The sequence below is a fragment of the Pseudomonas sp. GM60 genome (assembly GCF_000282415.1).
In the GTDB taxonomy this organism is placed as follows: Bacteria; Pseudomonadota; Gammaproteobacteria; order Pseudomonadales; family Pseudomonadaceae; genus Aquipseudomonas; species Aquipseudomonas migulae.
This window is the reverse complement of record NZ_AKJI01000077.1, coordinates 57,672-114,351: the sequence shown is the minus strand read 5'-3', so window position 1 is coordinate 114,351 and position 56,680 is coordinate 57,672. Positions and strand designations below refer to the sequence as shown.

General features: G+C 60.8%; 52 protein-coding genes and 4 pseudogenes (1 of these 56 running past the window's edge). 33 read left to right on the top strand and 23 right to left on the bottom strand.

The genetic code is table 11. From position 1 onward, the window contains the following. Positions 1-6 precede the first annotated feature (6 nt). Together PMI32_RS10015 and PMI32_RS10020 are read left to right on the top strand one after the other, a co-directional pair. Positions 7-1,113, top strand: coding sequence for an ABC transporter permease (locus PMI32_RS10015; protein WP_008031352.1), 1,107 nt, complete (start codon positions 7-9; stop codon positions 1,111-1,113). Then, on the top strand, positions 1,113-2,039 hold the full coding sequence (locus PMI32_RS10020; protein ID WP_008031350.1) for an ABC transporter permease: 927 nt from the start codon (positions 1,113-1,115) through the stop codon (positions 2,037-2,039). The genes PMI32_RS10015 and PMI32_RS10020 overlap by 1 nt, the downstream gene beginning before the upstream one ends. Positions 2,040-2,081: 42 nt before the next feature. Here PMI32_RS10020 and PMI32_RS10025 read toward each other — a convergent pair whose 3' ends face one another. Beyond that, positions 2,082-2,519 carry a hypothetical protein gene (locus tag PMI32_RS10025; RefSeq protein ID WP_008031349.1) on the bottom strand — a complete coding sequence of 146 codons (438 nt, stop codon included), beginning with the start codon at positions 2,517-2,519 and terminating at the stop codon, positions 2,082-2,084. An 82-nt stretch (positions 2,520-2,601) separates the two neighbouring features. On the opposite strand from PMI32_RS10025, the gene PMI32_RS10030 reads away from it, so the two are divergent. The 6 genes from PMI32_RS10030 (at position 2,602) to PMI32_RS10055 (ending at position 8,857) form a co-directional block, all read left to right on the top strand. Then, entirely contained in the window at positions 2,602-2,952 is a 351-nt protein-coding gene (locus tag PMI32_RS10030) for a MerR family transcriptional regulator (RefSeq protein ID WP_008031347.1), read from the top strand. A 25-nt stretch (positions 2,953-2,977) separates the two neighbouring features. Further along, a complete protein-coding gene (locus PMI32_RS10035; protein ID WP_008031345.1) occupies positions 2,978-3,664 on the top strand; it encodes an SDR family oxidoreductase in 687 nt (228 codons plus the stop codon). A 259-nt stretch (positions 3,665-3,923) separates the two neighbouring features. Continuing rightward, positions 3,924-5,282 carry an 8-oxoguanine deaminase gene (locus tag PMI32_RS10040; RefSeq protein ID WP_008031340.1) on the top strand — a complete coding sequence of 453 codons (1,359 nt, stop codon included), beginning with the start codon at positions 3,924-3,926 and terminating at the stop codon, positions 5,280-5,282. Positions 5,283-5,633: 351 nt separating this feature from the next. Then, positions 5,634-6,716: a BMP family ABC transporter substrate-binding protein gene (locus PMI32_RS10045; protein ID WP_008031337.1), complete on the top strand. Its 1,083-nt coding sequence runs from the start codon at positions 5,634-5,636 to the stop codon at positions 6,714-6,716. 140 nt (positions 6,717-6,856) lie between these two features. Continuing rightward, positions 6,857-7,822 (top strand): isopenicillin N synthase family dioxygenase, encoded by a 966-nt coding sequence (locus tag PMI32_RS10050; RefSeq protein ID WP_008031335.1) that lies wholly within the window; start codon positions 6,857-6,859, stop codon positions 7,820-7,822. Between the two features lie 81 nt (positions 7,823-7,903). After that, positions 7,904-8,857 carry an adenosine deaminase gene (locus PMI32_RS10055; RefSeq protein WP_008031333.1) on the top strand — a complete coding sequence of 318 codons (954 nt, stop codon included), beginning with the start codon at positions 7,904-7,906 and terminating at the stop codon, positions 8,855-8,857. A 118-nt stretch (positions 8,858-8,975) separates the two neighbouring features. On the opposite strand, the gene PMI32_RS10060 is transcribed toward PMI32_RS10055, so the two are convergent. Both PMI32_RS10060 and vimR read right to left on the bottom strand, forming a co-directional pair. Then, positions 8,976-9,710 (bottom strand): ArsR/SmtB family transcription factor, encoded by a 735-nt coding sequence (locus tag PMI32_RS10060; protein ID WP_008031331.1) that lies wholly within the window; start codon positions 9,708-9,710, stop codon positions 8,976-8,978. 316 nt (positions 9,711-10,026) lie between these two features. After that, complete coding sequence (vimR, locus tag PMI32_RS10065) at positions 10,027-10,956, bottom strand: transcription regulator VimR (RefSeq protein ID WP_008031330.1); 930 nt, start codon at positions 10,954-10,956, stop codon at positions 10,027-10,029. Between the two features lie 118 nt (positions 10,957-11,074). Here vimR and PMI32_RS10070 point away from each other — a divergent pair, with 118 nt between their 5' ends. The 3 genes from PMI32_RS10070 (at position 11,075) to PMI32_RS30455 (ending at position 12,716) form a co-directional block, all read left to right on the top strand. After that, entirely contained in the window at positions 11,075-11,368 is a 294-nt protein-coding gene (locus PMI32_RS10070; RefSeq protein WP_008031327.1) for a putative quinol monooxygenase, read from the top strand. A gap of 29 nt (positions 11,369-11,397) precedes the next feature. Next, positions 11,398-12,411 carry a zinc-binding alcohol dehydrogenase family protein gene (locus PMI32_RS10075; RefSeq protein WP_008031324.1) on the top strand — a complete coding sequence of 338 codons (1,014 nt, stop codon included), beginning with the start codon at positions 11,398-11,400 and terminating at the stop codon, positions 12,409-12,411. 134 nt (positions 12,412-12,545) lie between these two features. Then, complete coding sequence (locus tag PMI32_RS30455; RefSeq protein WP_008031321.1) at positions 12,546-12,716, top strand: hypothetical protein; 171 nt, start codon at positions 12,546-12,548, stop codon at positions 12,714-12,716. Between the two features lie 8 nt (positions 12,717-12,724). Here PMI32_RS30455 and PMI32_RS10080 read toward each other — a convergent pair whose 3' ends face one another. Further along, positions 12,725-13,921, bottom strand: coding sequence for a multidrug effflux MFS transporter (locus PMI32_RS10080; RefSeq protein ID WP_008031320.1), 1,197 nt, complete (start codon positions 13,919-13,921; stop codon positions 12,725-12,727). A gap of 221 nt (positions 13,922-14,142) precedes the next feature. Further along, positions 14,143-14,340, bottom strand: coding sequence for a cation transporter (locus tag PMI32_RS10085; protein WP_008031318.1), 198 nt, complete (start codon positions 14,338-14,340; stop codon positions 14,143-14,145). Positions 14,341-14,487: 147 nt separating this feature from the next. Here PMI32_RS10085 and PMI32_RS10090 point away from each other — a divergent pair, with 147 nt between their 5' ends. From PMI32_RS10090 to cueR, 3 genes are all read left to right on the top strand, one after another. After that, positions 14,488-14,871, top strand: coding sequence for a hypothetical protein (locus PMI32_RS10090; RefSeq protein ID WP_008031317.1), 384 nt, complete (start codon positions 14,488-14,490; stop codon positions 14,869-14,871). 190 nt (positions 14,872-15,061) lie between these two features. After that, on the top strand, positions 15,062-17,455 hold the full coding sequence (locus PMI32_RS10095; RefSeq protein WP_008031315.1) for a heavy metal translocating P-type ATPase: 2,394 nt from the start codon (positions 15,062-15,064) through the stop codon (positions 17,453-17,455). After that, the gene (gene cueR, locus PMI32_RS10100) at positions 17,452-17,865 is read left to right on the top strand and encodes a Cu(I)-responsive transcriptional regulator (RefSeq protein WP_008031313.1); all 414 of its coding nucleotides are present in this window, start codon (positions 17,452-17,454) and stop codon (positions 17,863-17,865) included. The genes PMI32_RS10095 and cueR overlap by 4 nt, the downstream gene beginning before the upstream one ends. Here cueR and PMI32_RS10105 read toward each other — a convergent pair. Both PMI32_RS10105 and PMI32_RS10110 read right to left on the bottom strand, forming a co-directional pair. Then, on the bottom strand, positions 17,819-19,036 hold the full coding sequence (locus tag PMI32_RS10105) for an MFS transporter (protein WP_008031310.1): 1,218 nt from the start codon (positions 19,034-19,036) through the stop codon (positions 17,819-17,821). The genes cueR and PMI32_RS10105 overlap by 47 nt on opposite strands. 154 nt (positions 19,037-19,190) lie before the next feature. Beyond that, entirely contained in the window at positions 19,191-20,084 is an 894-nt protein-coding gene (locus tag PMI32_RS10110) for a PA4780 family RIO1-like protein kinase (protein ID WP_008031309.1), read from the bottom strand. A 444-nt stretch (positions 20,085-20,528) separates the two neighbouring features. Between PMI32_RS10110 and PMI32_RS31120 the strand changes: the two are divergent. Both PMI32_RS31120 and PMI32_RS31115 read left to right on the top strand, forming a co-directional pair. Beyond that, positions 20,529-21,617, top strand: a pseudogene (locus PMI32_RS31120) (cache domain-containing protein); the annotation flags it as partial. Between the two features lie 90 nt (positions 21,618-21,707). Further along, on the top strand, positions 21,708-22,475 hold the full coding sequence (locus PMI32_RS31115; protein WP_390959830.1) for a methyl-accepting chemotaxis protein: 768 nt from the start codon (positions 21,708-21,710) through the stop codon (positions 22,473-22,475). Positions 22,476-22,567: 92 nt separating this feature from the next. On the opposite strand, the gene PMI32_RS10120 is transcribed toward PMI32_RS31115, so the two are convergent. Both PMI32_RS10120 and PMI32_RS10125 read right to left on the bottom strand, forming a co-directional pair. Continuing rightward, positions 22,568-23,359: an AraC family transcriptional regulator gene (locus tag PMI32_RS10120; RefSeq protein WP_008031304.1), complete on the bottom strand. Its 792-nt coding sequence runs from the start codon at positions 23,357-23,359 to the stop codon at positions 22,568-22,570. A gap of 192 nt (positions 23,360-23,551) precedes the next feature. Then, a complete protein-coding gene (locus PMI32_RS10125; protein ID WP_008031302.1) occupies positions 23,552-24,829 on the bottom strand; it encodes an acetyl-CoA C-acetyltransferase in 1,278 nt (425 codons plus the stop codon). A gap of 265 nt (positions 24,830-25,094) precedes the next feature. Here PMI32_RS10125 and PMI32_RS10130 point away from each other — a divergent pair, with 265 nt between their 5' ends. The 4 genes from PMI32_RS10130 (at position 25,095) to PMI32_RS10140 (ending at position 29,539) form a co-directional block, all read left to right on the top strand. Next, a complete protein-coding gene (locus PMI32_RS10130) occupies positions 25,095-26,447 on the top strand; it encodes a 3-oxoacyl-ACP reductase (RefSeq protein WP_008031300.1) in 1,353 nt (450 codons plus the stop codon). A 2-nt stretch (positions 26,448-26,449) separates the two neighbouring features. After that, the gene (locus PMI32_RS10135) at positions 26,450-27,304 is read left to right on the top strand and encodes a MaoC family dehydratase (RefSeq protein WP_008031298.1); all 855 of its coding nucleotides are present in this window, start codon (positions 26,450-26,452) and stop codon (positions 27,302-27,304) included. Between the two features lie 115 nt (positions 27,305-27,419). Further along, positions 27,420-27,557 (top strand): hypothetical protein, encoded by a 138-nt coding sequence (locus PMI32_RS30325; protein ID WP_008031296.1) that lies wholly within the window; start codon positions 27,420-27,422, stop codon positions 27,555-27,557. Further along, positions 27,554-29,539 (top strand): sensor histidine kinase, encoded by a 1,986-nt coding sequence (locus tag PMI32_RS10140; protein ID WP_008031294.1) that lies wholly within the window; start codon positions 27,554-27,556, stop codon positions 29,537-29,539. Before PMI32_RS30325 ends, PMI32_RS10140 begins: the two co-directional genes overlap by 4 nt. Before the next feature lie 134 nt (positions 29,540-29,673). Here PMI32_RS10140 and PMI32_RS10145 read toward each other — a convergent pair whose 3' ends face one another. From PMI32_RS10145 to PMI32_RS10160, 4 genes are read right to left on the bottom strand one after another with little or no spacing between them, the layout of a single operon-like run. Beyond that, positions 29,674-30,231 carry a DUF4136 domain-containing protein gene (locus PMI32_RS10145; RefSeq protein WP_008031292.1) on the bottom strand — a complete coding sequence of 186 codons (558 nt, stop codon included), beginning with the start codon at positions 30,229-30,231 and terminating at the stop codon, positions 29,674-29,676. 54 nt (positions 30,232-30,285) lie between these two features. Then, positions 30,286-30,900: a DUF4136 domain-containing protein gene (locus PMI32_RS10150; RefSeq protein ID WP_008031290.1), complete on the bottom strand. Its 615-nt coding sequence runs from the start codon at positions 30,898-30,900 to the stop codon at positions 30,286-30,288. Positions 30,901-30,912: 12 nt separating this feature from the next. After that, the gene (locus PMI32_RS10155) at positions 30,913-31,662 is read right to left on the bottom strand and encodes a methyltransferase domain-containing protein (RefSeq protein WP_008031288.1); all 750 of its coding nucleotides are present in this window, start codon (positions 31,660-31,662) and stop codon (positions 30,913-30,915) included. Beyond that, positions 31,662-31,964, bottom strand: a complete 303-nt coding sequence (locus PMI32_RS10160; RefSeq protein ID WP_007951009.1) for a MazG-like family protein — start codon at positions 31,962-31,964, stop codon at positions 31,662-31,664. The genes PMI32_RS10155 and PMI32_RS10160 overlap by 1 nt, the downstream gene beginning before the upstream one ends. 242 nt (positions 31,965-32,206) lie before the next feature. On the opposite strand from PMI32_RS10160, the gene PMI32_RS10165 reads away from it, so the two are divergent. Both PMI32_RS10165 and PMI32_RS10170 read left to right on the top strand, forming a co-directional pair. Continuing rightward, positions 32,207-32,500 carry a hypothetical protein gene (locus tag PMI32_RS10165; RefSeq protein WP_008031285.1) on the top strand — a complete coding sequence of 98 codons (294 nt, stop codon included), beginning with the start codon at positions 32,207-32,209 and terminating at the stop codon, positions 32,498-32,500. Between the two features lie 178 nt (positions 32,501-32,678). Continuing rightward, positions 32,679-34,028, top strand: a complete 1,350-nt coding sequence (locus PMI32_RS10170) for an MATE family efflux transporter (RefSeq protein ID WP_008031284.1) — start codon at positions 32,679-32,681, stop codon at positions 34,026-34,028. Here the strand turns inward: PMI32_RS10170 and PMI32_RS10175 are convergent. From PMI32_RS10175 to PMI32_RS0128975, 10 genes and pseudogenes are all read right to left on the bottom strand, one after another. Next, positions 34,022-34,807 carry a DUF4123 domain-containing protein gene (locus tag PMI32_RS10175; protein WP_008031282.1) on the bottom strand — a complete coding sequence of 262 codons (786 nt, stop codon included), beginning with the start codon at positions 34,805-34,807 and terminating at the stop codon, positions 34,022-34,024. The genes PMI32_RS10170 and PMI32_RS10175 overlap by 7 nt on opposite strands. Continuing rightward, complete coding sequence (locus PMI32_RS10180) at positions 34,804-36,120, bottom strand: contractile injection system protein, VgrG/Pvc8 family (RefSeq protein ID WP_008031280.1); 1,317 nt, start codon at positions 36,118-36,120, stop codon at positions 34,804-34,806. The genes PMI32_RS10175 and PMI32_RS10180 overlap by 4 nt, the downstream gene beginning before the upstream one ends. Before the next feature lie 246 nt (positions 36,121-36,366). After that, positions 36,367-38,280 carry an arginine decarboxylase gene (gene speA, locus PMI32_RS10185; protein ID WP_008031279.1) on the bottom strand — a complete coding sequence of 638 codons (1,914 nt, stop codon included), beginning with the start codon at positions 38,278-38,280 and terminating at the stop codon, positions 36,367-36,369. A 217-nt stretch (positions 38,281-38,497) separates the two neighbouring features. After that, the gene (locus PMI32_RS10190) at positions 38,498-38,869 is read right to left on the bottom strand and encodes a translation initiation factor Sui1 (RefSeq protein ID WP_008031278.1); all 372 of its coding nucleotides are present in this window, start codon (positions 38,867-38,869) and stop codon (positions 38,498-38,500) included. Between the two features lie 291 nt (positions 38,870-39,160). Further along, the gene (locus PMI32_RS10195) at positions 39,161-39,718 is read right to left on the bottom strand and encodes an NUDIX hydrolase (RefSeq protein WP_008031277.1); all 558 of its coding nucleotides are present in this window, start codon (positions 39,716-39,718) and stop codon (positions 39,161-39,163) included. 3 nt (positions 39,719-39,721) lie between these two features. Beyond that, positions 39,722-40,789 carry a DUF2333 family protein gene (locus PMI32_RS10200; RefSeq protein ID WP_008031276.1) on the bottom strand — a complete coding sequence of 356 codons (1,068 nt, stop codon included), beginning with the start codon at positions 40,787-40,789 and terminating at the stop codon, positions 39,722-39,724. Positions 40,790-40,942: 153 nt separating this feature from the next. Next, positions 40,943-41,419 (bottom strand): hypothetical protein, encoded by a 477-nt coding sequence (locus PMI32_RS10205; protein WP_008031275.1) that lies wholly within the window; start codon positions 41,417-41,419, stop codon positions 40,943-40,945. Beyond that, positions 41,416-41,922 (bottom strand): annotated as a pseudogene (locus PMI32_RS10210) (Hcp family type VI secretion system effector). The gene PMI32_RS10205 and the pseudogene PMI32_RS10210 overlap by 4 nt, the downstream one beginning before the upstream one ends. A gap of 14 nt (positions 41,923-41,936) precedes the next feature. Further along, the gene (locus tag PMI32_RS10215; protein WP_008031273.1) at positions 41,937-42,620 is read right to left on the bottom strand and encodes a hypothetical protein; all 684 of its coding nucleotides are present in this window, start codon (positions 42,618-42,620) and stop codon (positions 41,937-41,939) included. Continuing rightward, positions 42,617-43,751: pseudogene (locus PMI32_RS0128975) on the bottom strand (DUF2515 family protein). Before PMI32_RS0128975 ends, PMI32_RS10215 begins: the two are co-directional and overlap by 4 nt. Positions 43,752-44,066: 315 nt before the next feature. Here PMI32_RS0128975 and gcbA point away from each other — a divergent pair. The 11 genes and pseudogenes from gcbA to purH form a co-directional block, all read left to right on the top strand. Further along, a complete protein-coding gene (gcbA, locus tag PMI32_RS10220) occupies positions 44,067-45,737 on the top strand; it encodes a diguanylate cyclase GcbA (protein ID WP_008031270.1) in 1,671 nt (556 codons plus the stop codon). Positions 45,738-47,229: 1,492 nt separating this feature from the next. Beyond that, positions 47,230-47,736, top strand: a pseudogene (locus PMI32_RS31110) (methyl-accepting chemotaxis protein); the annotation flags it as partial. 163 nt (positions 47,737-47,899) lie between these two features. Next, positions 47,900-49,639, top strand: coding sequence for a protein-disulfide reductase DsbD (locus tag PMI32_RS10230; RefSeq protein ID WP_008031267.1), 1,740 nt, complete (start codon positions 47,900-47,902; stop codon positions 49,637-49,639). A 131-nt stretch (positions 49,640-49,770) separates the two neighbouring features. Then, positions 49,771-50,226, top strand: coding sequence for a type II 3-dehydroquinate dehydratase (gene aroQ / locus PMI32_RS10235; RefSeq protein WP_008031265.1), 456 nt, complete (start codon positions 49,771-49,773; stop codon positions 50,224-50,226). 24 nt (positions 50,227-50,250) lie between these two features. Then, positions 50,251-50,712 carry an acetyl-CoA carboxylase biotin carboxyl carrier protein gene (gene accB, locus PMI32_RS10240; protein WP_008031264.1) on the top strand — a complete coding sequence of 154 codons (462 nt, stop codon included), beginning with the start codon at positions 50,251-50,253 and terminating at the stop codon, positions 50,710-50,712. A 17-nt stretch (positions 50,713-50,729) separates the two neighbouring features. After that, positions 50,730-52,088, top strand: coding sequence for an acetyl-CoA carboxylase biotin carboxylase subunit (accC, locus tag PMI32_RS10245; RefSeq protein ID WP_008031262.1), 1,359 nt, complete (start codon positions 50,730-50,732; stop codon positions 52,086-52,088). Between the two features lie 259 nt (positions 52,089-52,347). Continuing rightward, positions 52,348-53,226: a 50S ribosomal protein L11 methyltransferase gene (prmA, locus tag PMI32_RS10250; protein WP_008031261.1), complete on the top strand. Its 879-nt coding sequence runs from the start codon at positions 52,348-52,350 to the stop codon at positions 53,224-53,226. Between the two features lie 30 nt (positions 53,227-53,256). Beyond that, positions 53,257-54,507 carry a DUF3426 domain-containing protein gene (locus tag PMI32_RS10255; protein ID WP_008031258.1) on the top strand — a complete coding sequence of 417 codons (1,251 nt, stop codon included), beginning with the start codon at positions 53,257-53,259 and terminating at the stop codon, positions 54,505-54,507. 185 nt (positions 54,508-54,692) lie between these two features. Beyond that, on the top strand, positions 54,693-55,703 hold the full coding sequence (dusB, locus tag PMI32_RS10260) for a tRNA dihydrouridine synthase DusB (protein WP_008031257.1): 1,011 nt from the start codon (positions 54,693-54,695) through the stop codon (positions 55,701-55,703). After that, positions 55,700-56,020 (top strand): DNA-binding transcriptional regulator Fis, encoded by a 321-nt coding sequence (gene fis, locus PMI32_RS10265; RefSeq protein WP_007907419.1) that lies wholly within the window; start codon positions 55,700-55,702, stop codon positions 56,018-56,020. Before dusB ends, fis begins: the two co-directional genes overlap by 4 nt. A gap of 81 nt (positions 56,021-56,101) precedes the next feature. Continuing rightward, on the top strand, positions 56,102-56,680 hold the start of the coding sequence (gene purH / locus PMI32_RS10270) for a bifunctional phosphoribosylaminoimidazolecarboxamide formyltransferase/IMP cyclohydrolase (RefSeq protein ID WP_008031255.1). 1,029 nt of this gene lie beyond the right edge of the window; the window shows 579 of its 1,608 coding nt (coding positions 1-579); its start codon is at positions 56,102-56,104; its stop codon lies off the right edge, out of view.

The following is a 56,680-nucleotide window of genomic DNA, read 5'->3' as shown; positions in this document are numbered from 1 at the left end:
TTTCACATGCTGCTTTCCCTCGAACCCCGTGGCCAGCAATCGCGCTTGATGCTGTGGTGCTCGCCGTTACTGGCGGCGGTCCTGACATTGGGCTGTGGCTCGCTGCTGTTTATCGCGTTGGGCCATGACCCGTTGCTGACCTTGCACACCTTGCTGATCGCCCCGGTCAGCGACTTGTATGGCGTCTCCGAATTGTTGGTCAAGGCGTTGCCGATTCTGCTCTGCGCCTTGGGTCTGGCCGTGGCGTATCAGGCGCGGATCTGGAACATCGGCGCCGAAGGTCAATTGCTGCTCGGCGCGCTGGCCGGCAGTGCGTTGGCGGTGAACATCATCGGTCTGCAAAGTCGCTGGGCATTGGTGTTGATCCTGCTCGTCGGCACGCTGGCCGGCGCGGCGTGGGCCGGGCTGACGGCGTGGTTGCGCACGCGCTTCAATGCCAACGAAATCCTTACCAGCATCATGCTCAACTACATCGCCCTGAACCTGTTGTTGTTCTGTGTGCACGGGCCACTGAAGGATCCGGCCGGGTTCAACTTTCCGGAGTCGGCGATGTTCGGCGATGCCAGCCGTTTGCCGTTGTTGATGGAGGACGGTCGGGTGCATGCCGGCGTTTATTTTGCCCTGCTCGCGTTGGTGGCGGTGTGGGTGTTGCTGCAGAAAAGCTTTGTCGGGTTCCAGATCAAAGTGCTCGGGCTGGACAAGCGTGCGGCGGGTTTTGTCGGGTTCCGCGAGAAACGGCTGATCTGGCTGGCGCTGTTGGTCAGCGGCGGATTGGCGGGGCTGGCCGGCGTGTGTGAAGTCACCGGGCCGATTGGTCAGTTGGTGCCGCAAGTCTCGCCCGGCTATGGCTACGCCGCGATCACCGTGGCGTTTCTCGGGCGGCTCAATCCGGTCGGCATTCTGTTTTCCAGCCTGTTGATGGCATTGCTGTACATCGGTGGCGAGAACGCGCAGATGAGCATGAATCTGCCGCAAGCAATCACGCAATTGTTCCAGGGCATGATGCTGTTTTTCCTGCTGGCCAGTGACGTGTTGATTCTCTACCGACCGCGTTTGCATTGGCGCTGGACGCGTCGCGCATCGGCCACCGTCGTACAAGCAGGAGCGCTGTGATGGATATCGATCTGTTGAGCAATATTTTCTACGCCATGGTGCGCTGCGGCACGCCGTTGCTGTTGGTGGCGCTGGGTGAATTGATTTGTGAGAAGAGCGGCGTCCTCAACCTCGGCCAGGAAGGCATGATGCTGTTTGGCGCGGTGATCGGTTTTATCGTCGCGCTGAACAGCGGCAACCTGTGGCTGGGCGTGTTGCTGGCGATGCTCGCCGGGATGTTGCTGTCGTCGCTGTTTGCGTTGGTGGCGCTGGTGTTCAACGCTAATCAGGTGGCCACCGGGTTGGCGCTGACGATCTTTGGTGTGGGCCTGTCGACCTTTGTCGGTGCGGCGTGGGTCGGTAAACCGCTGGCGGGTTTTGAGCCGGTGGCGATCCCTTTACTGAGCGAGATCCCGCTGATCGGACGGATGCTGTTTGCGCAGGATCTGCTGGTGTATCTGTCGTTCGCGTTGTTTGCGCTGGTGGCGTGGGTGATTGTGAAAAGTCGTGTCGGGCTGATCATTCAGGCCGTCGGCGAAAACCCGGATGCGGCCAGTGCGATGGGCTTGCCGGTGCTGGGCGTACGGACGCTGGCGGTGCTGTTCGGCGGCGCGATGGCGGGGTTGGCCGGGGCGTATCTGTCGCTGGCCTACACGCCGATGTGGGCGGAGAACATGAGCGCCGGTCGCGGCTGGATTGCCCTGGCGCTGGTGGTGTTTGCCAGTTGGCGGGTGTGGCGATTGCTGCTGGGGGCGTATCTGTTCGGGCTCGCCAGCATCCTGCACCTGGTGGCGCAGGGGTTGGGGCTGGCGATCCCGTCGAGTCTGCTGGCGATGCTGCCGTATGTCGCGACGATTGTGGTGTTGGTGCTGCTGTCGCGGGACGCCGTGCGCACACGGTTGTATGCGCCGGTGTCGTTGGGGCAGCCTTGGCAGGGTGGGCATTAGCGGTGACCGTTAGGGCCCCTTCGCGGGCAAGCCTCGCTCCTACTAGTTTTGCGTAACACCTGTAGGAGCGTGGCTTGCCCGCGAAGGCGTCCGCACTGGCAACACCTGAGCCACGCCCCACGCCAATTCAAAAACCAGAAAAATCACCAACAGCGAACTGGCGCCATGGAGCAAGGCATAGAGCTGCCAAGTGGAGAACAGGAATCTGCCCACCGCGTCATACCGGCCATAAACCTGCTGCGGATCACGAATCCGCAGCACCGACCACACGCACACGATCGAGCCCAACAGGTTCGCCATCAACATGTGCATCGGCTCAAACGCCGGCAGTTCGCCGGGCAAATCCAAAGCCTGACTCAAACCCGTCAACAACCCATGCAACGCAGTAAAACTCCACGGCGTGACAAACGCCGCCGTCACGATCAAGTCATACCAGGCGCTGCCCCGCACCACGCGGCGATATTGCGTTGAAGTCCACATCGGCACTGCTCCATAAATTCAGGGAGCAACAAGCCTAAAGCCTGGAGTATGCTCCAGGGTCAAGCCCTCTCGAGACATCAGCATGCGCATCGGTGAATTAGCCCAGGCCAGCGCCGTCAGCCGCGACACGCTGCGCTTCTACGAGCAGCGCGGATTGATCGCGGCGCAACGCAGCGCCAACGGTTATCGCGAATATCCGGATGACATGGTGCAACTGGTGCTCTACATCAAGACCGCTCAACGGCTGGGCTTTACCCTCGGCGAGATCGGCAACAGCGTCGCCGCGTTGTGGAAGTCGCCCGATCCGGACAGCGCCGTCACGCAATTGCTGCAAGACAAACTCAAACTGATCGAAACCCGAATGGATGAACTCGGCGCGTTGCGCAACGAGTTGCAGCAACGGCTCGGGCAGCGTTGTCCATTAAATCCGTGATCCTCATTCATCAAGGAAGCCACTCATGTCCAAGGCAAAAACCGCACTCATCATCGGCGCCTCCCGGGGCCTGGGCCTCGGTCTGGTGAAAACCCTGCTGGCCGACGGCTGGCAAGTCACCGCCACCGTGCGCAACCCGCAAAACGCCGACGCCTTGCAGGCGCTGGGCAAGGTGCGGATCGAAAAACTCGACATGGATGATCAGCAGGCCGTCATCGCCCTGAGTCAGCAGCTCAAGGGTGAAGTGTTTGATCTGTTGTTCGTGAATGCCGGCGTAAAAGGCCCTGACGTTCAGACGCCGGGCGGTGCGACGCTGGCTGAAGTGGGTCAGTTGTTCTTCACCAATGCGGTGGCGCCGATCAACCTGGCTCAGCGGTTTGCCGGGCAGATTCGCCCGGACAGCGGCGTGCTGGCGTTCATGAGCTCGGTGCTCGGCAGCGTGACCATGCCGGACGCGCCGGAACTGGCGTTGTACAAGGCGAGCAAGGCTGCATTGAACTCGATGACCAACAGCTTTGTGACGCAATTGGGCGATCAGAAACTGACGGTGCTGTCGCTGCATCCGGGCTGGGTGAAAACCGACATGGGCGGTGAAGGCGCTGACATCGACGTGGAAACCAGTGTGCGTGGGTTGGTGGATCAGGTGAATGCTTACACCGGCAAGGGTGGGCACCACTTCGTGAACTACAGGGGTGAAACCATTCCCTGGTAAACGCCGTCAATCCACTGTGGGAGCGAGCCTGCTCGCGATGGAGTGTCAGTCGACGCCGATGCAGCTGACCCACCATCGCGAGCAGGCTCGCTCCCACAGGTACGCGTCCCACACGAGGTTCAGTCGTCTGGCCGGACTTGCCTGCAACTGGGTTTTGTTCGACACTGCGCACCTCGTCCTCGCGGCGACCCTGGATCAGCAGACAGGGTAATCACTGAGCTGGCTAACCTGAACCCAACTTTCAGAGGAGCCGGCCAACATGCCTGCGACCCGTACCTGGTTAAAAAATCCCCTCGCGATCTTCACTGCCAATGGCCTCGATGCCCGTGGCGGCCTGGTTGTGCAAGACGGCTTGATCGTCGAAGTGCTCGCCGCCGGCCAGCAACCGTCCGCCCCCTGTGGACAAGTATTCGATGCTCGCGAGCATGTGATCCTGCCGGGGCTGATCAACACTCATCACCACTTCTATCAAACCCTGACCCGCGCCTGGGCGCCGGTGGTCAATCAGCCGTTGTTCCCTTGGCTGAAAACCCTGTACCCGGTCTGGGCACGCCTCACCCCTGAAAAACTCGCCCTTGCCACGAAAGTCGCGTTGGCCGAGTTGCTGCTGTCCGGCTGCACCACCGCCGCCGATCACCATTACCTGTTCCCGAAAGGCCTGGAAAACGCCATCGACGTGCAAGTCGAAAGCGTCCGCGACCTCGGCATGCGCGCCATGCTGACGCGCGGTTCCATGAGCCTGGGCGAGAAGGACGGCGGCCTGCCCCCGCAGCAGACCGTGCAAGAAGGCGAAGTGATCCTCGACGACAGTCAGCGCCTGATCGCCGAGTACCACGAGCGTGGTGATGGCGCGCAAATCCAGATCGCCCTAGCGCCGTGCTCACCGTTTTCGGTGACACCGGAGATCATGTCTGCCAGCGCCGAACTGGCGAACAAACTCGACGTACGACTGCACACGCACCTAGCGGAAACCCTCGACGAAGAAGACTTCTGCCTGCAACGCTTCGGCCTGCGCACCGTGGATTATCTGGACAGCGTCGGCTGGCTCGGCCCGCACACCTGGCTGGCGCATGGCATCCACTTCAACCCGGATGAAATCACCCGCCTCGGCGCGGCCGGCACTGGCATTTGCCATTGCCCGAGCTCGAACATGCGCCTCGCGTCCGGCATCTGCCCGACGCTGGAGCTGACCGCCGCCGGCGCGTTGCTGGGCCTCGGCGTGGATGGCTCGGCGTCCAACGATGCGTCGAACATGATGCTCGAAACCCGTCAGGCGCTGTACATCCAGCGGCTGCGTTATGGCGCCGAGAAGATCACGCCGGAATTGGTGCTGGGGTGGGCGACCAAGGGCTCGGCGAGTTTGCTCGGGCGCACCGATATCGGTGAACTGGCGGTGGGCAAGCAGGCGGACCTGGCAATGTTCAAGCTGGATGAGCTGCGGTTTTCCGGTAGCCATGACCCGGTTTCGGCATTGCTGTTGTGTGGTGCGGATCGGGCGGATCGGGTGATGGTGGGAGGCAAATGGCGAGTGATCGACGGGCAAGTTGAAGGGCTGGATCTCAAAGGTTTGATCGCCGATCACAGCCAGGCAGCCCGACAGTTGATCGCTGGCGTCTGATCGGACGCCTTCGCCGGCAAGCCGGCTCCTACAGGTTATGCGCGATAACTGTAGGAGCCGGCTTGCCGGCGATGCTTTTTAAAGCCCCAATGGCGATGTTGACCACCGACTGACTGCGGGCGTTTCGTGACGCCTTAGCGCACCAGTGGATGGCAACCTTGCATGGCCATGCACTTTATTGGCCTTGCGGGCCTCTTCGCGGGCGAGCCTCGCTCCTACAAGTACAACGCCGACCTGTAGGAGCGAGGCTTGCCCGCGAAGGCCGCTACACGGTTTCGGATATTTGTTGTCCTGTTGGTCAGTAATTTGCATTACCCCCTCCAACCTCAAAACAAAATGGAGTGGGAATTCATGCATAAACGTCCGTTGAAGACGCTGCTGTGCGCCGTCGCTGCAACCCTCGGTCTGAGCGCCAGCCTGACCGCCAGCGCCGCTGACCCGCTGAAAGTCGGCTTCGTCTACATCGGCCCGATCGGTGATCACGGCTGGACGTATCAGCATGAACAGGGACGCAAGGCGCTGGCCGAAAAATTCGGCTCGCAGATCACCACCCAGTACGTGGAAAACGTCGCCGAAGGCGCCGACGCCGAGCGGGTAATCCGCAACATGGCCAAGGACAACTACGACCTGATCTTCACCACCTCCTTCGGCTACATGAACCCGACCCTGAAAGTCGCGAAACAGTTTCCCAAGGTGACCTTCGAGCACGCCACCGGCTACAAGCAGGACAAGAACCTCGGCACCTACCTGGCGCGCACCTATGAAGGTCGCTACGTCGGCGGCTTCCTCGCGGCGAAAATGACCAAGACCAAAAAGATCGGCTACGTCGCCTCGTTCCCGATTCCGGAAGTGATCCGCGACATCAACGCCATTCAACTGGCCCTGAACAAATACAACCCCGGTACCGAGATCAAAGTGGTGTGGGTCAATTCCTGGTTCGACCCGGGCAAGGAAGCCGACGCCGCCAACGCGTTGATCGATCAAGGCGTGGACGTGGTGTTCCAGCACACCGACAGCCCCGCGCCGATCCAGGCCGCCGAGCGTCGTGGGGTGTATGCCGTGGGCTACGCTTCGGACATGGCGCACTTCGGGCCGAAAGCGGTGCTGACCTCGATCGTCAACGACTGGGCTCCGCATTACATTCAGGCGACCCAAAGCGTGATCGAGCATGCGTGGAAGTCGCAGGATTACTGGGGCGGCTTGAAAGAAGGCACGGTTGAACTGCCGATCAGCGACCTGGTGCCGGCGCCGGTGAAAGCCGAGGCCGAACAGATCATCGCGGACATCAAGAGCGGTGCGCTACATCCGTTTACCGGGCCGATCAAGGATCAGGCGGGCGTGGAGAAAATTGCGGCGGGCGCGACGGCGAGCAACGCGGAACTGGCCTCGATGAATTACTACGTTGAAGGCATGAAGGCCGAGATACCGAAGTAACCCTCAGCCCAACACAACCCCCTGTAGGAGCCGGCTTGCCGGCGATGAGGCCATCAAATTCAACATCAATGTTGAACAGGAGGCCGCCATCGCTGGCAAGCCAGCTCCTACAAAAGCTCATTCCATCTCAGGAACGCAGTATGAACAGCCTGCCCATCATCGACATCGCCCCGCTCTACAGCGATGACCAGACCGCCTGGCAATCCGTCGCCACACGCATCGACCGCGCCTGTCGCGAGTGGGGCTTCTTCTACATCAAGGGTCACCCGATCAGTGCCGCACGCATCGACGCCGTGCTTGATCACGCCCGACGCTTCTTCGCCCTGCCCGCCGCCGAAAAGCTCAGCATCGACATCACCCAGACCCGACACCATCGCGGCTACGGCGCCATCGCCACCGAACAGCTCGACCCGAACAAGCCCAGCGACCTGAAAGAAACCTTCGATATGGGCCTGCACCTGCCGGCCGATCACCCGCAAGTGCTGGCAGAAAAACCGCTGCGCGGCCCCAACCGTCATCCCTCGATGCCCGGTTGGGAAGCGCTCATGGAGCAACACTACGTCGACATGCAGGCGCTGGCTCAAACCCTGTTGCGTGCGATGACGATGGCGCTGAACATCGAGCGCGACTTCTTTGACACGCGCTTCCATGAACCGGTCAGCGTGCTGCGGATGATCCACTACCCGCCGCGCCATACCGCCAGCTCCGCAGATCAGCAAGGCGCCGGCGCCCACACCGATTACGGCTGCATCACCCTGCTGTATCAGGACGCGGCCGGTGGCCTGCAAGTGCGTAACGTGCAAGGCGACTGGATCGACGCGCCGCCCATCGAAGGCACTTTCGTGGTCAACCTCGGCGACATGATGGCGCGCTGGAGCAACGACCGTTATCTGTCGACGCCGCACCGGGTGATAAGCCCGTTGGGTGTGGACCGTTACTCGATGCCGTTCTTCGCCGAGCCGCACCCCGACACGCGCATTGAATGCTTGCCCGGTTGTCAGGATGCCCTTCACCCGGCGAAATACCCGGTCACCACCTGCGCCGAATTCCTGCTCTCGCGCTTCGCCGACACCTATGCTTATCGGCGAGAGCAAGAGGCGGGCTAATGAACCTCTTGGTCAGGTTTTACCAATTGTTGCGGCGAGCATCTGTAGAATGCCGCCATTGCACCTGATGAGATTTCAACAATGTACGATTGGCTGAACGCCCTGCCCAAGGCAGAACTGCACTTGCACCTGGAGGGTTCGCTGGAACCCGAGTTGCTGTTCGCCCTGGCCGAACGCAACAAGATCGCCCTGCCGTGGAGCGATGTCGAAACCCTGCGCAAGGCGTACGCCTTCAACAACCTGCAAGAGTTTCTCGACCTGTATTACCAGGGCGCCGACGTGCTGCGCACTTCGCAGGATTTCTACGACCTGACCTGGGCCTACCTGTTGCGTTGCAAGGCGCAGAACGTGATTCACACCGAACCGTTCTTCGACCCGCAGACCCACACCGACCGTGGCATCCCGTTCGAAGTGGTGCTCAACGGCATCGCCGCCGCACTGAAGGATGGCGAGCAGCAACTGGGCATCACCAGCGGTTTGATCCTGAGTTTCCTGCGTCACTTGAGCGAAGAACAAGCACAGAAAACCCTCGATCAGGCGCTGCCGTTCCGCGATGCGTTTGTGGCCGTCGGCCTGGACAGTTCAGAAATGGGTCACCCGCCGAGCAAGTTCCAGCGCGTGTTTGATCGCGCCCGCCACGAAGGCTTCCTTACCGTCGCCCACGCCGGTGAAGAAGGCCCGCCCGAGTACATCTGGGAAGCCCTCGACTTGCTGAAAATCCAGCGCATCGACCATGGCGTGCGCGCCATCGAAGACGAGCGCCTGATGCAGCGGATCATCGACGAGCAGATCCCGTTGACCGTCTGCCCGTTGTCGAACACCAAGCTCTGCGTGTTCGATCACATGTCCCAGCACAACATTCTCGACATGCTTGAGCGCGGCGTGAAAGTCACGGTGAACTCGGACGACCCGGCGTACTTCGGCGGGTATGTGACCGAGAACTTCCATGCGCTGTACACCGATCTGGGCATGACCCAGGATCAGGCCAAACGCCTGGCGCAAAACAGCCTGGATGCGCGGTTGGTCAAACCATAAAACTCCGCAGTTCCCCTGTGGGAGCGAGACCGGCTTGCCGGCGATGGCGATGTGTCAGACACGAATTTGTCCACTGACACGCCGCCATCGCGAGCAGGCTCGCTCCCACATTGGTGTACTACAACGCCATTTCCAGCTCGGTTTCCTTGGCAAAGCGATGGATTTCACGCTGCCCCGTCGCGGTGACGTGCAAGGCTCGCGAATCGTTCGGCAAACTCAGCCAACCGGACTGCATGAACAATTGCAGCAACGCCGCGCCCAGTGAACCGCCCATGTGCGGACGTCTTTCGCTCCAGTCGGGGCAGGCGCACGCGGCGCGGCGGGTGCTGTGCGCCAGCGCCTGTACGAACACACCGCGCTTGGCCAATTGCGTGGCGCCCTTGTGGGTGATCGACACCCGCTGCTCGAACTGTTCGATCCAACCCGTATCCAGCAAACGCTGGTAAAGGTCGGCGGCCAAAGTGCCCCCCAAATGATCGTCGCAGAGTCGTGCGCGCAACAGCGACGAAGGTGCCGCCTGAGGTTTGGAGAGAGGTGCGGCGCGTTTGAACACGTCCGGCATGCCTCGGGGTGTGCTGGCAATCGTCGCACTGGCCAGTGCTTCTATCGCAGCGCCGACTTCGGGCGCGGCCAGGCGAAAAAACCGCTTGCGGCCACGGGTTTCGACTTTCAACAGACCACCGGCGGACAAACGCCCCAGGTGTGCACTGGCCGAAGACGGTGACAGGCCGGCCAGCAAGGCCAGCTCTTCGGTTTGTCGCGCTGAGCCGTCCATCAAGGCCCACATCATTGCGCTGCGCTTTGGGTCAGCCAGCAACGTGGCGATCTGGCTGATGCAAGGTGCATGTTCCATGTATTCACTCCCTGTTGAATCGTTTCGTCTACTGCTCAGAGACATCTTGACCAGTAATGTGTCGTCGGCCAAGACGCGGAAACCGCGACAAACCGGGCAAAGCCACCCACTCACACAAGCCATTGCCTTGAGGGTTTTGCAAAGGCTCGGCGATCGAATGCGGGCCTGGCCGACTCGAACGCGGACTCGCCAAGGCGAGATCGACCGTGCGTACCTGAGGCGAGCGCTAGTATATGCGTGTTAACCGTCGGTTCCTGCCCTCTGAAAACCCTTGGTGGTGATAGTTCCTGAGTGAAATTTCGCTATTTGCCTGCGACTAATGATCAGTGACCGCCAACACGGGAAATTGACTACTTAAACCGGCGCATCGGCTGGCGAGCATTTCCCGCAAAAGGTTCACCGGCTTACTCAATTGTGCGCGATGGGCGCACAACAAATTCAGCGGTGCGCGCTCACAGACCAGCTCCGGCATCAGCACTTTCAAGCGACCGGCCAACACATCGGCGGCGACATCCAGCCAGGATTTGTAGGCGATCCCGGCACCCGCCACGGCCCACAGGCGCACCACATCGGCATCATCACTGAAACGGTCACCGCTGACGGTCAGGCTGACTTCGCGTTTGCCATCGTGAAAACTCCAGTGATCGTGAACCCGGCTGCCAAGCATGAACAGCAGGCAATTGTGCTGCGCCAGTTGCTCCAGTTGCCGGGGCTCGCCGTGTCGGGCCAGATAGCTCGGCGCGGCACACAGCACGCGGCGGTTATTCGGTGCGATGGGCAGCGCCACCAGGCTTGAGTCTTCCGGCTCGCCATAGCGCAGGGCAATGTCCACCGGCTGGCGGAACAGGTCGGCGATGCGGTCGCCCAGCAGCAGGCGCACCGTGAGCTTCGGATGCTCGCGCTGGAACTCGTCCAGCCACGGCAGCAACAGGTTGCGACCGAAATCCGACGGTGCCGACAGCTGCAACACTCCGCTGACTTGGTCCTGACCGCTGGCCAGCAAGCGGCGACCCTCATCGAGGTTGCTCAGGGCCGCCCGGGCGTATTCAAGAAACCCCTCGCCCTCGGCGGTCAGGCGCAGGCTGCGGGTGGAACGGGCGAGCAACCGCGCACCGAGTTGCTGTTCGATGCGCTTCAACGCCGCACTGGCGACCGCCGCCGACATGTCCATCCCCCGCGCCGCCGCCGACAGACTGCCCAGGTCCGCGGCCCGGACAAACAACTGCAAGTCATCGAAACGCAGCATTTCCAGCCTCTATTATCAAAAAAATATTGAAAGAGACTGCTCTTTTAGCGGGTTTTATCTTGCAGAGAAATAGCCAATCATCTGCCCCATCGAAATCACCCCGTTATCGGAGTCGAACATGTCCCAGCCGTTTACCGCCATTGCCACCCTGATCGCCAAAGCCGGTCAGCAGGACGCCCTCGAACAGCACCTGCGTGCACTGCTGGAACCGACCCGCGCCGAAGCCGGCTGCAGTCAATACGATCTGCATCAGGACCTGGCCAATCCGCAGGCCTTCTACATGATCGAGCAGTGGAGCAGCGACGAAGCGCTGCAAGCCCATGACGCCAGCGCACACATCCAGCATTTTCGCGCCACGGCCGGCGACCTGATCGAGCACTTCGATCTCAAACGCCTGCGCGTCGTGGCCTGATTTTCTTAAATACTGTTGTGGAGCCCTTCATGAAAGCCATTGCCTATTACGCCTCGTTGCCGATCAGCGACGCCAACTCCCTGCAAGACATCGAACTGCCAGAACCGGTCGCCGGCCCGCGCGACCTGTTGGTGGAAGTCAAAGCCATCTCGGTCAACCCGGTGGACACCAAAGTCCGCCAGAACGTGCAGCCTGAAGGTGGCGCGGCCAAAGTGCTGGGCTGGGACGTGGCCGGTGTGGTCAAGTCGGTCGGCAGTGAAGTGACGTTGTTCAAGGCCGGCGACAAAGTGTTCTACGCCGGTTCCATCGCCCGCGCCGGCGGGAACAGCGAGCTGCACGTGGTGGACGAGCGGATCGTCGGCCACATGCCTAAAACCCTCGGTTTCGCCGAAGCCGCCGCGCTGCCGTTGACGGCGATCACCGCGTGGGAATTGTTGTTTGAACGCCTGCAAGTGCGCGAAGGCAACACCGATGAAGGCCAGAGTTTGCTGATCGTCGGTGCGGCCGGCGGTGTCGGTTCAATCCTTACGCAACTGGCCAGCCAGCTCACCGGGCTGAAGGTCATCGGCACCGCGTCCCGTGCGCAAACCCAGAGCTGGGTGCGTGAGCTGGGCGCCGATCTGGTGATCGATCACAGCCAACCGCTGAGCGAAGAGCTCAAACGTGCAGGCGTGAACTCGGTGACCCACGTCGCCAGCCTGACCCAGACCGATCAGCATCTGGATCAATTGGTCGAGGCGTTGGCACCGCAGGGCAAACTGGCGCTGATCGATGACCCGAAGGCGCTGGACGTGACCAAGCTCAAGCGCAAGAGCCTGTCGCTGCACTGGGAGTTCATGTACACCCGCTCGCTGTTCGAAACCGCGGACATGATCGAGCAACACAAACTGCTCAATCGCGTGGCAGCGCTGATCGATGCCGGGACGTTGAAAACCACGGTGGGCGAGCACTTCGGAACGATCAATGCAGCGAATTTGCGGCGTGCGCATGAGCTGCTGGAGAGCGGCAAATCCAAGGGCAAGATTGTCCTCGAAGGCTTCTGAAACAGATTGATACAAGTGTCGTCCGAATGGACGACACCGTCAGTCCGAAGGTTGACCGTTGTCATCATTGCGATCGTATTCGGGTCTACAATCGGAATCTCTGCGATGCAATCTTTTAACCGAGGAGGTCAGCAATGAAGATCCTGATAAAAGAATTGGCAAAATCCCAGTGGCAGGTCCGCCTGGACCAACACGCGGTGACGTTCCGTAGCGAAGCCGAAGCGCGCGCGTTCACCCGAACCCTCGAAGCACGATTGCTCGCCCCTCATCAGATTCCCGTCCAGCAGCAACGCGCTGCCGGTTGAGACCTTCCTCATACCTGGGCTTTTACCAATGCCCGGGCATTTTGCAGACGCCGGGTGAGCATCGCTATGCTCACCACCAGAACTCCGCACAGGCTGATGACCATGGCCATCGGCATGGCGCTTCCGTCGTACAAAATACCCACGAGCGACGCGGCTCCGGCGGCGACGCTGAATTGCAGGCAACCGAGCATTGCCGACGCACTGCCCGCGCGCGCGCCCTGCCCGTTCATGGCGCAAGCCGAGGCGTTGGGCAGGATGCAACCGAGGCTGGCGATGCAGATGAACAGCGGAATCAGCAGCGGCCACAATTGCTCGGTGTGCAGCGAACTGACCGCGAGCAGCGTCAGGCCCGCCGCGAGGTAGATCCATACGGTGCGCGCCAGCAGGAACGCCGGGCCACGCTTGGCCAGCAACCGTGCGTTGACCTGCGCCACCAGAATGAACCCCGCCGCATTGGTGCCGAACAACCAGCCGAAGTGCTCGGCCGGCACGCCGTAGAGTTTGATGAAGACGAACGGCGAACCGGCGATGTAGGCAAACATCCCGGCGATGGCAATGCCACCGGTCAGGGCGTGGCCGAGGTACACCGGATCCGACAGCAGCCGACCGTACTGACGCAGCGCGCCCGACAAGGGCTGGCGCGGCATATTCGCCGGCATGCTTTCCGGCAAGCCGAGCGCCACGGCCAGCCCGGCCAATGCACTGAAACCGGTCAGCACCAGGAAGATCGATTGCCAGCCCGTGGTGTTGACCAGCAACCCGCCGAGCATCGGCGCGAGAATCGGTGCCAGGCCCATGACCAGCATCAGTTGTGAAAAGACTTTTGCCGAGCCCACCGCATCGCATTTGTCACTGACGATCGCCCTTGAAATCACCATCCCCGCACAACCGCCCAGCGCCTGGACGAACCGCGCACCGAGCAGCCATTCCAGGTTCGGCGCGTAGGCGCACGCCAGGGAAGCGACGGTGAACAGACCGACACCCGTCAGCAACGGAATGCGTCGACCAAAACGATCCGCCACCGGGCCGTACATCAGCTGACCGATGGACAAACCGAGGAAATACGCCGCCAGCGTCAGTTGAACGTGCTGTTCATCGGTGCCGAACGCCAGCGCCATGGCCGGAAATGCCGGCAGATAGAAATCGATTGCCAGCGGGCCAAAAGCGCTCAGTGCGCCAAGAATCAAAATGGTACGGAAGTTCATCGGGTATCCAGTGGGACGGAGGTCGGCGGGCACACAGTCTAGCCGCGCATCGACGCCTTGAACATTCCGATAGCTCGCTAACTATTAAAAACTCTGAAAAACGCCGGCCCTTGTAGGAGCAGAGCTTGCTCGCGAAGACAGAGTGTCAGCCACATCAATGCCGCCTGACCCAACGCATTCGCGAGCAAGCTTCGCTCCTACAGTGGTTTTGCGTATGGCCTTCAGGCGACTTTCACTTCATAGCCTTCTTCGCTGATCGCGGCGATCACTTGATCCGCGGTCAACGCACTTTCGACGCCGACTTCCTTTGCCGCCAGATCGACCCGTACGCTGGCCGCAGGATCCTTGGCTTGCAGCGCTTGAGTGATGGCTTTGACGCAGTGACCGCAGGACATGCCTTGAACGTTGAACACTTGCATGGAATGACTCCTTTAGTGAGGTTGCAAACAGTCTCGAGCTTGCCACCATGGCAAGGTCAAGTTCTGAAGTGAGCTGCCGGGCTGGCAATCGGCGTCGCGCTCGGCCAAGCTGCGTGCATCTATGACTCGATCTCAGGAGATTCAGCCATGCGCTGGTCAGCTCTCAGCCTGTTTGGCTTCCTCAGCCTTTTCGCCGCCGTGCCCTCGGTCAATGCTGCCGGGGAGGATTATGGCGTATTGATCATTTCCCGCGAGCGCCTGGAAGTGTCGACCAACTGCGAAATCGGCGTGTACCTCCAGGATCAACTGTCGGCGCGGCTGTTTCAGGAACAAAGCACCTCGTTCAACCTGCCGCCAGGCAACGTTTCGCTGCGCCTGAAATTGCTGCCAGGCCAAGCGCCGGGCTGCAACCCAGGCATGCTGGCGCCGGGCTCGCAGAACATCAGCCTCAAGGCCGGGGATGTGTTGAAGTTCCGGATTGCGATGACGCAGGAAGGCATGTACCTCAAGCCGACAGCCCTCGACTACTGATCCACCACAATTTTGTAGGAGCGAGGCTTGCCCGCGAAGGCGGTATTTCAGACACATCCTTGTCGACTGATACGACGCCTTCGCGGGCAAGCCTCGCTCCTACAGAGGATCACCGCCCCAATCTTTGCGCTTGACCTTGCCAGCATGGCAAGGTTGATCCTGTAGGCATCTACTACAGGGAGTGCGACCGATGTCCGAATCCACCACGTTTGATCTGCCGATTGCCGGCATGACCTGCGCCAGTTGCGCCGGGCGTGTCGAGCGTGCCTTGAGCAAAGTCATCGGCGCCACGGCTGTCAGCGTCAACCTGGCCACCGAGCAGGCGCGGGTTCAAGCGCCCAGCGACAGCCTGCCGGCGTTGATGGACGCGGTGCAGCAGGCCGGTTACAGCGTGCCGCAGCAAAGTCTGGAGTTGAGCATCGATGGCATGACCTGCGCGTCCTGCGTCGGTCGGGTCGAACGGGCGCTGGCCAAAGTGCCCGGCGTCAAAAGCGTCAGCGTCAACCTGGCCAACGAACGTGCCCACCTCGAACTGCTCGGGCAGATCGATCCGCAAACCCTGATCGCGGCCGTGACCAAGGCGGGTTACAACGCCAGCGTCTGGGAAGTCGAACACCCGTCAACCGACACGCAACATCAGCGCCTGCACCGCGAACGCTGGGTGTTGATCATGGCCATCGCCCTCGCCTTGCCGCTGGTATTGCCAATGCTGCTGCAACCGTTCGGCGTGCACTGGATGCTCCCGGCGTGGGTGCAATTCGCCTTGGCCACGCCGGTGCAGTTCATCTTCGGCGCCCGTTTTTATGTGGCGGCATGGAAAGCCGTACGCGCCGGTGCTGGCAACATGGACTTGCTTGTCGCCCTCGGCACCAGCGCCGGTTATGGCTTGAGCCTCTACGAATGGGCCACCGCCGCCGGACGCATGCCGCACCTGTATTTCGAAGCGTCTGCGGTGGTGATCGCCTTGGTGCTGCTGGGCAAATACCTCGAAAGCCGCGCCAAACGCCAGACCGCCAGCGCCATCCGCGCCCTCGAAGCCTTGCGCCCCGAGCGGGCGATTCAAGTCATCGACGGTCGCGAACAGGACGTCGCCATCAGCGCCTTGCGCCTGAATGATCTGGTGCTGGTCAAACCCGGCGAACGTTTCCCGGTGGACGGCGAAGTGGTCGAAGGCCAAAGCCACGCCGACGAAGCGCTGATCAGCGGCGAAAGCCTGCCGGTGCCGAAACAACCCGGCGACAAGGTCACCGGCGGCGCCATCAACGGTGAAGGTCGCCTGTTGGTTCGCACCCAGGCCTTGGGTGCGGAAACCGTACTGGCGCGGATCATCCGCCTGGTCGAAGACGCGCAAGCGGCGAAAGCACCGATCCAGAAACTGGTGGATAAAGTCAGCCAGGTGTTTGTGCCGACGGTGCTGCTGATCGCACTGGCGACCCTGATCGGTTGGTGGCTATACGGCGCACCGATGGAAACCGCGCTGATCAATGCCGTCGCGGTATTGGTGATCGCCTGCCCTTGCGCCCTCGGTTTGGCCACGCCAACGGCGATCATGGCCGGCACCGGTGTGGCGGCGCGCCACGGGATTCTGATCAAGGACGCCGAAGCACTGGAACGTGCCCATGAAGTCAGCGCGGTGGTGTTCGACAAGACCGGCACGCTGACTTCGGGTGCACCGCGTATCGCCCATCTGAACGCCATCGACGGTGACGAAGCCGCCCTGCTGCAAATGGCCGGCGCGCTGCAACGCGGCAGTGAGCATCCATTGGCCAAGGCAGTTCTGGATGCGTGCGCCGAACGCGGTTTGACCGTGGCCGATGTCAGCGACAGCCAGTCCCTGACCGGGCGCGGCATTGCCGGCAACCTCGAGGGTCGGCGCCTGGCGCTGGGCAATCGTCGCCTGCTGGAAGAAAGCGGGTTGAGCGCGGGACCATTGGCCGACGCTGCTACCGCATGGGAAACCGAAGGCCGGACCCTGTCCTGGTTGATCGAGCAAAACCCCACGCCGACGGTGCTGGGTTTGTTCGCCTTCGGTGACACCCTCAAATCAGGCGCGCTGCAAGCGGTGCAACAACTCAGCGCCCGCCACATCAGCAGCCACTTGCTGACCGGCGACAATCGCGGCAGCGCCAAAGTGGTCGCCGAGGCGTTGGGCATCACCGACGTGCACGCCGAAGTACTGCCGGCCGACAAAGCCGCCACCGTCGCCGAACTGAAAAAGACCGGCGTGGTAGCGATGGTCGGCGACGGCATCAACGACGCCCCGGCCCTGGCCGCCGCCGACATCGGCATTGCCATGGGTGGCGGCACCGACGTCGCCATGCACGCAGCCGGGATCACCCTGATGCGCGGCGATCCTCGACTGGTGCCGGCAGCGCTGGACATCAGCCGCAAGACCTACGCGAAGATTCGTCAGAACCTGTTTTGGGCCTTCGTTTATAACCTGATCGGCATTCCGCTGGCCGCATTCGGTTTCCTCAACCCGGTGTTGGCCGGCGCGGCGATGGCGTTGTCGAGCGTCAGCGTGGTGAGCAATGCGTTACTGTTGAAAACCTGGAAACCCAAGGATCTGGAGGACAACCGATGAACATCGGCCAAGCAGCCCGCCAAAGTGGCCTGAGCGCGAAGATGATCCGTTATTACGAGTCCATCGGCTTGCTCAAGGCGGCTCATCGCACCGACAGCGGTTACCGGGTTTACGGCGCTGACGACTTGCACACGCTGGCCTTTATCAAGCGTTCGCGGGATTTGGGGTTTTCCCTGGAAGAGGTCGGCAAACTGCTGACCCTCTGGCAGGACCGCCAACGAGCCAGCGCCGATGTGAAAGCGCTGGCTCGTCAGCACATCGACGAGCTGAACCAGAAAATCCTCGAACTCGGTCAGTTGCGCGACACGTTGCAGGACCTGGTCGAGCACTGCCAGGGCGATCACCGCCCGGACTGCCCGATCCTCAAAAATCTTGAGTCGGGTTGCTGCGCCGTACCCGCTCACCCCTGATCGCGAGCACCTTCACCATCAACAAGGTGGTGAGGGGAATGCCGTGGAACAACAACACCACCGCGCCGGGCGTCCACCATGAATAAAACGGCGCGGCGATCAGCATGCCAATGCCGAACCCGGTCATTTGCAGCAACGTCAGAAAGCTGAAAATCGGCAGGCGCAGGTTGTCCGGTTCACGTTGCAGACGCGACATCAGGCCGACTTCCGAGAAGCCGTCGCCCAGCCCTGCCGGCAGTGAGAACAGCAATAAACCGTAGAGCGTTTGCTGCTGGAACATCAGGATGAAGCCGCAGGACATCAGCAACACGCCGAAGAAAAACCGTCGCTCCAGGTTCACGTTGTCCGAGCCTTTCAGGCGACTGGCAATCCGTGCGCCGATCAATTTTCCACTGGCCCAGACCGCCAGCATCAGGCCCAACGTGGTGCTGGCCGATTCGGGTGTCAGCAGTTTTGAAATGATCGGCAAACCGACGTTGTGTGCAGCGCTGCCCAGAGTGTCGGCCATGGTGACCGCGAGCATCGCGGCCACCACCGGTGTGGTGCGCAGCCCTTGGCGCAGCGCTGACCATTCGCCTCGTTCATGATGGGGCCCGGCACTGGGAGACGGTCCGGCAAACCGCAGCGGCAGGATGAACAACGCGGCCAGCAGGTAAGTGACCACGTTCAGCGCAAAGACTGTTTCAAAGCCGAACGCCGCCACCAACAGGCCGGCCACCAGACTTCCGCCGACCATCGCCGCCGACGATGCGGAGGTGATCCAGGCGTTGGTCTTGAGCAACTGCTCGCCATCGATCAAGTGCGGCAACTGGCTGTTGAGGCCGATGGCGAACAATGAATTGCCCAAGCCCAGGCCAAAAGCGATCACCGGCAGCAAAAGCGCTTGCTGGCTGACTGGCAACACCAGCAGCAAACCCAGCAATCCGGCGCGCAGCAGGTCGAACGCGATCAACGGCAAGCGCCCGGCCCAGCGGCGATAAAAACTCGTGCCGATCAGGCTGGCGAAAATCCCTCCCCCCACGCGACTGGCGAGGAAGATACCGACACTCATGGCGCTGTTGCTGAGCAGGTAGACGTAGGTGGCCAGGGCGACCATGTTGAGGAACGCGCCGAAGTCCGAGACCAGACGGGCGGCAATGATCAGTCGGGCATTGCGGGTGGAGGTGTTCACATTCAGTCCTTGAGTGTGGTGGTCAACACAATCCTTGTAGGAGCCAGCTTGCTGGCGAAGGCGTCTTCAAGGTCGCCATCGCCAGCAAGCTGGCTCCTACAGGGATTGTGGTGTTACAAAAAACCCGGCCGAAGCCGGGTTTTTCGTCAACCGATCACTGCATCCACGGTGGAGGCGGTTCTTCGGTTTTGCTCGGTGGCGCATCATCTGCTGCGCGTATCGCTTGTTTGCGTTCTTCATCCAGGCGTGCTGCCTCGATTTCGCGTATGACCCCGCCAACGTCGGCCAACTCTTCCGGTTCGTCGAACTCGCCGGTCAAGACACTGGCCGGGTGCAAGGTGCCGGCTTCGTACAAGGCCCACATTTCCTTGGCGTATTTGGTCTTTTTCAACTCCGGGGCAAACCGCCCGAAGTAGGACGCCATGTTGCCCACGTCGCGCTCCAGCATGCTGAACGCGTGGTTGTTGCCCGCCGCGTCGACCGCTTGCGGCAAGTCGATGATGACCGGGCCGGTCGGCGTCAACAGTACGTTGAACTCGGACAGGTCACCGTGCACCAGGCCGGTACACAACATCAGCACGATCTGCGAAATCAGGAACGCGTGATATTCGCGCGCCTGGTCCGGCTCCAGCACCACGTCGTTCAGACGCGGCGCGGCATCGCCGTACTCGTCGGCCACCAGTTCCATCAGCAGCACACCTTCAAGGAAGTCGTAAGGCTGAGGAACCCGCACACCCGCACCGGCCAGACGGAACAGCGCCGCTACTTCGGCGTTCTGCCAGGCATCTTCGGTTTCTTTCTTGCCGAACTTGGAGCCCTTGGCCATCGCCCGAGCCTGACGGCTGTTGCGTACCTTGCGACCTTCCTGGTACTCGGACGCCTGGCGGAAACTGCGTTTATTCGCCTCCTTGTAGACCTTCGCGCAACGCAACTCGTTGCCGCAGCGCACCACATAAACAGCTGCTTCTTTACCACTCATGAGTGGGCGCAGCACCTCGTCGACCAGACCGTCCTCGATCAGGGGTTCAATGCGTTTTGGAGTCTTCATCAGCTTTTATTGTGGGTCCTTTATTACCAAACACGCGAAAGTCATTCGTTATACGGCAATCCACTCATTCGGGGGAGGGGTTACCGACCTATGAACGTTGCGGATGCACACAATGTGCCGAAAAAACCCGGCAAACCCGCCGATGCTCATCGACCGCCAAGGATCATAGCCGAGCCGGCAGCACTTGTTGGAGAAGGGATGCGAGGGGATTTGCGACAGAATCCGACATACCGGTCCCTACCGTTCGCAAGATTTTTTTCAACAGCCCTCAATTTCCTCCTTTAGCAGCCGAAGTCATCTGTAACAAAGTGAATTGTCCGACGATCGTTCCGACAGAAAACGATGGCGTGCCCAAGGGATCGGGTTCAACAAAACGTTTACGGCTGCCAATAATTCCGCGAGTCATCTGCACTGCGTGGGCCTACAAGAAAATCTGGAGCGCGGATGAACATCAAACAGAAGTTGACGTGGGCGTTTGCAATCATCGCCTGCCTGCCCGTGGTGCTGGTCGCCACCCTCGTTGTGTTGAACTTGCGCAGTGATGCCAAGGACGAGTTCGTCGACAACAGCGGTCGTGAAATCCGTCAGGTCAGCAATGCCATGCAACTGTTTTTCGACGGCATCAGCCAGAACGTCGAATACCTGGCCAAGCAACCGCTGATCACGAACTCCGACGACAGCCTCAAGACCTACATGAAGGCCGACGCCGCCAGCGTTCCCCAAGGCGAGGCGGACAAAAAAGTCTTCGGCTTCCTGCAGGACCTGGGCAACGCCCATCCGTCCTACGCCTACGCGATCCTCGGCACTGCGGCCGGTGGTTATGTGTCGTGGCCGGACGATGCCAAGCTGGCCAACTACGACCCGCGCCAGCGTCCGTGGTACAAGGCGGCCCAGGCCAAACCGGGCAAGCCGTTCCGTACCGAGGCCTATTACTGGGCCGAAAATGATACGTCCTACGTCAGCACCGTACGCACCATCGACAACAAGCTGGGCACCAACGGCGGCGTGGTCAGCATCGACGTGTCGCTCAAACAGCTCACCGAACTGGTTAAACAGATCAAGCTCGGCGAAACCGGCTACCTGATGCTGCTGGAAAACTCCGGCACCGTACTGGTCGATCCGAAACAACCGGAACACAACTTCAAGGCACTGGGCAGCCTCGGCGAGGGTTATGCGCAACTGGCCAAGGCCGGTAAAGGCCTGGTCGAAGTCGAGCTCAATGGCGAGCGCTACATGGCTAACGTCTGGCCTTCCGAGCAATTGGGTTGGACCTTCATCGGCCTGATCAAACAAAGCGATGTGATGAGCACCGCGACCCAACTGACCTGGTTGATCGCAATCATCGCCGCCGTGCTGGCCGTGGTCTTCGCCATTGTCGGCGCCAGTTTCGCCAGCGTCATCGTGCGTCCGATCCGCAGTGTGGCCGATGGCCTGGAAGGCATTGCCCAAGGTGAAGGCGACCTGACCAAGAACCTGCAAATCCGTGGCAGCGACGAAACCGCGCAACTGGCCAACTGGTTCAACCAGTTCCTGGCGGCGATTCGCAACCTGATTCAAAGCATCGGCGGCGCCGCGACCAAAATCCTCGCCACCTCCAAGAGCTCGACCCAGGTCTCCAGCGACATGGCCGAAGCGGCCGGACGCCAGCGTGAAGCCGTGGACATGGTGTCGACCGCGTTCCACGAAATGGTCGCCACCGCCAACGAAGTCGCGCGCTCGTGCAGCCAGGCGGCCGAGTCGGCCGACAGTGGCCAGCGCCAGGCACGCGAAGGTCAGCAACAGATTGATGCCGCCGTGACCAGCGTTGATCGCCTGAGCCAGGAAATCGAACAGTCGGCACAGTCGATGCAACAACTTGAGCGCGACAGCAATGACATTCAGTCGATTCTCGGGACTATCCGTTCAATCGCCGAACAGACCAACCTGCTGGCGTTGAACGCTGCCATCGAGGCAGCACGGGCCGGTGAACAAGGTCGCGGTTTTGCGGTGGTGGCGGACGAAGTGCGGGCCTTGGCCAAGCGCACCGCCGACTCCACAGCGGAAATCGACGGCCTGCTTGGCAACCTCGCCAAGCGCACCAGCCAGGTGACTCAGCAGATGCATGCGAGCCTGGAAGTGTCGCAGCAGTCGGTGACTCGCATCGGTGAAGCCCGCAGCAGCTTCGGGCAGATCCGTGAATCGGTGGACGTGATCCGCGACATGAACACCCAGATCGCCACGGCGGCTGAACAGCAGCATCAGGTGGCCGAAGACATCAATCGACACATCAGCCAGATTCATGGTGATGCGCAGTTGGTGGCAGAACTGGCGAACTCGGCGCGGTTGGATTCGCAGAGCCTGGCCGGGTTGTCGAATGAGCTGGATGGGTTGGTTCGCCGTTTCCGTACCTGACGGCGACCGCTTCGCGGTCGATCGCTGGCAAGCCAGCTCCTACAGGATTTGCGTGATCCCTTGTAGGAGCTGGCTTGCCAGTGATGGCGGCCTCACTGCCGAAACAACTCTCCAGGCGTAAACCCGAACAACCCTCTAAACGCCGCAATAAACGCCGACGTCGAGTCATACCCGCACGCCAACGCCGCATTCGTCACGCTGTCCCCCGCCTCCAGCAAATTCAACGACGACAGCAGCCGCATCCGCTGCCGCCAGCCACGAAAACTCAACCCGGTTTCACGCTGGAACAAGCGCATCAGGGTCTTCTCCGACGTACCCAATCGTTGTGCCCATTCCTGCAAGGTCACGTTGTGTTCCGGGTTTTCGATCAATTCGTTGCACAAACCCAGCAAGCGTTCATGGCGCGGCAGGGGCAGCGAGAAACCGACCTCCGGCAAATTCGCCAGTTGATCCAGCAGCACATTCACCAGCCGCGCCTCCGGGCTGTCGCCCTGTGGATATTCCACCGGCAGCGCACAAAAACTCTTGATCAGCTCCCGGGCCAGCGGCGTCACTTCCAACACCCGGCAACGCCCGTCCGCCCATTGGCAATCCTCGCGACGCACGTAAAGGCTGCGCATTTCGGCGCGCATCGAGGTCACGACCTGATGCTCAAGATCCGCCGGAATCCAGATCCCCCACTGCGGCGGCGCAAAAAAACTGCCCTCGGCGGTGTGCACACCGAGGACGCCGCTGATGGCGTAGGAGAATTGCACCCAGTCGTGGCGGTGAGACGGCGTCCATGAACCGGCGTTGAGGCTTTCGGCGCGTGCGTACAACGGACGCGGCAACACGGTCAGGGCCGGGATGGTCCGTTCGAGGGATTGTTGTCCGTTAGTCGGCATTGACTGGCCTTGTGTCGCGGGATTGCTGATGAGGCGACGTTAGGCCATGTCACTCATCTATTCAATATCGGTGACCCCCTGTGGGAGCGAGCCTGCTCGCGATGGCGGCGTGTCAGTTAACAAATTTGCCGACTGACACACTGCTATCGCGAGCAGGCTCACTCCTACAGGTTCGGTGTACACCCCAGCGAATCAGCGTTCGATGATTGCGGTGACACCATGCCCGCCCGCCGCACAAATCGAGATCAGCCCCCGGCCCTTTCCGGCGGCGTCGAGCAGCTTGGCCAGATTGGCGACAATGCGCCCGCCCGTCGCTGCAAACGGATGCCCTGCCGCCAGTGAACTGCCTTTGACGTTGAGCCGGCTGCGGTCGATGGAGCCCAGTGGCGCGTCGAGGCCGAGACGGGTTTTGCAGTACTCGGGATCTTCCCAGGCCTTCAAGGTGCAGAGCACTTGTGCGGCGAAGGCTTCGTGGATTTCGTAGTAATCGAAGTCCTGCAAGGTCAGGCCATTGCGCGCCAGCAAACGCGGCACCGCGTAAACCGGCGCCATCAACAGCCCTTCGGCACCGTTGACGAAATCCACCGCCGCCGCCTCGCCATCGCGCAAATACGCAAGGATCGGCAAGCCGCGTTCCTTCGCCCATTCTTCACTGCCCAGCAGCACCAGCGACGCGCCGTCGGTGAGCGGCGTCGAGTTGCCGGCGGTCAGCGTGCCTTTGGCGCTTTTCTCGAACGCCGGTTTCAGCGACGCGAGTTTTTCCAGGGTCAGGTCCGGGCGCAGGTTGTTGTCGCGGGTCAGGCCGAAGAACGGCGTCATCAGGTCGTTGTGCCAGCCTTCGGTGTAGGAGGCCGCCATTTTCTGATGACTTTCCAGCGCCAGTTGATCCTGCTCGGCGCGCGCAATGTTCCAGGTCTGCGCCATCAGTTCGCAGTGTTCGCCCATCGACAGGCCGGTGCGGGGTTCGCCGTTGCGCGGAAATTCAGGGACGAGATGACCCGGTCGAAGCTGCAAAAAGGTTTTCAGCTTGTCGGCCGTGGTCTTGGCGCGGTTGGCTTGCAGGAGGATTTTGCGCAAACCTTCGTTGATGCCGATGGGCGCGTCGGACGTGGTGTCGACGCCGCCGGCAATGCCGCATTCGATCTGGCCCAGGGCGATTTTATTCGCCACCAGCAACGCCGCTTCCAGCCCGGTGCCGCACGCTTGCTGAATGTCATAGGCCGGCGTGGTCGGCGACAGCCGCGAGCCGAGCACGCATTCGCGGGTCAGGTTGAAGTCCCGGGAATGCTTGAGCACCGCGCCCGCCGCCACTTCACCCATGCGCAGGCCGTGCAGGTTGAAACGTTCGATCAGGCCTTCGAGTGCGGCGGTAAGCATCGCCTGGTTACTCGCGGTGGCGTACGGCCCGTTGGAGCGTGCGAAGGGAATCCGGTTACCGCCGATGATCGCGACGCGGCGCAGCTGAGTCATGAAAAAGCTCCTGATGAAAATCCAAATACCAACACCAACCCCTGTAGGAGCCAGCTTGCTGGCGATAGCGTCCGTTCAGGCAATGAAGGTGTCGACTGGACGGACGCCATCGCCGGCAAGCCGGCTCCTACAGGGATTGCATCGCTACAAAATCCCGGGATAAAACCAATCTGCAATGTCCAAGCGTAGGCCTTATCTCGTGGATCGAACGACTGATTGCCATTCGTGGTCCACACTTTGAACCCCAGCTGCTGGAGCGCGTTCCATGTCTGACCGCTATATCGACTTCGCCAATTCATCCATCGGCCATCGTCTGGTCGGGGCCTTGGGGCTGCCGTCGCCGGTTCGGCTGGGACGCTGGCAGGCGGGCCGGCTACGACCTGTCGAGGGGGCGCTACTGATCGGCGGCGGGCCGCTGGCGGAAAAAGTCAGCGCCTTCGCCAACCGCCTGACCGATGCGATTTACAGCTACGGCAGCGAACCTTCGATCGCCACCGCCTGGATTCCCGGCCACGGCCCGAAACTCAAGGCGGTGGTGTTCGACGCCAGTCATCTGGTGCAAACCGATCAGCTCAAGCAACTGCGCGAGTTCTTTCAGCCGCTGATGAAAAACCTCGATCACTGTGCGCACCTGGTCATTCTCGGGCGCACGCCGCAGACGTTGAGCGATCCGTTTGCCGCCAGCGCCCAGCAAGCCCTGGAAGGCTTCAGTCGTTCGCTGGCCAAGGAACTGCGCAGTGGCGGCACCTTGCAACTGATCCACGTCGGCGAAGGTGCCGAGGATCAACTGGAAGGCCCGCTGCGGTTTTTCCTTTCGCCCAAAAGTGCGTTCGTCTCCGGGCAAGTGATTCACCTGAACCCCTGCGCCACGCCAGTGACGGACTGGACGCGTCCGTTGTCGGGACGCAAGGCGCTGGTCACCGGCGCGGCGCGCGGCATCGGTGCATCGATTGCCGAAACCCTGGCCCGTGACGGCGCCGACGTGATCCTGCTCGACGTGCCACCGGCGAAAACCGATCTCGACGCCCTCGCCGCACGCCTCGGCGGACGCAGCATCACCCTGGACATCTGCGCCGAAGACGCCGCCACGCAGTTGATCGAGCAGTTGCCTGACGGCGTCGATATCGTGGTGCACAACGCCGGCATCACCCGCGATAAAACCCTGGCCAACATGACCCCGGAATTCTGGGATGCGGTGCTCGCGGTCAATCTCAATGCACCGCAAGTGTTGACCAAGGCTCTGCTCGACAGCGGCACCTTGCACGATAACGGCCGGGTGATTCTGCTGGCGTCCATCAGCGGCATCGCCGGCAATCGCGGGCAAACCAATTACGCGGCGAGCAAGGCGGGTTTGATCGGTCTGGCCCAAGCCTGGGCGCCGTTGCTCAATGAGCGGGGCATCAGCATCAACGCGGTGGCTCCGGGGTTCATCGAGACGCAAATGACCGCACACATTCCCTTCGGCTTGCGTGAGGCCGGCCGGCGCATGAGTTCGCTGGGCCAGGGCGGCCTGCCGCAAGACGTTGCCGAAGCGGTGGCCTGGCTGGCGCAACCTGGCACCGGCGCGTTCACCGGGCAAGCGCTGCGGGTCTGTGGGCAAAGTGTCTTGGGGGCTTAGTGATGATCACCGATTGGCACACACTCAACCGCGAACCGAGCCTGCCTGGGTTGTATGTGCAGGCTGCTACGCGCCGCAAGATCACCGGCACCACGCTGCCCGATGCGGGTTTGCGTTGCTGGGTCGATGTTGACCCAAAACGCCTGGCGGCCTATCGCAACGTCTGCGGGTTTGCCGACAACGGTTTGTTGCCGCCGACTTATCCACACATCCTGGCGTTCGCGCTGCAGATGCAACTGCTGACCGCCAGGGATTTTCCGTTTCCGCTGCTGGGGTTGATTCACCTGAGCAACCGCATTCGCGTCTTGCGGCCCATGGGCGGCGTGAACCGCGCGCGCATCAGCGTGCAGGTGCAGAATCTGCAACCCCATGCGAAGGGGGCGACGTTCGAGCTGCTGACAACACTCGATGATCAGTTGGGGCCGTTGTGGGAGGCTGAAAGCCGGATGCTCTGTCGCGGGGTCAAACTCGAAGGCGAACCGGCCGAGGAAGTGCTGGCCCCGACGTTGCCGTTGAGCGAAGTCACCCGTTGGCAAGCGCCAGCGGACATCGGTCGGCAATATGCCAAAGTGTCCGGCGACTACAACCCGATTCACCTGAGTGCGGTGAGCGCCAAACTGTTCGGCTTCCCGACGGCCATTGCCCATGGGTTATGGAACAAGGCGCGAACGCTGGCTGCGCTTGCCGATCATTTGCCCACGGCAAACGTCGAGATTGCCGTGCAGTTTCGCAAACCGGTACGCCTGCCCGGCGAGGTGACACTGCTCGCCAGTGCGGCGGGGTCCAGTGGTGATTTTCAGTTGCTGGGTGCCGGGGATCTGGAGCACATGGCCGGACATTGGCGACCGGTTGCCTGATCGTTCGCATCAGCCAGATCAGCAGGACAAAGCACTGTATCGGGTAAAAAACGTCCGTTTTGGCTGAATGATTCTATGCTGACATTACATAGTGATAGTCAGGGTAGACGCACTCATGAAAACAAACCTCCCCCGCAAGCAAAAAAGTGCCGTAGCCACCACGGATCGGAGCCGGCAACTGGACAGGATTCCCGCCGCGCTGTATTTCGATGCCGCCACCGACGCCATCGCCCGTTCGAGCGTGCAATTTTGAGTTCCGGGGACAAGCTGTTCGGGCGCTTGCTCAACCGCAATCCGCCGCCACCGGAAATCCCCAAGGCCCTGAGCACGCCAGGTGTCGGCTTACAGATGCGCCTGGACGCCGAAGGCCGGGTCATTCATCTGACTGGCCCGCTGCGCCATGGCCTGGCCCAGCAGCACCCCGCCGCGCAGGCGCCGCTTCTACACGATTACCTCATGCCGCACAGCAGCCTCGCCGTCCAAGGCACACCGGCCGACTGGCAAGGACAAAGTCTGGATCTGGACTTTTTCAGCCTCAGCGGGCAACCCTTGCACCTGCGCGGCTGGGTGCAGCCGTTGGCCGATGCCTGGCTGTTGCAGTTACTGGACATCGGCGATTTGTTGTACGAACGCCGGCAAGCGCGCAGCCGAGAACTCTGCCAGTTGCTCGCGACACAGATCGGTGATCAGTTGCGCCTGTGCAGCCTGGCGCGCCTGCCCGACGTACTGCTGGAACAACTGCAACATCTGGCGCGGCGTTTTCAAATCCCGTGCATGGCCGTGGCGTTGCTGGATGAACAGGAAGACGGTTGGCAGATCCATCAACATTACGCGGCCTTTGATGCGCCCCGGCTGTGGCAAAACGGTCAACGCCTGGGCACCGGGCTCGACAGTTTGAACGGCTCCGCCCCGCAGCATTTGACCCTCGGCGAGCACCCGCGCCTGCACAGCCTCTTCGGTAATGCCGAAGGGCTTGCGGTGCCTTACCACGATGCGCAAGGCGTGGTCGCGTGGTTGCTCTGTGGTTTTTACCCGGTGCAACAACGTGCACCCGACGTCGGAGAGCGCGACTGGTTGCAGCTCGCCGCCGCGCTCGCCGGGCCATTGCTGGAGCGTTTGCGCGAGCATCAGCACCATCTGCAACTGGAGCGACTGGAATCGCTGCAAGCCTTGCTCGGCAGCGGATGGTGGGAAATTTTCAGCGACAGCGCCGAGGTGCAATTGGCGTCGTCGCTGGCCAACACACTGAACCTGATCAGCACACGCATGCCGCTGCACGCCTGGCTCGAGCAGGTCCACCCTGCCGACCGCAAAGCGCTGCGCAGTCGCCTGCAAGACTTGCAGGACGACGGCACACCTTTATTGCTCTGCGTGCGCCTGCATCACCCCGACACGCCGACCTGGTATCGCCTGCAAGGCCAAGCCATGGGCGTCGGCAAAGATCGGCGGCTGGTGGGTTTCATGCTCGACATCAGCGACATCAAAAACCAGCAACAGGACGCCGCGACGGCCCAGAGCGCGAAAATGGCCACCCTTGGTGAAATGGCCACGGGCCTGGCGCATGAAATCAGCCAGCCGCTGAACGTGATGCGTCTGGCCATCGTCAACGTGCTCAAGCGCCTGGACAGCGGTGAAGTGCAGGTCGACTACCTGATCGACAAACTCAACCGCATCGATGCCCAGGTCCAGCGTGCGGCGCGGGTGGTGGATCACATGCGGGTGTTCGGCCGCCGCTCGGAGGCCGGGCAGCATCCCTTCAATCCGGTTGACGCCATCGGGGGCACGCTGTCGCTGCTGGCCGAGGAGTTGCGAGGCAAAGACGTCGAGCTCAGGGTCAGCGAGACCGGTTTCCAGGTTCAGGTGCGTGGCAATGTCGATCAGCTGGAACAGGTGCTGATTAACCTGATGGTCAACGCGCGGGATGCATTGCTGAGCAAATGCGAAACGGATGGGGATTTCAAACCGTGGATTTCGCTGCACACCGAACGTGACGAGCATTCAGTGCGACTGTGGGTCGAGGACAACGGGGGCGGTATCGATCCGCAGTTGCTGGAGCGGATTTTCGAACCGTTTTTCACCACTAAACCGGTGGGTGTGGGTACGGGGCTGGGGTTGTCGGTGAGCGTTGGCATCGTCGAGAACATGGGGGGAACACTGCGCGCGAGCAACTCGGCCGAAGGCGCTCGGTTCTGTATCGAGTTGCCGATTGCCGTGGAAGATCGTGTCACCCGATAGGCTTTGCCTTTCTGGCCAGGCAAATAAAAACCTGTAGGAGCCGGCTTGCCGGCGATGGCGATGCCAAATTCAACATAGATGTTGAGTGTTGAACCGCCATCGCCGGCAAGCCGGCTCCTACAGGGTCACTGTGTTTATTTGGGTGGGTAATTGGCGAGGATCCGCCCGACCGTCTCACGTATCGCGGTGCTGCGGTCCGACGGGTTCGGCGTGCGGCTGAGGATTTGTTCGTCACTGCCGCGCCACACCAGTTTGCCGTCCTTGCCGTCGAGCAGGTCGATCTGGATGATCGCCACTTTGTAGCTGATGTTGCGGGTTTCGTTGTACATCGGCCCGCCCCAGTAGCCATTCCACGGGTTACCCCAAGCGCCGCCGTAGTTGGTGGTCACTTGTTGCTGACGGTCTTCGACGATCAGGTAGGTTTGCACACTCACATCGCCCTTTTTGCCCGCAGCGGCCGGACGCAGGCCACGCTGGTCCAGCTGATCGGCCACCGATTGGCGGATGCGCTGTTCGGTCAGGTCGCTCTTGATCCGTGGGTCATCGGGGCGATATTGCAGGGCGGGGTCTTTCCAGCTCCAGCTGCGATAGGCGGCAAAATCGCGGCTGGCGTCGAAGTCATGATTGACCTGGTTGGCGGCGCAGGCTGTCAGGAGCGCGGCCACTGCCAGTAAAACGAGACGGCGGAACATGATGATTCTCCGATTGAAGACATGAACCTGTGAAACGCTTCTTTTTTACAGAAGCTAACTAGGAGGATACGCCGACATGGCCTTTTCTACAGCCTCCCGAATGGCATCGGCGCGTGCACTCTGACTGCCCTTGTTGCTGGTTTCGGCGCTCGAACTCCAGACGGATTGACCGCTTTGAGCATCGAACATGTCCACCTGCACCACCACGACCTGTTCCGAATAGGTGCGAACGATCGGCACCGTGTTGTACATGCCATAACCGCTGCCGTAGCGGTTGTACCCGCCATACCCGCCGCCGTAGTAACCGTAGTCGTCCTGAACCTGCCGCAAGCGGGTTTCCAGATGCAGATTGGCGCTGACGAACAGGTCCGCCGGACGATTGTCGTGCAGCGGGCGCAAGCCGCGCTGATCAAGGGCGTTGCTCACGGCTTCGGCGACTTGCGCCGAGTCCGCCCACGCCGAACCCGGCGGCAGTTGCCCATTGAGCCAGGCCCAACTGCGGTAGCGGCCATAGTCACGCGGCGGGGCCGGATAGGCACTGCGGTCGAACGTGTTGGCGGCCTCGGGCGGTGCCGGCGGCAAAGGGTTGGACGTCGCCACATAAGGGTTGCTGCCCTGGCAGGCAGCCAATCCCAGACAGATCACCAATAACCCGGTACGACGTTTCATTTCGCGCTCCGATCAGACCGGCCGACAGATCCAGTGCAGGTAGCGCCCAAGACCGGCAAAACTTGGATGACGCCGGTGGGCCAGTTCCATTTCGAGCAAGTCCACCAGTTCGGCGCGAGCCTGAAACTCCACTGGCATGTAGTCGTGAAAAACACGCACCCCGCTCTGGGTTTCGACCTGCCACAGACCTTCAAGTTGCACCGCCAATTCACGCGGATCAAGGGGCTGTTGCGGCGTCAGGCTCTGCTTTTCGCCGGCCATGTCGTTCTTGCGCATTTTGCGGAAGTGGCCCTTGAGCAGGTTGCGGTAGATCAGTGCATCGCGGTTGTAAAACGCCAGGGACAACCAGCCGTCCGGCTTCGTCAACTGATGCAGCACCGGCAGAATCGCGTGGGGTTCGGCCAGCCATTCCAGTACGGCATGGCACAGCACCAGGTCGTAGGGTTCGGTGAGCTGACCGAGCAGGTCCTGCCACGGCGCCTGAATAAAAGTGGCCGTCTGGCCTGCATCGGCAAAGCGCTGGCGCGCCCCTTCAAGCATGGGTTCGGCAGGTTCGGCCAGTGTCACGTCATGCCCGCGCTGGGCCAGCCACAACGACATGTGGCCCAGGCCGGCGCCGATGTCGAGTACGCGCAAGGGGCGGTCCGGCAGGGTTTCCGCCAGGTCGGCCTGAAGCACCGCCAGACGGATCGCACCCTTGGCGCCACCGTAAATCTTTTCGGCGAAGCGGGTCGCCAGTTGATCGAAATGACGGTCGCTCATCAGCTGAACCTCCGTTCACTGTCCGCGAGTTTGCTGCGCACCACTTCATTCATGTCCAACCCCAACTCGCTGCACAGCAGCAGTAGATAGAGCACGATGTCGCCGACTTCCTGCCCGGCATGGGCGAGTTTGTCCGCCGGCAACTGGCGCGACTGGTCTTCGGTCAGCCACTGGAAGATCTCCACCAGCTCGGACATTTCCACGCTCGCGGCCATGGCCAGGTTTTTCGGGCTGTGAAATTGCCGCCAGTCATTGCGGTCACGGATGGCGTGCAGGCGTTCGGTCAGTTCAACAAGGTTCATCGGGCTCTCCTGAAGGCGTATAGCTTCGGGGGGATGGCCGGGGATGGCAAGTGGGTAGATTTATTGTGGGAGTGAGCCTGCTCGCGATAGCGGACTGGAGTTCAGCATTGATGTTGGCTGACTAACTGCTATCGCGAGCAGGCTCACTCCCACAGGTAAGATGCAGCCACTATGCTTGTGGGGAACTCCCCAGCGCGATCATTGGCCCAAGGCTCAACCACTTACATCAGGACGTTAACGACATGCAGGTAGACAGTTTTTTCGAATGGCTCGGCCAGGCGCTCGGCTCGGTCATCCGCTTTATCGTTGATGCCCTCAGCGGCCTGTTCAATCAGCTGAGCAACGCCGGCAGTAACTTCGTAGAAGGGTTGTCCAGCGCGCTGGGCATGGACACGTCGATCATCAGCATCATTGCGCTGATCCTGGGGCTGATGCTGTTGTGGTCGGCGATCCGGGCGTTCATGAATGCGTCGATCATCATGGGGATCATCTGGTTGCTGCTGGGGTTGTGGTTGCTTAGCTGGATAATCCACTAGAGCAAACCTCAATCAAATGTGGGAGCGGCGGTGCGACGATTCGACTTGCTCGCGAAGGCGGTGGGGCAGTGAACACTTGTATCGACTGGCACTCCGCCTTCGCGAGCAAGCCCGCTCCCACATTGATCGCGGCAAATTCGGATGTATCGCTACAATGCCCGCTCCTCAAGGAGCCTGCATGTCCAACCTGATTGCCGACTGGCGCGACCGCCCGACCCATCGCCGGGTCTGGGCGCTCGCCGCGCCCATGATTCTTTCGAACATTTCCGTGCCGCTGGTGGCGCTGGTCGACAGTACGGTGATCGGTCACTTGCCCCACGCCCATCAGTTGGGCGCCGTCGCGGTCGGGGCCAGTCTGTACACGTTTCTCGCCTGGGCCATGGGCTTTCTGCGCATGGGTTCCACCGGGTTTGCCGCCCAGGCCGCCGGACGCGGGGATGGCGCGGCGTTGCGGCAGATCCTGTTACAAGGCCTGTTGCTGGCCATGGGGCTGGCCATTGCCTTGGGTGCGCTGGGCATTCCGTTGAGCGGTGTCGCGCTGCACTTCATGCAACCTTCGGCGGAACTGGATCAACTCACCCGCGAGTTCTTCCACACGCGATTGTTCGGTCTGCCTGCGGCGCTGGCCAGTTACGCGTTGGTCGGCTGGTTCCTCGGCACGCAAAACGCCCGGGCGCCGCTGGCGATTTTGCTGAGCACCAACCTGGTCAACATTGCGCTGAACCTGTGGTTCGTCCTCGGCCTGGAATGGGGCGTGGTCGGTGCGGCCCGGGCCTCGGTGATCGCCGAATGGACCGGCGCGCTGATCGGCCTGCTGATGACCCGCAAGGCACTGCGCGCCTACCCCGGTCACATCGCCTGGGCCGCGTTGGCGCTGTGGCAGAGTTGGCGACCGCTCCTGGCCGTGAACCGCGACATCTTCATCCGCAGCCTGTTGCTGCAATCGGTGTTTTTCCTCATCACCGTACAAGGTGCGCGGCTGGGTGACGCCACGGTCGCCGCCAACGCTTTGCTGCTCAATGGTTTGCTGCTGACGGCCCACGCGCTCGACGGGTTGGCCCATGCCGTGGAAGCGCTGTGCGGGCACGCGATTGGCGCCCGCGACCGGGACGCCCTGCGCCGTTCATTGGTCGTCGCATGCGGATGGTCGCTGTTGGCGAGCCTGGGGTTTGCCGTGCTGTTCCTGTTTGCCGGGCACTTGTTCATCGAGATGCAGACCGACATTCAGAACGTACGCGACACGGCGTTCATCTACCTGCCCTACCTCGCCGCCCTGCCATTGATCGCGGTCTGGAGCTACTTGCTCGACGGGCTGTTCATCGGCGCGACCCGCGCTCGGGAGATGCGCAACGGCATGCTGTTGACCGTGATCCTGCTGCTGCCATTTGCCTGGGCGCTGCAAGGTTTGGGCAACCACGGGCTGTGGATAACTTTTCTGTTGTTCATGGTGTTGCGCAGCGCGACCCTCGGCACAATCGCCTGGGTGCTGCGCAACAACGATGGCTGGTTCGCGGGCCGGGCTCATTGAGGCTGATTGTTCTGCCAGCATTTGCGCAGGCTATCGAGACGCTCCTGCTGCGTAAGCCCCGACAACGGCTGCACCAGCGAAGCTCGGGGGTTCTGCAGGCGCAGCCATAACCAGCCATCAAGCACCGGCCGCTCACTGAAACCCAGCGCCAGCCCTTCCTGCACATGAGCCCACAGACGGCTGAAATCGGCCCCGATAGATTGGCTCCAGTGCCAGGCATGCTGCTCCAGCAGGCAGGTTTGCAGGGTTTCACGCTGTCGAGAGCTGAGGTTTTCTTCGACCGCCAGAGGGCTGACGGCGAGCCCCGGGTTGAGCAACTGCTGCCAGCCCTCGCTGCCGATCGCGCGATCGGCCCAGGACCCGCCGAACCAGTGCAACTGGCTGATCGGACCCAACCAACGACTCAGTTCCCGGGCATCACAGGCATCGAAAAAGTAACTGGCGGTGTTCGGGTTGTAATAACTCAACAGGGCCCGATGGTGCAGCCCGCAAGAGACGATGAGCATGCGGCGCAAATGCTCCAGCAACTGCGATGACGGCACCTCGCTAACGATCAGCAAGCCACGCCAGACCTGCGTTTGGCTGTAGCACAACTCGGCCAGTGCCGGGCACGTTCGAAGGTCGATGAGTACCGGGCCATCTTCGCACAGCGCCTGCAGTTCGGTGCCCTCGAACAACCAGAACCACTGGGCCTGCGCGAACGCCTGATGTAGTGTTGCGCTCGCTTGAGCTGCACTCGGGACATCCAGCAACAGCCATTGCGGGGTTGCGCCAATCATGCCGCACCGCTCTGGCCAAACAGCGTCGCCGCCCGACAGGTGCAAAGCGCCTGCGGGCAGTGACTGAAGCTGCCGCCGCCGGGCAACAGACACAGCAACACCAAGGGCTCGCCCGAGCGCAGGAGTTCCAGCAAGCCGTCATGGGGTGATCCATCCTCAGGCGGGCTTGGCTCCTCAACCTCTTCGAGCGACGACGGCGCGTGAAGAAACCCGCAAATCAGCGGCTGATCCGGATCGCCCTCGATAAAGCTCACCACCACTTCGGTCCCTTCGCTCAGCGGCGAGGCGGTCGGCCCTTCCAGCTCAGCCGCCAACGGCAGCCAACAATGACTGGGCGTCGCGCCTTCACCCTGATAGAGCCAGTCAAACTGCACAGCAATCGGTCTGGAAGGATCGGGCCGTGGCTCATCGACGTCGACCACCCAGGCTCGTTGCAGGCTGTGCATCCGTGGTTTCACCGCGCAATGCGGCGAGACGAAAGGCAACTCCCAGTGAATCGCGCGGATCTGGTTGCTGTACGGGGCCAATGGATCCTGACTGCCCTGATGGTCGACATGGGTCAGCAACCACAAATGATTCCAATCGGCGACCGGATGGCCAGACAAGGGCATCAACTGACCGCTGCGCAGCGCCGGCAGGTCCGTGCAACCTTCGGCACTTTGCGCGGTGCGTTGCTCTGCCTGAAGCTGAAACCGGCGCACCGCAGGAGAAGCTTGCCCGACCGCGAACACCGCGTTTTCGCCGAGACGAAAATGCCCGTGGCCGTCACCGAATACCACGCAATGCCCATCGCTCTGATGCTCGAAATGGTAGTGAAGGCGTTCCTGAGCACAAAGACGCTGGAGAAACTGCAGATCCGATTCCCGATACTGCGTGCAGAAATCACGGGACGGGTAATCGCCAGTCAATTCGAAGCGTCGGTCCTTGCCGGTAATGCCGTGTTCCTTGAGCACCTGGCTGAGGATCTCGGGCACCGACAGCGCGCTGAAAATCCGCTGGCTGAAACGCTGAGACAGGCACGTAAGCTTCGGCCCCAGACGCACGTGGCAAAGCCTGACGCTCGGACCATGGTCACGCTGGACCAGTTCATGCAGTTGGCCAAGGAAAGCACTGCCCTCTGGCCCGAAATGCAAAACGGCCGGACGGTACAGCAGGCTTGCAAGGTCCAGCATCGGGTCATCGATCAGCAGATCCACATCGAACACAAAGGGCTCGCTGATCGCTTCTCTACCGGTAAAGGCCAGGACTTCGAAAGGGTCGGGCAGACCGGCTACATCCAGACGAAATGAAGGTTCGTTGACTGGATCGAACATCGGCGATTCTCTACAGGAGGGGCGGCCGGGGATTCTCGCCGAGAGACATGGCCGAGAGACATGGCCGAGTAGAGTGCCGAAGTACAACTTAGGAAATGGCCTACGCGAAAAGAAGACCATATGGCTTTGATAGCCGGGAGTGTGGGACGTTTCGCTTGAAAACAGAGAACCGCCGCACCAGGTCATCCGAAATTTCCGCAGCGTGCGGAACATTTTCAGACAACCTGGCGAGAACGGCGACTTACCTCAGGAAGACAGGTAAGACGAACGGGTCAAGCCCAGACGCAGGGCGTCGAGGAACTGGGTGCGCTCGGCCGCGCTGATGCGCGCACTGGCGCACTTGTCGCGGTAGTGGGTCATCAGCTCTTCCGGCGACAAATGCACGTAACGCAGCATGTCTTCAATGGTGTCGTGGGTTTCGATACCCGCGTGGTACACGCTGCCGTCGGCATTCTGGTAGATGTTCACCGAGTCGGTGTCACCGAACAGGTTGTGCATGTCGCCAAGAATTTCCTGGTAGGCGCCGACCAGGAAGATCCCCAGCAGGTAGTCTTCGCCCTCATTCAGAGCGTGCACTGGCAGGCTGGTCTCGATGCTCTGCTCGTCGACGTATTGCTTGATCTTGCCGTCGGAGTCGCAGGTCAGGTCTTGCAGCACCGCGCGGCGCAGCGGCTCTTCGTCGAGACGGTGCAGTGGCAGGATCGGCAGGACCTGGCCGATGGCCCAGGTATCCGGCAGGCTCTGGAATACCGAGAAGTTGCAGATGTACTTGTCGGCCAGCTTGTCGTTGAGTTCGTCGAGCACTTGACGATGCGAACGCTGACGCGCCTTCAACGAGTTGTGCAGGCGACGGCACACGGCGAAGTAGCATTGTTCGGCCAGGGCTTTTTGCGCCAGGGTCAGCTTGCCGTCGGCGTACTGGGTGGCCACGTCGCTCATGTAGTGAGTGGCGCGCCAGTAGGTTTCGGTGACCATTTCGATGTCGGTCGGGCCGAGCAGGTCAACCAGCCACTGCACGGTTTCCGGCAGCTCTTCCTTGTTGTCGATCTTCGGCACGTCGTCGTTGTGTTTCTCGACGTCGGTGACTTGCACCACCAGCATGGCGTGGTGCGCGGTCAGGGAACGGCCGCTTTCGGAGAAAATGTTCGGGTGCGGCAGGCTCTGCGCGTCGCAGAACTCTTTGAGCATCCCGACCACGACACCGGCGTAATCGTCCATGTCGTAGTTGATCGAGCTGGCGTTACGCGAGTGCGTGCCGTCGTAGTCGACGCCCAGACCGCCACCGACGTCGATGTGGTCAACCGGCAGGCCGAGGTTGCGCAGTTCGCCGTAGTAACGAATCGCTTCCTTGAAACCGTGCTGGTAGTCCGCCAGGTTGGCGATCTGCGAGCCCATGTGGAAGTGCAGCAGACGAATGCCCTGGTCCAGACCCGCCGCGCGGAAACGCTCGACCACCGACAGCAGTTGCGCCGCCGACAGACCGAACTTGGATTTCTCGCCACCGGTGTCCGCCCACTTGCTCGAAGCCAGGGACGACAGGCGCACGCGCAAGCCGACCTGCGGCTTGACCTTCAGCGAGGCGGCTTCTTCGATCACCAGGCCGACTTCGGATTCTTTCTCGATCACGATGAACACGTTGTGGCCAAGCTTCTGGCCCATCAGCGCCAGCCGAATGAACTCGCGGTCCTTGTAACCGTTGCACACGATGGTGCCGCCCTTCGGCGCCAGTGCCAGCACGGCCAGCAGCTCAGGCTTGGAGCCGGCTTCCAGGCCGATGGAAACGTTCTGCGTGGCGATGATGTTTTCGATCACCGCTTCTTGCTGGTTAACCTTGATCGGGTACAGCGCGGTGTACTTGCTCTGGTATTCCAGGCGCTCGATGTTGGCATCGAAGGCGCCGGTCAGCTGACGCACGCGGTCTTGCAGAATGTCCGGAAAACGCACCAGCAGCGGCAAGGACAAGCCGCTTTTACGCAGCTGGTCGACTTGCTCGAACAGGTCGATAGGCGAACTGGCCGGACCGTTCGGACGAACTTCGACGCGACCGGCGTCATTGATCGCGAAATACCCGGCCCCCCAATGGCGAATCCCGTAAACACTGCGGCTGTCCGCAACTGTCCATTGGCTGCCATCGTCTTTGCGTGTGCGTCGTACGGACATTGAAGTCCCCTATAAAGAAGTCATAGAGCGTCGCCTGGGTTCAGGCCGGCGCAGTCTAAAGGATGAAAATGACGGTTCGTCAACGAGGGGATAGACCTCGCTGACCGCAGTGAGTTTAGAAACCGGTCAGAACAGGCTCTGTGAAAACCATGTAGGCGACGCCAGGCCAGAAGAAATCAGGACCGGGTCAAGCCGAGGGTGGTTTTCACAGAGGCTGCTAGCCGCCGGACTTCTTTGCCTTGAAACCGAGTTTGATCAGCTCGCCCAACAGTAGCTCGACATGATCGCCCTGGATCTCAATGATTCCGTCTTTCAACGCCCCACCGGTGCCACAGCGTTTCTTCAACGTGGTGGCCAGGTCCTTGAGCGCGTCTTCAGCCAACGGCACGCCGGTGATGGTGGTCACCGTCTTGCCGCCACGGCCCTTGCTTTCGCGACGCACGCGAGCGATGCCGTCGCCGGCCGGGATAACGGTCTGTTTGCAGATACAGGCGTCCACCGGCTTACTGCAATCCGGGCAATGACGACCTGCGTCGGTGGAAAATACCAGGCCACCAAGGGCGGCGAAGGATGCGGCTTTTTTGGCCACCGGCAATCCTCTTGGGAGGACAAAGACTGGTCGCGGCAACCTGGGCAGGTGCCATCGACCGCGAAGCCCCACTCAGGCAGGGGCAGCGCTACTGAACCGAAACAACCTTTGTAGGAGCTGGCTTGCCAGCGATGGACTTCAACGATAACGCGTGCGTTCAGAAACTGCGCGTCGTCTTTGCGTTCATCGCGAGCAAGCTCGCTCCTACAGGAAAGCAATACGGTTCAGCTTGAAAAGGTCGCGCAGTGTAACGGCAAAAAGCCGACTTGCTAAGAGCCAATCGGCGCCAATTTATGCCTCTTTTGCGACGTCCCCGCCACGAGCCCGGAGATAGCGCTTCAACGCGGCCAGAGAGTCCGGGCAGTAAGGCTTTTCGTCGATTTCCCGAAGCACTTCATCGATTGGCAAAAAGCGCGCTTCGAGCACCTCTTCCGGTTGCAAGGTCAACGGCCCGTCCCACACTGCCGAAAACGCCGAACACCACAAACGATTGCCGGTGTCTTCGAAGAAAAAATGGTCATGGGCAGTGAGTTCCACCCCGCTCACGCCCAACTCTTCTTCAAGCTCGCGGGCGGCCGATTCGGCGTAGGTTTCGCTGGCGAGCACCATGCCCCCCGCCGCCACGTCCCAGTAACCCGGATAAATCGCTTTGCTCAGGGTGCGCCGGTGAACGCAGAGTTCGCCAGCCGAATTGAACAGCATGATGTAGGTGCCGCGCCCGATCAGCCCGCGCTCGCGCAGGTCCGAGCGGACCAGGGCGCCGAGCAGGTTGTCCTGCTCGTCGACCCAGGCGATCTGTTCGGCATCCGAGGCCGCGCGGTGGGCGGCCTCTCTGGCGTTATCGACCATGACTCAGCCCTGATTGAGCAGTTGACGCAAATCGATCACTGCGGCGTTGGCCCGGGAAATGTAATTGGCCATGACCAGCGAGTGGTTGGCCAGTACGCCGAAGCCGCTACCGTTGAGAATCATCGGGCTCCAGACCGGTTCCTGCGACGCTTCCAGTTCACGAATGATCTGGCGCACGCTGACGGTCGCGTTCTTCTTCGCCAACACATCGGCGAAGTCGACTTCGATGGCACGCAGCAAGTGGGACAAGGCCCAGGCCTGACCGCGAGCTTCATAGAACACGTTGTCGATCTGCATCCACGGGGTTTCGACGATTTCCTCGTCAACCTGTGGCACCTGGCCCGGCGCGACCACTTCGGTCTTCAGCGCGGTGTTCAGTTTGACCCGGCCAACGCTGGCCGACAGGCGTTGCGACAGCGAACCCAAACGGGTGCCCACATCGCCCAGCCAGTTGTTCAGGTTGTCGGCGCGAGCATAAAACAGCGCGTTTTTCTGCAACGGGTCGGACAGACGCGCCTGATAGCGGCTCAGGGAATTGATGCCTTCCTGATACTCGGACTCGCTGGAGGGCAGCACCCAGCTTTTATTGTCGAAGTTGAAACGCGGCTCGGCTTTCGCCAGATCGGCGTCTTCGGCCGATTGCGACTGCGAACGGGCGAAGTCTTTGCGCAGCGCCCGCGTCAGATCGCGGACCTGGACCAGCACGCCATATTCCCAGCTCGGCGTGTTGTCCATCCACAGGCCCGGCGGGAAACGGTCGTTGGAGATATAGCCGCCCGGTTTGGTCAGCAAGGTGTCGGCAACGGTCTTGAGCGTTTCGACCGTGGTGTAGCCGATGACCATTTGCTTGCCTTCTTTCTCGGCCGCCACTTGAGCATTCTGTTGGACCGGGAACAGCGCCGGCTCCTGGCTCCAGTACCAGCCAAGCACAAAGGCCACAATCAGATAGAGGCCGATCAGCGTGGCCAGCGCCCGACTGAACAAAAGGCCACCGATGTAACTGCGGGTAGCCGATTTCGGTTCAGCGGCACGTTCAGGCGCGCTGCCCGCGCGGTTCTTCCAGTCCAGCATGGCGATATCCTTTCAATCACTTGAGTTCATCGGTTCGACCACAACCATACAACAACGTGCCTTTGCCCGGCACCCGTCGTCGGGTTATCCGCAGAAATTAGCGTCAGGTCTGTGACAACCGTGCGCCGATGAATTCTAGTCGCCCTGCCAGGGTTAAACGCCAATGACCTTCATTGAAATTTGCTGCCACCCCGTTGATGTAAACAGATGAGCAATGCCCTTGCCGTCGGTCCTGCGTGGCGCCGTGTCCCCATCCACCGTCGCAATGTAGTCATGCAGCGCCAGCGGCTCACCGGTTGCGCTGTCCCGGAGGCAAAAGACTCTTGGCGTTCTCGACGGCTGAACGGGCGGATTTTGCATCAGCTCCATTATCTTCGGATCAAACGTCCGCTCCGGCATTACCCAATCAGCGTAATCGGCTTCAGGCCTGACCAACCGCCATTCCCCCCGCTCGATCGGGTCAAGCACCTCGCTCTCGATATCGATCAGCAGGCCGGCACGCAGCTCGTCCATTCCATCGATAAGCTGCCGATCTTGCAGCGCCTGGCGCACAAGCTCCAGCGCTTGCTCACTGGGCCAGGCATGTTGGCGCTCCCATTCGGACAGATCGAGCTCGTTGACCAACCTCATCCCGGCACCTCAGTGCTCCACTCATCGGACCCCATGGTTCGACTGACTTCATGCCGCCAATAGATGCGCCGGTAACTGAAATGGACTTTCTCCACTTAAGTGAGGTGAGCGGTACCGGGATCCTGGCAATGCGGCATGAGCACTTCAGCGCCGATGATCACCGCGTCTTCCAGTTCCATCGTATAAAAGTGTTCCTGGATTCCCTGAGCCGAGGTGCGATACCACTCGACGCGGCATATTTTTAGCAATTCTCCAGAACATAAAGCGTTGTTGATCAGCGGAGTCGCTTTATCGATGGCCTTGGTGACGATCAAGGGCTTGTGCATCCGACGACCTGCGCCAGACCCTTTCGGTACGAAGATACCGTGGCTCAGGGCCTGGATCATGATTTGGTCCTCACGCCCCTTTTGATAGATGTTGCCCACCGACGCCTCAGTAAAAGCACCAGCGCTGATCAGGCCTTGGTGTTCGCCGTGGAGGGTCATGAAGGCGGGAGTTGGCATGGTGGGGCTCCTTTTTATTTGGGTTGTGGGGCTGGGAAGTGACTGGGTTCGTCGTACATGTCTTCGATTTCGTCGAAGGGCCTCCAGGCTTTACCGAGGTCCAAGGTGATGAGGTAGCGTTCCTGACTCGGATTTCGATAATCCTCGAAGCGTCCCAGTATCAGCATGGCCTGATACTTGTCGCCCGCCTGCCAATAGGATCGCCCGGAAAGAATTCCTCTACTCAAGTAAGCCCGCCACTCAGGGGTATCCGCGATCGTGGGATTGTTTCGTAGCCCCTTTGCCACCCAGCCTTTTTCGCGCCATTGGTCTTGCAGATCGAGAACTACCTTGAGGGCATCATCGATCAGTAGTGGCTCGATCTGCGGGGACATGCGGATGCTGCTAACGATATTGTCGTCAAATACAACAGTGAAAAAGCGCGCTCTCGGTGTGACGAATTCGTACTGCGGATCGATTAATCGAAGGCGCGCATCCGTCTTGGGAAGCCCCATCCAGATTTCCCCGGGGATCATAGGGCTGAAGGGAACTGAAGAATGTTTGCGCAAGGTTTCGTAGGTCCCCCCCATTTCCAATGCGATGACCGGCTCTTGCGATAGAGACTTAACTAACTGATTCGTAGCCATCCATAGCAGGACAGCCAGAAACAGCAAACCCGCCCCAAGCCACCAGTGGTCGATACCTGGCCGCAAACTCATGGGATTACCTGCCCAGACGCAATCTCGACGATCGACTGCTCAAGTACACTTCGGTTTGTGTCATTAAGCATCTGATCAAAGCGTGCTGCAGCGCGAAGTACGAAAGGCATTCGCTGCTGGATATCCGACAAGTCCGCCAGCGGGTTATTGCTGAAACCAATGGTGCGCTCGTCCTCGACGCGCTCACATTGGCTGGTAAGGGTCAACTCAATCGCCTGGGCAACGCCTGAAGGAAACCCAGTGACGTAGGATGCATGGTTGGCAAGCAGTAAGCTGACCAACTGCCGATCCTTGTAAATAGTTGGCTGGAGAATATTCTGTTGCTCATGCCAAGCTAGATGCCTAACACTACCCGCAATATCTCCGTCCTCTATTGCCTCAAAACCCAGCAAAATCTCGGTGTAATCCAGCCCGAATTCCAGCTTCTCCTTCCCCGCTGGCCACAGCACCGGAAACCTCGGATGCCCAAATATTCCCGCCCGTGCTCCCAAACACTTTTTCAACTCTCTGAACCCCCGTTTCGCATAAAACTCATGCAACGGAAAAACATCCAGAAACAGCGTGGTGTTCCCCAGCGCCATCATGTCGCTGCTGCACCAGCGACAGCTCCTCACCCGTTGAATGAAAATCCAAAGAGGGCACCGGATTGCGTGCATCCGCTTCCTTATAGTCACGCAACTTTTGCGCCTGCCCGGCCATCCTGTCCGGCGTCAACAAACCGTACTTTCGACGACTGTCACGCATACGCTCCCGCGACTCATGCTCTTCACGGATCAGTTCGATGCTGTCCGCCGCGTGAAGCAACCCGCAGCCCACCTGCTTGGAGGCAAACGCCGCCAGCCCGGCCCACTGAAACCTGGAATCGTGCAACCAGAGTCGAGCGTACGCAGCGTTGATAACGCGGTTGCGCTCAACAGGGTCGGCAATCAATACCCCTCCAGGTGCGACGATGTCCTCCGCCTCCCGCTGGTAGTGCCGCCATAGGCACGCGCACGTCAGAATCGGGACGTCGGTAACAAACGTCTTGCTCCCATAGAGCAGTTCTTCTTTGCATTCACAATCAGCAACGGGTGTGCTGTTGTGATTCAGGCGCTGCTCGTCGCTGGGATGTTCTTTGAAACACTGGGTCATGATGGGCCGATGGCATCTAAGGGTTTCCCTGACACCCTACCAGCCGAAAATCCGGTTCAAGTCTGCTGGCGAAAAATCAGAACTCCCTGACAAGTAACGCTCGCCGGGATGACAGACGATTCGCGAAAACAGACAGGAGAGGCCCTGATCATGGGTAATGCCAGATCACCGACACACATTTTCAGACCCGCCAGTCAGAAACTGAATGACGTCGCATTGCAGATTATTGACATACGACACTCATGCGACTGAAAAGAGGTGCTAGCATAGAGCCACCAGTCGATCTCAGCATGCACCCTAACTAGTAGTCAGGATATGACCGAGCCAGAAGACCCCAGCCGTGAGCGCCTCAAGCACCACTTTGCCCAGCGGGTAATTCATCAGGCACGTCAAATTCTTGAGATCTGGCAGCGCCTGCAACGCAGTGAGTGGTCCACCACCGACTTATCGGAACTGAGTGAAGCCAACCTGCGCCTGCTGCGTTTCGCCGAGCGCTTCGAACAACCGGAACACACGCAGCTGGCGCGCCACATCGGCCAGTCGCTGGAGGCTGTCGACGCCAATCGCGGGCGCCTCAGCAGCGGCCTGATCACTGACCTCAATCGCTTGATGCAGCGGCTGTCGCGTACCGGCCTGCGCCATGGCGATCAGCTCGAACAAACCTTCCTGCCGCCGTTGCGCAAGCCGATCTACGTGATGCTGCAGGATCACGACCGTGCCGAGCGACTGGCCAAACAACTGGAATTTTTCGGCCTCAGCGCCCAGTCCCTCGACAGCGTGTCGGCGTTTCGCTCCTCGATGGTCGAGCGTTTGCCTGCCGCGATTGTCATGGACGTGGACTTCAGCGGCCCCGGCGTCGGCCTGAAACTGGCCGCCGAAGCCCAGGTCGGCCTGGATGAACCGTTGCCGCTGCTGTTTTTCAGCCTGCTCGAAACCGACACCCCGACCCGCCTCGCCGCGGTGCGTGCCGGCGGCCAGGAATTTCTCACCGGCACCCTCGAAGCCTCGAGCCTGCTGGAGAAAATCGAAGTCCTGACCTGCGTCGCACAGTACGAACCTTATAAAGTGCTGATCATCGACGATTCCCGCGCCCAGGCCTTGCACACCGAGCGCCTGCTCAACAGCGCCGGGATCGTCACGCGCACCTTGATCGAGCCGATCCAGGCCATGGCCGAACTGGCGGATTTCCAGCCCGACCTGATCATTCTCGACATGTACATGCCGGCCTGCACCGGTACGGAACTGGCCAAAGTGATCCGCCACAATGACCGCTATGTCAGCGTGCCGATCATTTACCTGTCGGCCGAAGACGATCTGGACAAGCAGCTCGACGCCATGAGCGAGGGCGGCGACGACTTCCTGACCAAACCGATCAAGCCCCGGCACCTGATCACCACCGTGCGCAACCGCGCGGCACGGGCGCGCAATCTGAAAGCGCGGATGGTCCGCGACAGCCTCACCGGGCTGTACAACCACACGCACATCCTGCAATTGCTCGAAGACTGCAGCTTCCGCGCCCGCCGCGAGAGCAAGCCGCTGAGCTTTGCGATGCTCGACATCGACCACTTCAAACGGGTCAACGACAGCCACGGCCACCCCATGGGCGACCGTGTGATCAAGAGCCTGGCGCTGTTCCTCAAGCAACGATTGCGCAAGACCGATTTCATCGGCCGCTACGGCGGCGAAGAATTTGCCATCGTCATGCCGGACACCGATATCGAAGCGGCCTGTAAAGTCCTCGACGAAATCCGTCAGCGCTTCGCCGAAATCCATTACCCCGCTCAGCCCCAGGACCTCTGGTGCACGTTCAGCGCCGGGGTGGTCGAGCTGTGCGAAGACTCCGACGGCCTGATGATGGCCAGCCAGGCGGACGAAGCGCTGTACCGCGCCAAGCATGCCGGACGCAACCGTGTACAAGCCGCACGGACGTCAAAGCAAAGTGCCACTTTTTCATCGGAATCGACCCATTCAGTCATAACCCTGTAACAGAAACGCAATAACTTCAGGCACTTACCATTTCGCCGTTGGTAGTCCCTTGATGCGCCTGAAGCTGCTGACCAATCTCAACACCCTCCTTCTAGTCGCCGTGTGCGTGGCCCTCGGCGCCACGCTTTGGTGGTCGCAAAAAGCCCTGGAGCGCCCCTATCTATTGATGGAGCGCTACCTCGGGTTGTCCCAGCAATTTCAGAATGAAGTGGCGCGCAACATCGAGGATTACCTGGCCAGCGGCGATGCCTTGCGCCTGAGCAGCGCCAGCCAAGCCATCGACGGCCTGCAAAAGGAACTTGCCGAGCTACCGCCGACGCTGGCCGACAGCTTGCGCCCGAGCCTGTCGAACCTGGATGAATTCAGCAAAACCGACCTGTTGGCCGCTGGCAAACTTGCGGGCGATCCTCAGGCGCTGTTGCTGCAAGCCGAACGCGAACTCGGCGCCAGCCTCGACCAGTTGAGTCAATACGCCAGCAGCAACGCGAGCTATCTGACGCCATTGCTCGCGGCCTCCCAACACCTGGGAAAACTCTCTTTGGCGCGGGACAAACTGGTCAGCAGCGGCCGCAGCGAACTGGCCGCCGATGTCGAGCGCGAAGTCATCAACATCCGCACGCAAGCCGAGCTTCTGAACGCCTTGCCGCTCTTGGGCGTGACCAGTAAAAGTGAATCGGGTACCGACGATTTCGCGGCAATGATGGGCCTGGAGAACACCGAAAAAACCGTTGCGGAAGATGCCGGCGTCGGCCTCAAGCGCGAGCTCAACGGCCTGCTGACGCGCTATCCCGCAGAGCTGGCGCGAACCCGCGAGCAGATCCAGAAACGCGCCGACCTCAGCGCCGCGACGCACCAGAAAATCGCTGCCGTGCAACAGTCCATCGCCGGGCTGGAACCGGTGGTCCGTGCCCAGCACGGGCAGATCCAGAGCGAAGTGCGGCTGATGCAAGGGGTGATGATCGGCTTGATTCTGCTGATCGCATTACTCATCGACACCCTGCAGCGGCGCCTGGCCCGGACGCTGACCAACCTCGCGCCAGCACTCTCTACCTGGGCCGAAGGCGACTTCAGCCGCGACATCGAATTGGGCAAGACCAATCGCGAACTGCATGACATCCAGGCCTCGCTCAATCGACTGCGCGCCTACCTCGTCGATCTGGTCGGAACCATTCGCCTCAACGCCGAGCAGGTTGCGGGCAGCAGCCGCACCCTGGCCGAGTTGAGCAATGATTTGCACAGCGGCGCCGAACATCAGGCAGGTGACACCGCGTTGATCCGCGACTCCCTCGGCGAGCTGGAAGCGACCATTCAACAAGTCGCCGGCGATGCCAGCCAGGCTGCCGACGCCAGCCGCCATGCTGGATTGGCGGTGGAACATGGACAGAAAGTCATCGGTTTGAGCCTCACCGGGCTGCATGCGCTGGTGGGCGAAGTGCAAAGCAATGCACAGATGATCGAACATCTGGCCGAGGAGTCCGCCACCATCGGCGGCGTGCTGACGGTGATCCGCTCGATTGCCGACCAAACCAACCTGCTGGCCCTGAACGCCGCCATTGAAGCGGCCCGCGCCGGGGAAATGGGACGCGGGTTTGCCGTCGTGGCGGAAGAGGTTCGGTCATTGGCGCAGCGCACCGCAGGCGCTACGGCGGAGATCCAGAACTTGATCGCCGGGCTGCAGACAGCGGCCCGAGAGTCGGTGGAAGGCATGCGCGCGCAGGTTGAACACGCCGAGGCGACAGCCAATCAGGCTCAAGCGGCCGACGGCGCGCTGGATAAAATCGTCGGGGCGATCCAGACGATTTCCGACACCGCCGTACGCATCGCCGATGTCACGGCTCAGCAGAGCGGAGCCGTCAGCGAAATCCGCGATCACAGTGAGCGGATTCACCAATTGGGCGGGGATAACTTGCTGCGTATCGGTGAGGGACGTGAGCAAGGCGAGCATTTGTTGGTGTTGGGCGGGCGGTTGCATACGGCCGTTCAAGCTTTCCGCGTCTGATAAACCGCCATCGCCGGCAAGCCGGCTCCTACAAGGACACCGCCGTACCTGTAGGAGCCGGCTTGCCGGCGATGGCGCCAGAACAATCACCACAGAACTCCCTGCCCTGCACACCGTGCAACTGTCCGCTATCATGCCCCCAATTCCGATACGCGAGATCGTCATGCGCCGTTTGCTCTGCCTGCTGCTTTTAGTGCTCGCCCTGCCGGCCACCGCCGGCGGTTTGCTGGAGAGTCGCCCCAGTTCCACCCTGGGTTCGATCAACAACAGCGCCGACTTCCTGCCGGTGCGCGAAGCCTTTCAACTGAGCCTGATAGACAGCACGCCACAATCGATCAAGCTGCGTTTCGTCGCCACCGAGGGTTATTACCTCTACCGCCATCGCTTTCAGTTTCGCGCCGACCCTGCCGAGATCGTAGTCGGCCCGGCACAGCTGCCCAAAGGCGAGCAGAAACACGATGAGTACTTCGGCGACGTCGAGGTTTACCACGGGATTCTCGATGTCGAACTGCCGCGCAGCGATCAGCGCGCCTTCACGCTGGCGGTGACCTATCAAGGCTGTGCCGACAAAGGCCTGTGCTATCCGCCCGAGACCGAACGCCTGAATATCGACGGCAGTGGCGGCGCCACCACGAGCTGGAGTTGGCGGGAACTGGCATTGTTCTTCCTTGCGGGCCTTGGCCTGACCTTCACCCCTTGCGTGCTGCCGATGCTGCCGATCCTCTCCGGCGTGGTGTTGCGTGGCCAGGTGGGTGGCTTGCGTGGCTTCAACCTGTCGCTCGCTTACGTGCTGCCGATGGCCGCCTGCTTCGCCCTGCTCGGTGCGTTGATGGGGATGTTCGGCGCACAGCTCAACCTTCAGGCGCGGCTGCAATCGGCGTGGGTGCTGGTGCCGTTCGCAATGTTTTTTGCGCTGTTTGCCTTGGCGATGTTCGGTGTCTTCGAACTCAAGTTGCCGCACGCGATCAGCAGTCGGCTGGACCGAATTGCCGGGCGCACCGAAGGCGGTTCGTTGTGGGGCGCGGCGGTGCTGGGCGTGGTTTCCAGTCTGTTGGTTTCACCCTGCGTCTCGGCACCGCTGGCCGGCGCGCTGCTGTACATCAGCGCCAGTGGCGATGCGCTGGGCGGCGGCTTGAAACTGTTCATGCTCGGCCTCGGCATGGGCGCACCGCTGTTGCTGGTGGCCACTGGCGGCGCCGCCTGGCTGCCGAAAAGCGGACCATGGCTGGTCTACGTGAAAAACGCGATTGGCGTGCTATTGCTGGGTCTGGCGGTCGGCCTGCTCAGTCGCGTGCTGCCGGGGCAGATCACTTTGTTGCTGATCGGCTTGCTGGCCGGTGGTGTCGGTTTGTTCATGGGCGCGCTGGAGTTCGTCTACAAACCCCCGCGAAAACGCCTGGGCCAGTTACTCGGAATGTTCCTGCTGTTTTATGCACTGGCTTGTTGGTATGGCGCCTTCAGTGGCCAGACCGATCCGCTCAATCCAATCGGCCAGCCGCGTGTCGTCAACAGCAACGAGCAGTCGCAAAACACCAGCGACTGGCAAACCGTCACGACTCCGGCTGAACTCGATCGCGTCCTCGCCGAAGCCAAATCCTCCGGTACGCCACTGCTGCTCGACTGGTACGCCGACTGGTGCATCAGCTGCAAAGTCATCGAACACAAAGTGCTTAACGACGCGCAAGTCGTCGAACGCCTCAAGGGTTATCGGCTGATTCGCTTCGACATCACCGCCAGCAACGCCGAGCAACGCGCCCTCCTCGACCGATACAAACTGTTCGGTCCACCGGCGCTGATGTTTTTCGGCAAGGACGGTGCCGAACGCGCCGATGTACGAGTGATCGGCGAAATCAGCGCCGCGGACTTCGCCGAACGTGTATCCAAAGCAAATGACCGGATTTAATCACCCGGTCACATATTTCGCGCAAACATCGGCCATCGTGCTGGCTATTGCATAGAACTGGACAGTCACAAAGGCTTTGCGGCATAGTCGCCGGGTTCTGACAAATGCACACGGATAACGAGGAACAGCAGATGGCGACCCTATTGGTTCTGCACGGCCCCAACCTGAACATGCTCGGCACCCGTGAACCGGGCACCTATGGCGCTACGACACTGGCGCAGATCAATCAGGACCTGGAACGCCGCGCTCGTGAAGCCGGCCATCATTTGCTGCACCTGCAAAGCAACGCCGAGTACGAATTGATCGACCGCATCCACGCTGCCCGCAGCGAAGGTGTGGACTTCATTCTGATCAATCCAGCAGCTTTTACACACACAAGTGTCGCATTACGTGACGCGCTGCTGGCGGTGAGCATCCCATTCATCGAAGTGCATTTGTCTAACGTGCACAAACGCGAACCTTTCCGCCATCACTCTTACTTCTCCGACGTAGCGGTGGGAGTGATCTGCGGCCTTGGCGCCAGCGGTTATCGACTGGCCCTGGAGGCTGCACTAGAGCAGCTTGAACAACAAGCTATACGCCCCTGACCGACCCTTGGGAGTTGATGATTCATGGATATCCGTAAAGTTAAGAAACTGATCGAACTGCTGGAAGAGTCCGGCATCGACGAGCTCGAGATCAAGGAAGGCGAAGAGTCCGTTCGCATCAGCCGCCATAGCAAAACCCCGGCTCAGCAATACTACGCTCCGGCGCCAATGCACGCTCCGGCTCCAGCGCCTGCCGCTGCTGCCCCGGTTGCCGCTGCCGCTCCTGCTGCACCGTCCGCTCCAGTCCTGAACGGCACCGTTGCCCGTTCGCCAATGGTCGGCACCTTCTATCGCAAATCTTCGCCAAGCTCGCCGTCCTTCGTTGAAGTCGGCCAGACCGTGAAGAAAGGCGACACCCTGTGCATCGTCGAAGCCATGAAGATGATGAACCACATCGAAGCTGAAACCAGCGGTGTGATCGAATCCATCCTCGTCGAAGACGGCCAGCCGGTTGAGTACGACCAACCGCTGTTCACCATCGTTTGAACCGCGGAGAAACTTTGATGACTGCGAAGTTGGAAAAAGTTCTGATCGCCAACCGCGGTGAGATCGCACTGCGGATTCTGCGTGCCTGCAAAGAGATGGGCATCAAGACCGTCGCCGTTTACTCCAAGGCCGACAAAGAGCTGATGCACCTGGGCCTGGCAGACGAATCCGTCTGCATCGGTCCGGCCTCGGCCGCCCACTCTTACCTGCACATCCCGGCAATCATCGCCGCGGCTGAAGTGACCGGCGCCACCGCCATTCACCCAGGCTACGGTTTCCTTGCGGAAAACGCTGATTTCGCTGAGCAGGTCGAGAACTCCGGCTTCGCCTTCATTGGTCCGAAAGCCGACACCATTCGCCTGATGGGCGACAAGGTATCGGCCAAGCACGCGATGATCGCTGCTGGCGTTCCAACCGTTCCGGGTTCTGACGGCCCGCTGCCGGAAGACGAAGAAACCGCTCTGCGCATCGGTCGCGAAGTCGGTTACCCGGTGATCATCAAAGCCGCTGGCGGCGGTGGTGGTCGCGGCATGCGCGTTGTGCATAGCGAAGAAGACCTGATCTCTTCGGCGAAACTGACCCGCTCCGAAGCAGGCGCGGCGTTCGGCAACCCGATGGTCTATCTGGAAAAATTCCTGACCAACCCACGTCACGTGGAAGTCCAGGTACTTTCCGACGGCCAGGGTCACGCCATTCATCTGGGCGACCGCGATTGCTCGCTGCAACGTCGTCACCAGAAGGTTCTCGAAGAAGCGCCGGCACCGGGCATCGACGAGAAAGCACGCCAGGAAGTCCTCGCTCGCTGCGTCAAGGCGTGCATCGACATCGGCTACCGCGGCGCCGGTACCTTTGAGTTCCTTTACGAAAACGGTCACTTCTACTTCATCGAGATGAACACTCGTGTCCAGGTAGAGCACCCGGTTTCGGAAATGGTCACCGGTATCGACATCGTCAAGGAGATGCTCAGCATCGCCGCCGGCAACAAGCTGTCGTTCACCCAGGATGACGTGGTCATCCGCGGTCACGCGCTGGAATGCCGGATCAACGCCGAAGACCCGAAAACCTTCATGCCAAGCCCAGGCACGGTCAAGCATTTCCACGCTCCAGGCGGCAACGGCGTTCGCGTCGATTCGCACCTGTACAGCGGTTATGCCGTTCCGCCGAACTACGATTCGTTGATCGGCAAGCTGATCACCTACGGCGCAACCCGTGACGAAGCCATGGCGCGCATGCGCAATGCGCTGGACGAAATCGTTGTCGACGGGATCAAGACCAACATCCCGCTGCACCGCGACCTGACCCGCGATGAAGGCTTCTGCAAAGGTGGTGTGAACATTCACTACCTGGAACACAAGCTGGCTGGCGAAAAGCACTAAGCTTTTAGCCTGATCAACAAAGCCGCCTTCGGGCGGCTTTGTTTTTTCTGAAGGTTTCATATCTTTCTGTAGGAGCGAGGCTTGCCCGCGAAGGGCGCGCATCAGTCATACAGACATACCGCGGCGCCTGGTTCGCGGGCAAGCCTCGCTCCTACGAAGAGCTAAATCGCCCGGTCGTCTTCTGCGTCGCGCTCGCGTAAACTTGCGCGCTTCTCGCAGCCCGCTAGGCTGCAATCAATATTTTTCAAAGGTGCCCGCCATGCCTTGGCTGCAAGTCCGTCTCGCCATCAGCCCAGAACAAGCCGAAACCTACGAAGACGCTTTCCTTGAAGTGGGCGCCGTGTCGGTGACTTTCATGGACGCCGAAGACCAGCCGATCTTCGAACCGGAACTCAACACCACCCCGCTGTGGTCGCACACTCACCTGCTGGCCCTGTTCGAAGGCGGCACCGAAGCCGCTTCGGTCCTGGCACATCTGGAGCTGCTGACCGGCAGCCCGCTGCCCGAGCATCACAGCGAAGTCATCGAAGACCAGGACTGGGAACGCAGCTGGATGGACGATTTCCAGCCAATGCGCTTCGGCCAACGCCTGTGGATCGTGCCGAGCTGGCACGCAGCACCTGAACCCGACGCCGTGAACATTCTGCTGGACCCGGGCCTCGCGTTCGGCACCGGCACGCACCCGACCACCGCGCTGTGCCTGGAATGGCTCGACGGTCAGGACCTGAAAGACTGCAACGTGCTGGACTTTGGTTGCGGCTCGGGGATCCTGGCCATTGCCGCCCTGCTGCTCGGCGCCAAGGAAGCCGTCGGCACTGACATCGACGTGCAGGCGCTGGAAGCCTCGCGCGACAACGCCGGTCGCAACAACATCGCCGACGCGCTCTTCCCGCTGTATCTGCCGGAAGATCTGCCGCAGGTTAAGGCCGATGTGCTGGTGGCCAACATCCTCGCCGGCCCGCTGGTCTCCCTCGCACCGCAACTGTCGAGCCTGGTCAAGCCGGGTGGTCGCCTGGCGCTGTCGGGCATCCTCGCCGAGCAAGGTGATGAAGTAGCCGCCGCCTACGCGCAGGACTTCGATCTGGACCCGATCGCCAATCGCGATGGCTGGGTGCGCATCACTGGCCGTCGGCGCTAGAATGAGCGCCTGCATAATCCGGATCGCCGCATGACCGACAGCTTCGTCACCCAGTGCCCGCATTGCCAAACCAGCTTCCGCGTCAGCCATGCTCAGTTGAGCGTGGCCCGTGGAGTGGTTCGTTGCGGCTCGTGCCTGCAGGTGTTCAACGCCGCCAAGCAACTGCTTGAGCAGGCAGGCAAGGAAGTGATCCCCCCGGCGGCTCCGGCCATCGTCGAGACAGCCGAGCCAGAACCTCGGGCCATCAGCCAGAAGCAGTGGACTGCCGCCGAACTGGACCTGGACAGCCTGGACCTGGATGAAGAACTCGCTCGACTGGAACAGCGGGAAATCCAGCCGACCACCGAATTCGGTCGCCACCGCGAAGACAGCCTGAGCGCCCGCCGCGATAGCGCCGAGCACGACGAAGAGCCGTGGTCCGACAGCCTGTTCAGCGACTCCGCTGCCGATCGCGCCGAAGCGGCGGAAGCGGCGGAAGCGGCAGAAGCCCCCCTCACGCCGGAACCGGCGATCGAGCCGAGCAAACCTTCGCGCACCGAACCCTCGCTGTCCCTGGAACCCGTGGAACTGGACGACGAGCCTCTGCCGCCGCAACTGCGCCTGAACGATCCACTCGACGCCCCGCTCCATCACGAACGCCTGTCAGCCACCGACGCCAGTGACGATATCGACGACGACCTGCCTTCGATCGAACCGCTGCGCAAACGCCGTGAACGTAGCGAACCGGGCGTACGCGCCGAGGTGCTGCAAGACCTGACCGATGACCCGCTGCAACTTGACTGGCAAAAACGCCGCTCGCCCTGGGGGCGTCGGTTTTTCTGGTTGCTGCTGATCCTGCTCGGCGCTGGCGCGCTCGCGGGTCAATACATCGCTTACCATTTTGATGAACTGGCTCGTCAGGATCAGTACCGTCCGTGGTTCCAGCAGTTCTGCCCGCAAATCGGCTGCACCGTGCCGTCGAAAGTCGACATCGCGAAAATCAAGAGCAGCAACCTGGTGGTGCGCAGCCATCCGGAATTCAATGGCGCGCTGGTGGTCGACGCGATCATCTACAACCGCGCGCCCTTCTCCCAGCCGTTCCCGCTGCTGGAGCTGCGCTTTGCCGACCTCAACGGTCACCTGATCGCCAGCCGTCGCTTCAAGCCCGGCGAGTACCTCAACGGCGATCTTGAAGGCATGGCGGAAATGCCGCCGCAAACGCCGATCCACATCGCCCTGGACATCCTCGACCCAGGCGCCAAAGCCGTGAACTACAGCCTGAGCTTTCACTCACCCGAGTGAAACGCTTCAATGTTACGGGTTTGACGGCACATTTCTGGCAGAGACCGCTCATACCAAACTGCTGGCAATAACAGAATAACTGTTCAGATTTTGTTCAATTCAGCCTTTATCCAGTCATCGAGAGCGGGTATCATGCCAACCCTTTTTCGAACTCTCATGATCCGGCCCCACAACTGGAAAGTCCTATGTCGGCGGTACGCATCGGTCCATACACATTGCACAACGGCTTGATTCTCGCCCCTATGGCGGGTGTCACCGACCAACCCTTTCGTCAGCTGTGCAAGCGACTGGGCGCAGGACTTGTAGTCTCGGAAATGGTCACCAGCGACATGAGTTTGTGGAACACCCGCAAATCGCGCATGCGCATGATCCACGAAGGTGATCCCGAGCCACGCTCGGTGCAGATCGCCGGTGGTGATGCACAGATGCTGGCGGATGCGGCCAGGGCCAACGTCGAACTGGGCGCACAGATTATTGATATCAACATGGGCTGTCCGGCAAAGAAGGTCTGCAACAAGGCCGCCGGTTCCGCATTGTTGAAGGATGAAGCACTGGTGACCGAGATCCTGCAGGCCGTGGTGGCTGCGGTTGATGTGCCGGTTACCTTGAAGATCCGTACCGGCTGGGACCGGGACAACAAGAACGGTCTGACGGTGGCGAAGATCGCCGAGCAGGCAGGCATTACGGCGTTGGCGGTCCATGGCCGCACCCGTGCCGATCTGTACACCGGTGAAGCCGAGTACGACACCATTGCCGCGATCAAGCAGGCCGTGTCGATGCCGGTCTTCGCCAATGGCGACATCGATTCGCCGGAAAAGGCCCGCTACGTGCTCGACGCGACCGGTGCCGATGGACTGTTGGTTGGACGGGCTGCCCAGGGGCGGCCATGGATTTTTCGCGAGATCGACCATTTCCTGCGTACCGGCGAGAAACTCCCGGCGCTGGACCTGATCGAGGTGGAACGCATTCTGCTAGAGCATCTGGCCGCACTGCACGTCTTCTATGGAGATGTCATGGGTGTCCGGATCGCTCGGAAGCATGTGGGCTGGTATCTCGCAACCTTGCCGGGCGCCAGGGAGTTTCGCGCCCACTTCAATCGTTTGGAAGATACGGAAGCACAATGCGCCAACGTTCAGGGCTTCTTCGCCGAACGTTACAAGAGCCTGACAGGGGACGGAGAAGAGGTGGCCGCATGACGATGATGACCGAGACTTTAGTGAGTGGAACAACACCCGTGAGCGACAACGTGAATTTGAAACAGCACCTCAATACGCCAAGCGAAGAAGGCCAGACCCTTCGCGGGAGTGTCGAGAAGGCGCTGCACAATTATTTCGCCCACCTTGAGGGCGCTGCCGTCACGGATGTGTACAACCTGGTGCTCTCCGAAGTCGAGGCGCCCCTGCTCGAGTGCGTGATGAACTACGTCAAGGGTAACCAGACCAAGGCCAGCGAGCTGCTCGGGCTGAACCGAGGCACCCTGCGCAAGAAACTCAAGCAGTACGATTTGCTGTAAGCATTCAATCAAACCAGAAAGGCGCCCGCGTAAAAACGGTCGCCTTTTTTGCTGACTCCTTTGCTTTTGATGGAAATTGAAATGACCGACCAGACTACCCGCCTGCCGATCCGCCGCGCCTTGATCAGCGTTTCCGACAAGACCGGGATCCTCGAATTCGCCAAAGAGCTTGAAGCCCTGGGCGTCGAGATCCTCTCCACCGGCGGAACGTTCAAGCTGCTGCGTGACAACGGCGTTGCCGCAGTGGAAGTCGCGGATTACACCGGTTTCGCAGAAATGATGGACGGTCGGGTGAAAACCCTGCACCCGAAAATCCACGGCGGGATCCTCGGTCGTCGCGGTATCGACGACGCGATCATGAACGAGCACGGCATCAAGCCGATCGATCTGGTGGCGGTCAACCTGTACCCGTTCGAAGCCACCATCAACAAGCCAGGCTGCGACCTGCCGACCGCCATCGAGAACATCGACATCGGCGGCCCGACCATGGTCCGTTCCGCGGCAAAAAACCATAAAGACGTGGCCATCGTGGTGAATGCCAGCGACTACGCCAACGTGCTGGAAAGCCTGAAGGCCGGCGGCCTGACCTACGCTCAGCGTTTTGACCTGATGCTCAAGGCCTTCGAACACACCGCTGCCTACGACGGCATGATCGCCAAC

Bases quoted from the DNA above. Each gene is read 5' to 3' on its own strand.
- PMI32_RS10015 (WP_008031352.1), top strand. From the start codon at position 7: ATGCTGCTTTCCCTCGAACCCCGTGGCCAGCAATCGCGCTTGATGCTG.
- PMI32_RS10020 (WP_008031350.1), top strand. From the start codon at position 1,113: ATGGATATCGATCTGTTGAGCAATATTTTCTACGCCATGGTGCGCTGC.
- PMI32_RS10025 (WP_008031349.1), bottom strand. From the start codon at position 2,519: ATGTGGACTTCAACGCAATATCGCCGCGTGGTGCGGGGCAGCGCCTGG.
- PMI32_RS10030 (WP_008031347.1), top strand. From the start codon at position 2,602: ATGCGCATCGGTGAATTAGCCCAGGCCAGCGCCGTCAGCCGCGACACG.
- PMI32_RS10035 (WP_008031345.1), top strand. From the start codon at position 2,978: ATGTCCAAGGCAAAAACCGCACTCATCATCGGCGCCTCCCGGGGCCTG.
- PMI32_RS10040 (WP_008031340.1), top strand. From the start codon at position 3,924: ATGCCTGCGACCCGTACCTGGTTAAAAAATCCCCTCGCGATCTTCACT.
- PMI32_RS10045 (WP_008031337.1), top strand. From the start codon at position 5,634: ATGCATAAACGTCCGTTGAAGACGCTGCTGTGCGCCGTCGCTGCAACC.
- PMI32_RS10050 (WP_008031335.1), top strand. From the start codon at position 6,857: ATGAACAGCCTGCCCATCATCGACATCGCCCCGCTCTACAGCGATGAC.
- PMI32_RS10055 (WP_008031333.1), top strand. From the start codon at position 7,904: ATGTACGATTGGCTGAACGCCCTGCCCAAGGCAGAACTGCACTTGCAC.
- PMI32_RS10060 (WP_008031331.1), bottom strand. From the start codon at position 9,710: ATGGAACATGCACCTTGCATCAGCCAGATCGCCACGTTGCTGGCTGAC.
- vimR (WP_008031330.1), bottom strand. From the start codon at position 10,956: ATGCTGCGTTTCGATGACTTGCAGTTGTTTGTCCGGGCCGCGGACCTG.
- PMI32_RS10070 (WP_008031327.1), top strand. From the start codon at position 11,075: ATGTCCCAGCCGTTTACCGCCATTGCCACCCTGATCGCCAAAGCCGGT.
- PMI32_RS10075 (WP_008031324.1), top strand. From the start codon at position 11,398: ATGAAAGCCATTGCCTATTACGCCTCGTTGCCGATCAGCGACGCCAAC.
- PMI32_RS30455 (WP_008031321.1), top strand. From the start codon at position 12,546: ATGAAGATCCTGATAAAAGAATTGGCAAAATCCCAGTGGCAGGTCCGC.
- PMI32_RS10080 (WP_008031320.1), bottom strand. From the start codon at position 13,921: ATGAACTTCCGTACCATTTTGATTCTTGGCGCACTGAGCGCTTTTGGC.
- PMI32_RS10085 (WP_008031318.1), bottom strand. From the start codon at position 14,340: ATGCAAGTGTTCAACGTTCAAGGCATGTCCTGCGGTCACTGCGTCAAA.
- PMI32_RS10090 (WP_008031317.1), top strand. From the start codon at position 14,488: ATGCGCTGGTCAGCTCTCAGCCTGTTTGGCTTCCTCAGCCTTTTCGCC.
- PMI32_RS10095 (WP_008031315.1), top strand. From the start codon at position 15,062: ATGTCCGAATCCACCACGTTTGATCTGCCGATTGCCGGCATGACCTGC.
- cueR (WP_008031313.1), top strand. From the start codon at position 17,452: ATGAACATCGGCCAAGCAGCCCGCCAAAGTGGCCTGAGCGCGAAGATG.
- PMI32_RS10110 (WP_008031309.1), bottom strand. From the start codon at position 20,084: ATGAAGACTCCAAAACGCATTGAACCCCTGATCGAGGACGGTCTGGTC.
- PMI32_RS31115 (WP_390959830.1), top strand. From the start codon at position 21,708: ATGGCCGAAGCGGCCGGACGCCAGCGTGAAGCCGTGGACATGGTGTCG.
- PMI32_RS10120 (WP_008031304.1), bottom strand. From the start codon at position 23,359: ATGCCGACTAACGGACAACAATCCCTCGAACGGACCATCCCGGCCCTG.
- PMI32_RS10125 (WP_008031302.1), bottom strand. From the start codon at position 24,829: ATGACTCAGCTGCGCCGCGTCGCGATCATCGGCGGTAACCGGATTCCC.
- PMI32_RS10130 (WP_008031300.1), top strand. From the start codon at position 25,095: ATGTCTGACCGCTATATCGACTTCGCCAATTCATCCATCGGCCATCGT.
- PMI32_RS10135 (WP_008031298.1), top strand. From the start codon at position 26,450: ATGATCACCGATTGGCACACACTCAACCGCGAACCGAGCCTGCCTGGG.
- PMI32_RS30325 (WP_008031296.1), top strand. From the start codon at position 27,420: ATGAAAACAAACCTCCCCCGCAAGCAAAAAAGTGCCGTAGCCACCACG.
- PMI32_RS10145 (WP_008031292.1), bottom strand. From the start codon at position 30,231: ATGTTCCGCCGTCTCGTTTTACTGGCAGTGGCCGCGCTCCTGACAGCC.
- PMI32_RS10150 (WP_008031290.1), bottom strand. From the start codon at position 30,900: ATGAAACGTCGTACCGGGTTATTGGTGATCTGTCTGGGATTGGCTGCC.
- PMI32_RS10155 (WP_008031288.1), bottom strand. From the start codon at position 31,662: ATGAGCGACCGTCATTTCGATCAACTGGCGACCCGCTTCGCCGAAAAG.
- PMI32_RS10160 (WP_007951009.1), bottom strand. From the start codon at position 31,964: ATGAACCTTGTTGAACTGACCGAACGCCTGCACGCCATCCGTGACCGC.
- PMI32_RS10165 (WP_008031285.1), top strand. From the start codon at position 32,207: ATGCAGGTAGACAGTTTTTTCGAATGGCTCGGCCAGGCGCTCGGCTCG.
- PMI32_RS10170 (WP_008031284.1), top strand. From the start codon at position 32,679: ATGTCCAACCTGATTGCCGACTGGCGCGACCGCCCGACCCATCGCCGG.
- PMI32_RS10175 (WP_008031282.1), bottom strand. From the start codon at position 34,807: ATGATTGGCGCAACCCCGCAATGGCTGTTGCTGGATGTCCCGAGTGCA.
- PMI32_RS10180 (WP_008031280.1), bottom strand. From the start codon at position 36,120: ATGTTCGATCCAGTCAACGAACCTTCATTTCGTCTGGATGTAGCCGGT.
- speA (WP_008031279.1), bottom strand. From the start codon at position 38,280: ATGTCCGTACGACGCACACGCAAAGACGATGGCAGCCAATGGACAGTT.
- PMI32_RS10195 (WP_008031277.1), bottom strand. From the start codon at position 39,718: ATGGTCGATAACGCCAGAGAGGCCGCCCACCGCGCGGCCTCGGATGCC.
- PMI32_RS10200 (WP_008031276.1), bottom strand. From the start codon at position 40,789: ATGCTGGACTGGAAGAACCGCGCGGGCAGCGCGCCTGAACGTGCCGCT.
- PMI32_RS10205 (WP_008031275.1), bottom strand. From the start codon at position 41,419: ATGAGGTTGGTCAACGAGCTCGATCTGTCCGAATGGGAGCGCCAACAT.
- PMI32_RS10215 (WP_008031273.1), bottom strand. From the start codon at position 42,620: ATGAGTTTGCGGCCAGGTATCGACCACTGGTGGCTTGGGGCGGGTTTG.
- gcbA (WP_008031270.1), top strand. From the start codon at position 44,067: ATGACCGAGCCAGAAGACCCCAGCCGTGAGCGCCTCAAGCACCACTTT.
- PMI32_RS10230 (WP_008031267.1), top strand. From the start codon at position 47,900: ATGCGCCGTTTGCTCTGCCTGCTGCTTTTAGTGCTCGCCCTGCCGGCC.
- aroQ (WP_008031265.1), top strand. From the start codon at position 49,771: ATGGCGACCCTATTGGTTCTGCACGGCCCCAACCTGAACATGCTCGGC.
- accB (WP_008031264.1), top strand. From the start codon at position 50,251: ATGGATATCCGTAAAGTTAAGAAACTGATCGAACTGCTGGAAGAGTCC.
- accC (WP_008031262.1), top strand. From the start codon at position 50,730: ATGACTGCGAAGTTGGAAAAAGTTCTGATCGCCAACCGCGGTGAGATC.
- prmA (WP_008031261.1), top strand. From the start codon at position 52,348: ATGCCTTGGCTGCAAGTCCGTCTCGCCATCAGCCCAGAACAAGCCGAA.
- PMI32_RS10255 (WP_008031258.1), top strand. From the start codon at position 53,257: ATGACCGACAGCTTCGTCACCCAGTGCCCGCATTGCCAAACCAGCTTC.
- dusB (WP_008031257.1), top strand. From the start codon at position 54,693: ATGTCGGCGGTACGCATCGGTCCATACACATTGCACAACGGCTTGATT.
- fis (WP_007907419.1), top strand. From the start codon at position 55,700: ATGACGATGATGACCGAGACTTTAGTGAGTGGAACAACACCCGTGAGC.